Genomic DNA, 57,671 nt, shown 5'->3' with positions numbered 1-57,671 from the left:
CACCAGGATGCGCCGCTGCGCGAGGCGTCCCGCGGAAGGCCGCAGGTGGCCGAGCGCTTCGGCGAAAAGCTGCTGCTCAGGCTGGATGGCTAGCGAGGTCATGCATGTCTCCTTCTTAGGCGTTGGTGCGTTCATGGTTCAATTTTGGAAACGTTTCCGAAATGGTGAAAACCCTCGCTCGCTGTCACCTAAGATGCACCTCATCCTCTTGCCCGAACGGGAATGTCCATCCGAATGAATGCAGAAAAACAGAAGATCGATCTGCGTGACGTGGCGCGTCTGGCGGGTGTCTCGCTGGGCAGCGCGTCGCGGGCGATGAACGGCGCCGGCGCGTCGGCGGCCACGCAGGAGAAGGTCAACCAGGCCGCGGCGGCGCTGGGCTACCGCCCCAACCACGCGGCGCGGGTGCTGCGTTCGCGACTCAGCCGCACCGTCGGATGCCTGCTGCCCGACATCTCGAACCCGTTGTACGCACAGGTGTTCCGCGCGCTGGAGGACGAGTTCCTGCGGCACGACTACCTGCTGCTGCTGGCCAACGGCGCCAACGACGTCGAACGTGAAACGAAGGCATTGGGAACGTTCACACAGCGAGGCATGGACGGCGTGATCCTCGCGCCCGGCAACGAGCGCAACGCGGCGCTGGTGGAGGCGCTGCGGCTGCTGCCGATGCCCGCCGTCGTGTTCGACCGCGAAGTCAGCGGCGGCCACGACGCCGTGCTCATCGACCACGCGGGCGGCGTGCGGCGCGTCGTCGAGCACCTGCTCGGCCTGGGGCATCGGAACATCGCACTCGTGCTCTGGCAGGGCGACACGCGGCCGGTGCGCCGACGCGTGCAGGGCTTTCGCACGGCATTCCAGGCCGCAGGCCTGCCCGTGCCCGATCTGCAGGTGCAGGCGCGCAGCGTGACGGCTTCGGTCAATGCGGAGGTCACTGAACTGCTGGGGCGTCCGGATCGACCGAGTGCCCTCATCGTCCAGGGGACCCACATGCTCAACAGCGCACTGCGGGCGATCTCCGCGCGGGGGCTTCGGGTGCCGCGCGACATCTCGGTGGTGGCCATCGGCGACACGCCCTTCGCGGCCGAGCACGACCCCGCGGTGAGCGTGCTCGACATCGACCAGACTGAAACCGCGCGCTGCCTGGTCGAGCTGCTGCTCACGCGGATCGCCGACAACGGGCTGCCGCAACGCAAGGCCCGCATCGCGCTGCGCTATGTGGAGCGCGATTCGGTGGCCGCACCCGCGTCGGCCTAGGACCGGTCAGGCCGCCGCGCTGCCGCGGTATTCCCTGCCGATCGCATCCACCAGTTCGGCGACCGTCGGCACCGCGCGCACGCCGGACACCGAATGGCCCGCGCTCCAGATGTCGGTCCAGCGCTGGCTGGGCGCCGCATTGGCGCCGCCGCCGTAGCGTCTTCTGGCGTCCTCCACCGAGATGCTCTCGTCGAGGCTCGCGATGTCGATGCCCAGCCGCCGCGCCGAAGGCACGAGAAAGCTGGCGGGCAGTCCGGTGAAGCCGCGCGTGAGCAACACGTCGTCGATCGCGCTGTCGACCAGCATCTGTCGGTACGCGTCGCTCGCCAGGCTCTCGCGCGTGGCGATGAAGCGGGTGCCCATGATGCCGAGGTCGCAGCCGAGCGTCTTTGCAGCGCGCAGGGCCACGCCGTCCGACAGGCCGCCTGCCAGCACGATGGGGCCGTCGAACACGTCGCGCACCGCGCGCACGAAGGCGAACGGGTTCGCCCAGCCGGTGTGGCCGCCGGCCCCCGCGGTGAGCAGCACGAGGCCGTCCACGCCCGACTCGATGGCGCGCACCGCATGGTGCAGGGAGGCCACGTCGGCGAATACGCGGCAGCCGCCTTCGTGCAAGCGCGGCACCACGGCGGCGGGCGAGCCCACGCTGGTGATCACGAGCTGCGCACGGTGCCGCGCGATCAGTTCGACCTCGGCCATCACCCGCGCGGGGTCGCGCCGCATGATGAGGTTGGGGCAGTACGGCGCCGTGCGCCCGGGCGCGGCGGCGGCTTCTTCGTCCAGGCGAGCGAGCCAGGCATCGAACTCTTCGAGCGTCTGGCAGTTGGCCGTGGGAAAGGCGCCGATCACGCCGGCCGCGCAGACGGCGGACACCCAGTCGATGCCCGAGACCCGCAGCATGGGCGCGGCGATGAGGGGCAGGGCCAGGCGGTCGAGGAAGGGAAGTGCTGGGGTCATTGCAGTGCGGTCGATGCGTTCAGGTGCGCCAGGGCGGCGCGTGTTTGCCGGATGAGTTCGTCGACGATGGCGGCGAGCGGCTCGGTGCGCGTGGCGAAGCCGATGGCCGGCCCGAGGGAGAGCATGCCGCTTCGCCAGTCGCCATCGCCATAGCAGCGGTCGCGCGCCACGCGGCTGTCGAGCAGGCCGCCGAATGCGTCATGGTCGGCCGCGCCGGCGCGCTCGATCGCGTCGACCTGCGCGGCAGTGTCGTTGCGCAGCACGCGCCAGGTGTTGCCCAGCGTGTGCAGCAGCCGCATGGTGCTGTGTTCGTCGCAGCCCAGCAGGTGGTTCTTGTAGGCCGCGTGGGCCGACACCTCGTCGCTCACGAGGAAGCGGCTTCCCATCAGCACGCCGTCGGCACCGAGCGCGAGCGCGGCGGCGAGCTGACTGCCATGGCCGATGCCGCCGCCCAGCACCAGCGGAACGCGGAATTGCCCGCGCGCCGTGGCCAGCGCGCCCATCAGCATGGTGGGCAGTTCGTTGGCGCCGGGGTGCCCGCCTTCCTCCATGCCGACCAGCGCGACCGCGTCGGCACCGGCCGCCTGCGCGGCGAGGGCGTGCCGCACGCTCGATGCCTTGTGAATCACGGCACCGCCGGCTGCGTGGATGGCGTGGATCAGCACATCCGGCGCATAGCCCGCGGTCTCGAAGTGGCGCACTCCATGGTCCAGCGCGGTCTCCAACGAGGCCTGCACACTGACGTTGGCCTGCGGGCGCGCCGACAGCGTGAGGTTGACGCCGAAGGGGCGGCCTTCGGTGATGTCGCTGCAGCGGTGCAACTGCTCGCGCAGCGCCGCGTCGCCGCCGAAGGAACGCGGGGTGATGAAGCCCATGCACCCCGCATTGGTCAGCGCGCCCACATAGCGCGCGTCCGAGAGCCACATCAGCCCGCCGCCGAGGATGGGGTAGGCCAGGCCGAAGAGCCGCGTCAGGCGCGTGGGCAGCGACGGCTGGCTCACAGCTGCAGCTGCCGCGCATTGTCCAGGCCGGGCGCATCGGCCAGCGCCGCCGGATCGACGCCCGCGAGCGGCACCGGAAAGCGCACCAGCGACAGCGGATCGGTGCCATTGATGAGTCCGCGCTGCGCGAACTGCGGCAGGGCAGCGAGGTCTCCGGGCGCCACCACGGGCGCGACGGGCAGGTCGTTGCGCGCCAGCGTCTCGAAGGCCTCGGCCGAATCACGCTCGGCGAGCTGCTGCGCGATGCGGTCGTTGATGGCCTGTGCCTGCTTCTTGCGCGCGCCGAGCGTGCGGTAGGGCTCGCCCGCGAAGTCGCCCATGTCCAGCACGCCGCAAAGCCGTGCCCAGAAATGGTCCTCGAGCGCCGCGACGCTCAGGTACTGTGCGTCGCGGCAGCGGAAGCTGCCGTAGGCGGGCTTGACCTGCGCGACCGCGCGCTGGCGTTCCAGGTCGGTCGCGCCATCGGCGCGGTAGGCGCCCAGGCGCGGATTCATCCAGTGCAGCACGCAGTCGGCCAGCGCCACGTCCAGGTACTGGCCCCGGCCCGTGCGGTCGCGCTGCAGCAGCGCCGCCAGCGTGGACGAGAGCGCATACATCGACCCGCACAGGTCCGCCACCGGCAGGCCGAAGTTCTGCGTGGGAGGGCCGCCGGGCTCGCCGGAGATCGCCAGTGCGCCGGCCGCGGCGAGGTAGTTGATGTCGTGCCCGGGAAGTTGCGCCCACGGACCCTCCTGTCCGTAGCCGCTGAGCGAGACATACACGAGCCGCGGGAAGCTCTCGCGCAGGCTCGCATAGTCCAGGCCCAGGCGCGCCATCACGCCGGGGCGGTAGGACTCCACCAGCACATCGGCCTGCGCCACCAGTTCGCGCACGCGGGCGCGCTGCGCTTCGTCCTTCAGGTCCGCCAGCAGGCTGAGCTTGCCCCGGTTGACCGCCTCGAAGCCGCCCGGGCCCATGCGCCGCGCGTTGTCCCCGCCGGGCGGGCGCTCGATCTTGATGACGCGCGCACCCATCTCCGCCAAGTTCTGCGTGAAGAACGGACCGGGCAGCAGTTCGCTGAAGTCCAGGACGGTGACGCCCGCGAGCGGGCCGGAGGCGCTCACGCGGCGCCTCGCTCGACGATCACCGTGTCCAGCGGCAGGGCGCCTTCGCCCCGGGCCCCGACCCAGATCGGGTTGAGGTCCATCTCCTCGATGCGCTGCGCGTTCGCCGTCACGAACTCGGACACGCCCAGCAGCAGCCGCTCCAGCGCGGGCACGTCGGCCACCGGCCGGCCGCGCGCGCCGTCGAGCACGGGGAAGCAGCGCATCTCGCGCACCATGGAGGCGGCGTCCTCGGGGCTCAGCGGCAGCAGGCGGCGCGAGACGTCGCGCAGGATCTCCACGTAGATGCCACCCAGGCCGAAGGTCATCACATGCCCGAACACCGGGTCGCGCGTGACGCCGGCCATCAGCTCGACGCCGCCGCGCGGCGCCATCTTCTCGATCAGCAGGCCGTCGATGGCGGCATCGGGCTTGTGATGCCCGGCCGACGCCATGATGTCGTCCCATGCAAGTTCCAGTTGCGCGCCGTCGGCGATGCCGATGCGCACGCCGCCGATGTCCGACTTGTGCAGGATGTCCGGGCTGGCGATCTTGGCGACCACCGGGTAGCCCATGCCGTCGGCGAGCCGGCGCGCTTCGTCCCGGGTGCGTGCCACGGCCACCGGCAGCAGCGGGATGCCGGCCTTCTCCAGCAGGGCCTTGGCCTGCAGTTCCGACAGGTTGCGCAGGGCGCCGGCCGGTGCCGCGTGCACGGCCGGCGACAGGCGGCGCACCTGGCGGCCCGCCGCGCTGCGCTGCCAGCGGCCCCATTCCGTCCAGCGCCTGATGGCGGCGATCGCCTTGCCGACTGAGCGCGGCGGGGCGAACCCTGCCGCGACCAGCATGCGGTATCCCTCGCCCAGCCTGTCGCTCATCCAGATCGGGACGATCGGGCTGCGCACGCGCTTCTGCGCCGCGATGATGGTCTGCGCCATGCGGATGGTGGTCTCGCCGTAGTCCAGTGCGATCGGCGCGATCACGCAGCCCAGGTTGGGGTCGGCGGCGACCGCGCCGAGCGTGCTTTCGACGAGGTCGGCGTCGCTGAGCACCGCGGCCGTGGTGTCGACCGGGTTGTTGATCGCCGCGTAGTCGGGCAGCTTGCTGCGAAGCAGCTCGGTGGTCTCGGGAGCGAACTCGGCCAGCGTGAGCCCGGCCGTCCCGACCGCATCGGCCGTGAGGGCGGTGGTGCCGCCCGAGGAGCAGTACACGCCGATCGCCTCGCGCTCGCTGGGCATGGCGCGCGCGAAGAGCCAGGCGGTGTCGACCAGCTCGTCGATGTCGTCGACCTCGATCACGCCGTACTGGCGGAACACCGCGCTGTTGACTTCGGCCGAGCCCGTCAGCGATGCGGTGTGCGACTGCGCGGCGCGCTGGCCGTACTCGGACTTGCCGACCTTCAGCGCGATGACCGGCTTGCCGTTGTCCGCGGCGCATTGCAGCGCCGCCAGGAAGCGCGGGCCGTCCTTGATGCCTTCGAGCAAGGTCACGATCACCTTGATGTCGGGCGCGGTCGCCATGTAGTGGATGAAGTCCGCCACCTGCAGGTCCACCTCGTTGCCGGTGGAGGCCCACAGCCCGATGCCGATGCCGCGCTCCATCGCCTGCATCACGTTGCGCCCCAGCCCGCCGCCCTGCGTGGCCAGGCCGATCGGGCCCTTGACCAGGTCGTGCGGGAACGACGGCGAGAAGGTCATGCCCAGGCGGGCGTTGACGTTGGTCAGGCCCGGGCAGTTCGGGCCGTAGATGCGCATGCCGGCCTGGTCGGCGATCTCCTTGAGGCGGGCCTGGGCCCGCTCGCCCTCGGCGCCGGCCTCGCCGAAGCCCGAGGTGAGGATGATGGCGAACGGCACGCGCCTGGCCGCGCATTCCTCCATCACCGCGATGACGCCCGATGCGGGCACCGCGATCACGGCGACATCGGGTGTCTGCGGCAGCGCGGCGATGCTGGGCCAGCAGCGCCGGCCGCGCAGTTCGCTCTTCGTCGGGTTGATCAGGTAGAGCTCGCCGTCGATCTGCGAGTGGTCGAGCAGGTTGCTCAGGGTGCGTCCGCCGATGCTCTGCGGCCGCTCGGAAGCGCCGACCAGGGCGATGGAGCGCGGATGGATGAGACGTGACAGATCGGTGCTGAAGGCCGGATGGGTCATGCTGTGCAACTCCCGCGGCGTTCAGGCGATGGCCGAGATGCCGAGGATCTCGCGCCCGACGATCAGCGTCTGCACTTCGGTCGTGCCTTCCGGAATGGTCCCGCCGCGGGTGTCGCGAAAGATCCGCTCGATCGGGTAGTCGGTAGCGTAGCCCAGCCCACCGTGCACCTGCAGCGCCATGCTGGCGACTTCGTGTGCGGCTTCGGTGGCGTAGAGCTTGGCGATGGACGCGGCGGTGCGCGCGTCCTGGCCCGAATCCAGCGCGGCGGCGGCGCGCAGGCCCAGCGCGCGCGCGGCCTCCACGCGGATCGTCATGTCGACGATCAGCTTCTGCACCAGCTGGAAGCTGCCGATGGGCTTGCCGAACTGGGTGCGCGTGCGCGCGTAGTCGATGGAAAGGTCCAGCGCCGATTGCGCGGCACCCACGGCGCCCATCGCGATGTTCACGCGCGCGCTGTCCAGGCCGATCAGCATCTTCTTGAGCGCGCCGCCTTCCTCGCCCAGCAGGTTCTCGCGCGGCACCTTGACGTTGTCGAAGCCCAGCTCGGCGGTGCCGGTGCTGCGCAGCACCATCGTGTCGACGCGGCGCATCTCGTAGGGCGAGACATCCCGCTCGACCAGGAAGGTGGAGAGCTGGCCCTGGCAGTCGGGGCTGAAGGTGCGCGCCACGACGATGCCGAAGTCGCCGAAGGCGCCGTTCGTGATCCACAGCTTGCGGCCGTTGAGCACATAGTGGTCGCCCTGCAGGTCGGCGCGGGTCTGCACCTGCGCGATGTTGGAGCCCGTGCCCGGTTCGCTGATGGCGCTGAAGCAGCGCCGCTCGTTGTTCAGCAGCGGCTTGAGGAAGCGCTCCTTCTGCGCGGGCGTGGCCTCGGCCGCGAGCTTGTTGATCGCCGCATTGGTGATGTTGAGCATCGTGCGCAGCGACAGCCAGGCGTAGCCCGCTTCTTCCATGAGCATCGCCCAGGTGAGCTGATCCATGCCCATGCCGCCTTCTTCTTCGGAGAGCCGTCCGCCCAGGTAGCCGAACTCGGACAGGGGCTTGAGCAGCTCGAAGGGAAAGGTCTTGTCCTGGTCGTGGCGCGCGACGATGGGCGTGACCTCGCTCTTCATGAAGCGGCGGATGCTGTCGCGCAGCATGGTCTGTTCTGCAGTCTGGGTGTACACGGTGTCTCCTGGTTCTGAAAATGAAAATGAGCGGCGCTCAAGGCTCGTCGGGAGGCGGGGCCTTGGTGCCGCGGCGGGAAGGTGAAGAAGAAGGCGATGACGCCGCCTGCTGCTCGCGAAACACGACGGCCTTGACCTCCTGCAGCGCCTCGATGCAGCGCTCGCGCTGGTCGCGCATGCGATGGGTGAGCCCGGCGACCGACAGGGCCAGCGTTTCGCCGCCGATCTGGCCGGCCACCGCCACCGCGGTCAGCCCTTCGCTGCCTTCGTTCTCGACCCAGATCCAGCCCTGTTCGCGCGCGTGTTCCACCTGCGCCTCCAGTTTGGACAGGTCGGTGAGCGTTCCGGAGGCCAGCGAGCGCAGCGGCTTCAGGCGCAGTTGGCGCGCCGCTTCTTCCGGCGTGCCGATCGCGAGGATCGCCTTGCCGAGAGCGGAGACGTGCAGCGCCAGCTTGTCGCCCACGTGCTGCATGTAGCGCAGCGCGTGCCGGCCCTCGCTCAGCGCGATGACTTTCACGACGCCGTTCTCCAGCCTGCCGCACAGGCCGGTCTCGCCGGTGCGGTCGCGCAGCAGTTCGCAGGCTTCGGCACCCACGGCGTACAGCGGATCGCTGGCGGAGATTTCCTTGGCCACCGTCAACAGGCGCGCGGTCGGATAGAAGCGCCGGCTGCGCGCGGTGCGCAGCAGATAGCCCAGCTCGTGCAGCGTGTGGAGCAGGTCGGAGCAACTGCTCTCGGGCAGATCCATGAGGCGGGCCAGGTCCGAGTTGGACAGCTCGCGCTTTTCGCGCGCAAAGACTTCGAGCAGGGTCATCGTGCGGGCGGCAGCAGGGACGATGGTGGGCATGAATCCTCCGATAGGTCGTAGAAGTTATCGATCATAGCGACGGATCTCATGCGATTGGAGAGGTTTGCAGGGTGAGAGACTGCCGAAAAATCTAGAAAACACGGTTGTCAAACAACGACTGGTTGAAGTAGTCTACGTCTATTCGTAGAAAAAAGGCAATCGAATCGCGTTGCAAAACCAGGAGACAACCCCTTGCACACCTTCTTCAAAGCCATCGCCGCATGCGGCTGCGCACTCTTCCTCTCCGCCGCCGGCCATGCTGCCGACGAGGCCCAGGGCTGGCCTTCCAGGCCCCTGACCTTCGTCGTCCCGTTTCCGCCCGGCGGCATCACCGACAACACCTCCCGCCTGCTGGCGCTGAAGCTGGGCGAGAAGCTCGGCCAGCAGGTGGTCGTCGACAACCGGCCCGGTGCCGGCGGCTCCATCGGCGTGGAATACGCGGTGCGCCAGCCCGCCGACGGCTACACGCTGATCTACGGCACGCAGGGCACGCATGCGGCCAACCTCGCGCTCTACAAGAACGTGCGCTACGACCCGGTCAAGGACTTCACGGCCGTGCACGGCATGTCGGAGTCGCCGCTGATCCTGGTCATTAATCCCAACAAGCCATTCAAGACGGTGCCGGAGCTCGTGGCGTACGCCAAGCAGAACCCCGGAAAGCTCAACTTCGGCTCCGCAGGCGCGGGCACGGCCACGCACCTGACGGCGGAGCTCTTCCAGACGACCGCGGGCGTCAAGATGACGCACGTGCCCTACAAGGGCAGCAGTCCCGCATTGACCGACTTGATCGCCGGCAACCTCGACCTCGCCTTCGACTACGCGGCCGTGGTGCTGCCCTTCGTGCAGTCGGGCAAGCTCAAGGCGCTGGCCGTCACCGGCAAATCGCGCCTGAGCAGCGCGCCCGACCTGCCGACCGTCGGCGAGCTGGGCTACCCCGGCGCCGAGTCCAGTGCGTGGGGAGCCATGTTCGTTTCCTCCAAGACGCCCGCGCCCGTAGTCAAGCGCCTCGCCGATGCCATGGCGGAAGTCATCGTGAATCCGGAAGTCCTGGCCGCCACGGAGAAGTTCGGCAGCGTGCCGATGCGCGGCATGCGCGGCGAGAAGCTCGACGCGTTCGTCAAGTCCGAGATGACGCGCTGGCGCGAGGTGGTGCAGAACTCCGGCGCCAGGCTGGAGTAGGGCTGCGCCGCGCCCCCGATCCCTTTCTTTCGACAACAGGAAACCAGTTTCATGACCACTGACCTGCGTGGCTTCCGGCCACAGCATCCGACGCTCTACCAGCTCGCGCCCGACGGCGAGTCGCTGGAGTTCCTCTTCGCGCAGTGCCCGGCGTGCCAGAAACTCGTCTTTCCCGCGGACGTTCCCGGCTGCAGCCACTGCGGCGATCCGCTTCACGGCGCCGAGAAGGTCGCACGCCCCGGCGGCGGCAAGCTGCTGGAGTACGTCACCCTGCACGTGCCGCTGCTGCCCGGCATGGAGGTGCCGCGCATCGCCGCAGACATCCTCATCGAGGATGGGCTCATCGAGGAGGGCGTGATTGCCGGATCGGACGAATCGGCCTTGCGGGTCGGCATGGCGCTGCGCGCCGTCGCCGTGGCTCAGCCTGGCGGCGAAACCTTCGCCTGCCGCTTCGTTCCGGCAGAGGGGGCGGCGCGATGAGCAACTGGATCGACGACAACGAAGGCGTGTACGTGGCCGGCATCGGCATGCATGCGTACCAGTTCCCGAGCGAGACGCCCTACACGCATCTGGGTCTGGCCGCGGTGCGCGCCGCGCTGGCGGATGCGGGGCTGGCTTGGCCCCAGGTGAACAGTGCCTATGTGGGCACCACCTCCATCGGCATGGCGGCCGGGCGCGTGATGCTGCGGCACCTCGGGTCTTCGGGGCTGGCCGTTACCCAGGTCGAGAACGCATCGGCATCGGGTTCCTTTGCTTTCCGGCAGGCGTGCATGGAGGTGGCGCGCGGCGTCAGCGACGTGGTGCTGGCCGTGGGCGTGGACAAGCACGGCGACGCCCGGCGCGCGGCCGACAAGGAAGGCCTGGCCCGGCTCAGCGAGACCGCCAACGTTCCCGCCGTGAAGTTCGCGATGATGGCCCGCACCTACCTGCGCGAGCGCGGCGCGGACGGGGCGTCGATGGCGCAGGTGGCGGTGAAGAACCATGGCAATGCCTCGCGCAACCCGTTCGCGCAGTTCCGCAAGCCGCGCACCCTCGAACAGGTGCTCGCGTCGCCGCTCGTGGCGGGAGACCTGACGGTGCAGCAGTGCTGCCCGAGAGGCGAGGGCGCCGCAGCCGCCATCGTGGTGTCGGGCCGCGCGCTGCGCCGGCTCGGCCTGGACGCTTCCCGCTGCGTGCGCGTGCGCGCGTCGGCCGCGTGCAGCGAAACCCCGGAAACCTCCTACGGCGCTGCGGCGGTCGACCTCGTGAGCGCCAGCGCCAGCGCGGCGCTGGAGCAGGCGGCGATTCCCGCGCGGCAACTGGACCTGCTGGAACTGCACGACGCCTTTTCGGTGGAGGAACTGCTCTACAGCGAAGCCATCGGCGTGTGCGAGCCGGGCGAGGGGGCCGCATACCTGCTGCGCGGCGACTCACAAATCGGCGGGCGCTGCGCGATCAATGCATCGGGCGGCCTCATCGGCATGGGGCATCCGTTAGGCCCCACCGGCATCGGCCAGATCGCGGAGATCACGCGGCAGCTTCGCGGCGAGGCCGGCGACCGGCAGCACGAGGGTGCCGGCTGGGGCATGGCTCACATGATCGGGCTCGGGTCGGTGGCCATCGCGCACGTCCTCTCCCGCGCCACGGTATGACACAGCAAGAACTCGCAAGGAAACACCATGCCTGAAAACAACCGGCCCGACCACGTCGAGCTCTCCACGCTCACCTACCGCGTCGAGGAGCACGTGGCAATCGTGACGCTCAACCGGCCCGACCGCATGAACACGCTGGGCGGCACGATGAAGCCCGACCTCGCCCATGCGTTCTTCGAACTGGCCCGCGCCGACCAGCGCGTGCGCGCGGTGGTGCTCACGGGTGCCGGCGAGCGCGCCTTCTGCGCCGGCGCCGACATCAAGGAGCGCGCCGACCACCAGATCTGCGCCACCGACTTCTTCGTCGCGCAGAAGGCGACGCACGACCTGTTCCGCGGCATCGAGGAATTCGAGAAGCCCACCATCGCGGCAATCAACGGCGTCGCGCTTGGCGGCGGCCTGGAACTGGCCCTGTGCTGCGACCTGCGCCTGGCCGCCGACCATGCCCGCCTGGGCCTTCCCGAAGTGCGGCTGGGGGTGATCCCCGCAGCCGGCGGCACGCAGCGGCTGCCGCGGCTGATCGGCGAGGCGCGCGCGAAGGCGCTGATGCTGACGGCGGCCCAGATCGACGCGGCGCGCGCCCTCGACTACGGCCTGGTCACGCAGGTGCTGCCGGGTGCCGAGCTGATGCCGGCGGCCGTCGCGCTCGCGCAGCAGATCGCGGAGATGCCGCCGTTGGCCGTGCGCTTCGTCAAGCGGGCGGTCAACCGCGGCATGCAGACCGACCTCGACAGCGGCCTCGAGTACGAGCGCTATGCAGCAGCCCTCCTGGTCGATAGCGAGGACCGCAAGGAGGGCATGCGGGCCTTCGTCGAGAAACGCAAGCCGGTATTCCAGGGGCGTTGAGCCCCACTCGCATCTCTATTCATTCAAAAGCAAGCAAGGAAGCACACATGAAACTCGGTTTGGAATTCCAGGTTGCCCTAGTGACTGGTGGCGGCCAGGGCGTAGGCCGGCAGATCTGCATCGAACTCGCCCGCGAAGGCGCGCGCGTCGTGGTCAACGACCTGTTTCCTGAAAGGGCGCAGGCCGTGGCGCGCGAGATCGAGGCCCAGGGCGGCAAGGCGCTGGCCGCACCCGCCGACATCACGCAGGTCGACCAGGTGCAAGCCATGGTCGATGCCGCCGTGCGGCACTTCGACGCGCCGGTTCAGATCCTGGTGAACAACGCCGGCATCATTCCCGAGCGGCGCGAGAAGGGCGGCCGCACGCCGGCCTTCGTCGACATGCCGGTGGCCGACTGGGCCAAGATCGTCAACCTCAACGTGTACGGCACCTTCCACTGCTGCCATGCCGTGCTGCCCGGCATGGTGGCGGCCAGGCGCGGACGGATCGTGAACATCATCTCGGAGGCCGGCCGGATCGGCGAGGCCAACATGGCCGTCTACTCGGGCGCGAAGGCAGCCATCGCGGGTTTTGCCAAGGCGCTGGCGCGCGAGCACGGCCGGCATGCGATCACCGTCAACTCGATCGCCCTCGGCGCGGTCTCGCACGAAGGCATCAAGGACGGGCCACTGCACTCGGACGCGACGATCCAGAACAACGAACTGCTCGCGAAGATGGTGAATCTCTATCCGATCTCGAAGGGCGTGGGGCGTCTGTCCAGACCGGATGATGTCTCCGGCTTGGTGGTTTTCTTGGCATCCGAGCGGGCGCTGTTTGTCACCGGTCAGACCATCGGTGCGTCTGGGGGATTTGCGATGATCTAGTGATCAAGGCCCGGCGATCACACTTAGGGAGGCGCCCATATAAGACGTTCCCTAAGGTATGACAGCCGCGACTGGCTTGTCAAAAAGCTGGCGAGTGTGAAAAAGTAATCAAACGATGGGCGCAAGCCGAAGTCGAAGCCGCCTGATTTTTTCGAGGAATCAGCCGTCAAGCGGAAGGGATCGTTGCCGCGGTCGAAAGGAAGCTAGGCGGGAGGTTATGGCTTCATATTCCTGAGGCGCGTGACTCTTGAGCAGCCGCAGATCTGCGGAAGATAGAGAAGCGGTAGATGAGATCGAAGGCTCCAGAGAGAGCGTATCGAAAAGGCATTGCAAGGCATTATCGATACGCTCTCTCTGGAGCCTTTATCGCCAGCGTGCACGCATCGCCGGATCAGCTTCAAGCCATCGCACAATCTGACTTCGCGGCACTTGAAGGGTGCGCATCGCGTCCTCATAAGAGGAGGCTGATTCGAGAACACTCGAAACCTTGAGTGGAGTATGGGGGGGTGGGCAGGGCCTCTTCGAAGAGCTCAATTTGTCCTGCGCGAACGATCGGCAAGGCGGACGCTGCGTCGCAAAAAATGCTCCGGCTTCGGCGGAAGTGCTCCAATCTAACGACCAGTTAGACCGTCTCGAGCTTGAACTCTCGGCTGAATGTCCTTCTTCTCTCCATGAACCACCTCCGGTTGCCCCGTCGGGCATGTCGGCGCCATGCCGCACTGCTGCGCGAGCCTCGCAAACGGTAAGCGCGGCCTCAAGGCCCTCTTGACGCACAGCTGCAATGCGCCAAGAGAATGTAGGCACTCTTGGCGCATCGGTTGCGAATCACTTGTACTGCGCAAAGTTTTTCTTGTTCTTGCCGTGGATGTAGTCCGACGCAGAGATTGGCGGGAATTTTTCTACGCCCTCGGGGAAGCCCAGATCGGTGGGATCCACGACAGCATCTGGATCGGGGTCGAAGAAGATGGCGATGGAGTGCCGCTCGTTGCCCGAGCGGTTGATGACACGGTGTAAGTTGGAGCTCAGGGTCTCGTTGGACCAGCGATTGAGCAGGTCACCGATGTTGCACACCAGGGTGCCCGGGATTGGCGTAGCGGCGATCCATTCACCCGCACGGTTTTGGACCTGCAAGCCGCCGTTCATATCCTGAAGCAGCAGCGTCAGCACGCCGAAGTCCGTGTGCGGAGCAGAACCGAAGCGCTCCTCGCTTTCGTCCTTGGCAGTGGAGACAGGGTAGTAGACCAGTTGGCCGCGTGCCATTGGGCTGGTGTACTTGCCCTGGAAAAAGTCGGGGGAACGGCCCAGACCCACGGCGATGGCCGACAGTAGGCGCAGCCCAACGCGCTGCACCTCCAGGTAATACGGAAGCAGATCCTGTCGCAGGGCGGGGAAGGCCGCGTCGGGCCAGACGTTGTCGGCGACCAGACTGTCTACGCCCTTGCGCACATTCAAGCGCGGGTGCCAGGACTCGGGGCCCCAGAAGAAAATTTCCTTGAGGTCATGGGTCTTGGATCCCTCCAGCTTAGCCATCCCGGTGGCCATCCAGCCACGCTGGCTCGTGTTGACGGGAGCCAGGGCCTTAGTCTCCTGCGGCAGGGAGAAGTAATCGCGCATGGCCTTGCCGGCCTTGTCGATCACGTCTTGCGAGATGCTGTGGTTACGGATGTAGAAAAAGCCGATGCGGGTGGAGGCGTCGACGATCTGCCGGGCGACGTCTTCGACGGCGCCGGGGGCGCCTGACATCAGGTCGACCAGGTCGATGACCGGGATGTAGTCAAGGTCAACGCTTCGCGCATCGGCGTAGGCGGTGTTGGTGGTGGTGACGGAAGACATGCGGTTGGTCCTTCAAGAGAATGCGAACGTGCAGTGAGGAAAAAGGGAGATCAGGTGGGTCGAGACAGTTCGATGGCGCGTTGCCAGGCAGAGGCCACCGCGTGGGTGACGAGCGCGCGCAGCGCCCCGCTCTCTTCGAAGACGGCGATGGCGGCAGCCGTGGTGCCATTGGGGGAGGTCACCGCCTTGCGCAGCGCCGCGAAATCAGCGTCTGGCTGGTGCTGCTGGTGAGCTGCTCCCCAGGCCGTCGCGGCTGCAAGGGACCGGGCCAGTTCGGCGGGCAGTCCGGCGGACACCCCCGCATCAGCCAGCGCTTCGCTGAACAGGTGGTAATAAGCCGGCCCGCTGCCGCTCACGGCAGTGACCATGTCGATCTGGGCTTCGCTGTCGAGCCAGTGGACCGCGCCCACGGCGGCCAGCAGTTGCTCGATCTGCGCGCGGACCTGGACGGAGCATTGGGGCGAGGCAAACACTCCGGTGCAGCCGGCGCGCAGCATCGCGGGGGTGTTGGGCATAGCGCGAAGCACCGCCATCCCAGGTGGCGCAGCAGTGGCCAACACGTCGATGGTGACGCCTGCCGCAACGCTGAGCAGCGCCGCCTTCGAGAACTCCACCGGCAGCGCCTTAAGGACGGCACCGGCCATCGCAGGCTTCACAGCCAGCACGACCAGGCCCACCTCGGCGGCAGAGTGTGAGCGGGTGAAATCCCCCATCGTGGCAAACACGCCATCGCGCCCCTGCACCACAGGATCGATAGCGAGAACCTCGCTCACATCGGGGGACGCCTTCCACGCATCCCCCATGGCACGGCCCATGTTTCCATAGCCCAGGAACAAAATCTTCATCGTCTTCAGCTCCAGAAATTAACCCATCGTCATCAAGCTTGCATTGCCACCGGCGGCCGCCGTGTTGATGCTCACACTGCGCTCCACCAGTAGGCGGTCCAGGTGGATCACGCGGTCTCCCGCCGGATATCCCTGCAATCCGACAATGGGGCCAGGCAGCTGCGCCAGGGATTCGCTCACCTCGCCCAGGTGATCGATGTCGCCGTGGTGGATGACGGCGTCAAAAGCAACTGCACCGTTGCGCCAGTCGGCCGCAAGGGTCACCAGGCGCTGGACATCGGCAGGCAGCGCGGCCAGGGTGTCCTCGCTTAGCGTGCTGGCCGGCCACACGGCGCGTGCGCCCACCGCAAGAGTGGCGGCCAACTGCACCAGCAGGTCGCTGTGCGTGTAGGCTAGGCACAGTACGGCTTCACGTCCCTGGACGATGTAGAGATTGCGCTCACCCGTGGGGCCGGGCATCTGATGGCACAGGCCCTCCATGGACCACCCCTCGAACCGCTTGCACAGCACATGCACCTCGGCGTACTCGCCTCGGCACCACTCGGCCAACGACAGCAGTGCCTGGCGAGCGGGCTCGCGCGAAGTCACCACGGCACGCACCTCGGGACTGTCGACCGCGGTCAGTTCGCCGACAAACGGAACCTGCACCGGGCGGCGTGACAGCAGGCGCCGCAGGTACAAGGGGCCGCCGGCCTTGGGCCCGGTACCCGAGAGCCCTTCCCCCCCGAAGGGCTGCACCCCGACGACGGCACCCACCATGTTGCGGTTCACGTACACATTGCCCACACGGGCCCTGGTCGCCACACGCTGGATGGTTTCGTCAATGCGCGAGTGCACTCCGAGCGTGAGCCCGTAACCCGTCGCATTAATCGCGTCGACAAGCTCGTCCAACTGGTCGCGCTTGAAGCGCAAGACGTGCAGCACCGGACCAAACACTTCCTTCTGAAGTTCGGCGACCGAGCCAATTTCGATCAGGGTGGGCGGCATGAACGTGCCCTGGCCGATTCCTGCAGCGTGCACGCGAGAACTCTGGAAGACTGCTCGCCCCCGGGAGCGCATGGTCTCCACGTGCCCTTGCAGTGCATCGAGCGCCTGCGCGTCGATGACGGGCCCGACGTCGACGCTCAGGTACTCCGGTTTGCCCAGCGTCCACTCCTGCATCGTGCCCTTGAGCATTTCCAGCGCCGGTTCGGCGATGTCCTCCTGCACACACAGCAGGCGCATGGCGGAGCAGCGCTGGCCCGCACTGTCGAATGCGGAAGCCATGACGTCGTTGACCACCTGCTCCAGCAGCGCGGAGGAGTCCACAATCATCGCGTTCTGTCCGCCCGTTTCGGCAACCAGGGGAACCGGCTGACCCGCGTCGTCTACTCGGCCAGCCAGGGCCTGTTGCAGCAGCCTGGCGACCTGCGTGGAGCCAGTGAACAGGACGCCTCGCACACGTTTGTCCGCCACCAGCGCGGCACCCACCGTTTCGCCGGATCCCGGCAGCAATTGCAGGGCCCCGGGCGGCAGTCCAGCATCCAGCAGGATGCGCGTCGCCTGGGCGGCGATCAAGGGGGTTTGCTCCGCCGGCTTTGCCACGACGGTGTTGCCTGCGGCGAGGGCTGCGGCGACCTGGCCCACGAAAATGGCCAGCGGGAAATTCCAGGGGCTGATGCAGACCACCACCCCCAGCGGCCGGTGCGAGTCGTTTCCGAAGTCGGTCCGGATCTGCTGGGCGTAGTAGCGCAGAAAGTCGATGGCCTCGCGCACCTCGGCGATGGCGTTGGACAGTGTCTTGCCCGACTCGCGCACCAGCAACCCCAGCAGTATCTGCATTTGCGCTTCGAGAGAGTCGGCTGCGCGGTCAAGGATCGAGGCCCGCTCCTGCGGTGGCGTCGCCTGCCAGATGTCGAAGGTGGCCAACGCTAGGTCAATGGCCAGAGCTGCCTCCTCCTCGGTAGCGTTCTGCACATGCCCGACCACGTCGGCATGCAGCGCGGGGTTGCGCACTGGTTGTGCGTCCCGCTCGGGGGATGCCTGCGCGAGCAAGGGCCCGGCAGTCCAGGTGCGCGATGCGCTTTGAAGCAACGCCGCGGAAAGTGAGCCCAGGCGCTGTTCGTTGGCCAGGTCGATGCCTTGAGAATTGATTCGCTGGCCAAAAAGGTTGCGCGGCAGCGGGATGCGCGGATGTGGCAAACCCAAGGCTCTCTCGGCTTCGCCGGTGGCCTCCACCGCCAGCACCGGATCGGCCACCAGTTCCTCGATGCTTTGGCTGCGGTCGGCCACGCGGTTCACGAACGAGGTGTTGGCACCGTTCTCCAGCAGTCGGCGCACCAGGTACGCGAGCAGCGTTTCGTGGCTGCCCACGGGCGCGTAGATGCGGCAGGGGCGCCCCAGGCCGCCAGAACCAACGACTTGGTCGTACAGAGGCTCACCCATGCCATGCAGGCACTGGAACTCGTACTGTCCCTCGTAGAAGTTCTGCCCGGCCAGGTGGTAGATGGCCGACAGGGTGTGGGCGTTGTGCGTGGCGAACTGCGGGAACACTGCCTCGGGCGCGGCCAGCAGCTTGCGGGCGCATGCGATGTAGGCCAGGTCGGTATGCGCTTTGCGGGTGTAGACCGGGTAGTCCTCCAAGCCATCGATTTGCGCGCGCTTGATCTCGCTGTCCCAGTAAGCGCCCTTGACGAGACGGATCATCAGCCGGTGGCGGCTGCGCCGGGCGAGATCCACCACCCAGTCGATGACGTGTGGGCAGCGCTTCTGGTAGGCCTGGATGACGAAGCCGATGCCGTTCCATCCCGCGAGCGAGGGCTCGTGGCAAAGACGTTCGAGCAGATCCAGTGAGAGTTCGAGCCGATCCGCTTCCTCAGCATCGATGTTGATGCCGATGTCGTAGCGCTTGGCCAGCTCCACGAGCCCGAGCAGTCGGGGATAGAGCTCGGACACGGTGCGGTCGTACTGGGCACGTGAGTAGCGTGGATGCAGTGCCGACAGCTTGATCGAGATACCTGGTCCGCGGTAGATGCCGGTGCCCGCGGCCGCACGGCCTATCGCGTGGATCGCCTGTTCGTAGGAGGCCAGGTACCTGAGCGCGTCAGCATCGGTCAGCGCCGCCTCACCCAGCATGTCGTAGGAGTAGCGAAAGCCCTTGGCCTCGTGCCGGGCCGCATTCGCCAGCGCGCGGCCGATGGTCTCGCCGGTCACGAACTGCTCGCCCATGAGGCGCATGGCCATGTCCACGCCCTTGCGCACCAGCGGCTCGCCGCCGCGCGAGACCACTCGCGTCAGCGCCGTGGACAGCCCAGACTCGTTGTGCGTGGCCACCAGCTTGCCGGTGATCATCAAACCCCAGGTGGCAGCATTGACGAACAACGACGAGCTGCGGCCCAAGTGTGGCTCCCACTTGCCAGCGCCCACCTTGTCGCGGATAAGCGCGTCCCGTGTGGCCTTGTCAGGAATGCGCAGCAGCGCCTCAGCCAGGCACATCAGTGCCACTCCTTCCTGCGAAGACAGCGAGAACTCCTGCAGCAGGCCCTGCACCAACCCTGCCTTGCCCACGGCCTGGTGGCCTCGCAGGCCTTCGCTCAGGCTGCATGCCAACGTATGGGTGGCCGACCGCTCGCCAACGGAGAGCTTGGCCAGGGGCAACAGCATGGCGACCTGCTCGGCTTCGGGGCGGCGCCACGCCGATGTGATCGCGGCACGCAGCACGCCCTGTGGCATCACCTGCTCCGCAAAATCCAGAAATGGCTGGGGCGGCGCAAGGCTCTCCGCCTCATCCGAAGCAGCCATGGCTGCAGCAGCGGATGTCATGGCGGGATCAAACCCCTGCCCTACCGGAAGGCCTCGATCAAGGGCATCGAGCTGCGTGTAAATCGCCTGCTTGATCAGCCAGTGCGGAGTGCGATCCACCTTTTCGGCAGCCGTCTTCAAACGCCCTCGCACCTCATCGTCCAATTTGACGCCCATCGTCACCAAGGCCATACGAAATCCACCATAAACAAAATTTAGTGCGAATGGTAGTGGAGGGATTTCGAAGTTGCAACCCATTTTAATGCCGGGTTGCACCATGGAAAACCCCAATCAAAACCAGATGGAACAAAACTTGCAGAAGAGCAATCAACTCACAAATCAACCCCTGATATTCACCATGGTGGTGCATAAATTCACCAAAAGTGAAGGGGGCTGAGGGAATGTACTTAGAAAAATGGTCAAAAATAGGCGCAACCCATCTTTAGAATTTGCGACCGCGTGGTGCAACCCAGGTCGCAACCAGAACGACTTTTGGATCACCTTGTTAACCTAACTTTGAACTGGGGAATCTCATGCAACGCAGGCAAATCTTCTCTCATGTAGCAGCCGCAGGTGCCGCAGCCGCTGCAGGCGCAACCCTTGCGACTTCTGGTACCGCCGCCGCGCAACCCGCAGCGCCTACCGCCTCTGCCGGCTCCACGCTCGACAAGATCCAGAAGAGCGGCGTGTTGAAGGTTGCCGTCATCCCCGGCCAGGAACCGTATTTCCACAAGGACCTCGCCACCAACGAGTGGAGCGGCGCCTGCCTGGAGATGGCTGCCGACATCGCCTCGGCGCTGCGCGCCAAGGTAGAGCCCGTGGAATCGAGCTGGGGCAATCAGATTCTTGACCTGCAGTCGGGCAAGGTCGATCTCGCATTCGCAGTCAGCCCAACTCCCCAACGTGCGCTGGTGATTGACTTTTCGTCGCCGCTGCTGGTGCACTCCTACACCACCATTGCCCGCAAGGGTTTCCCGAAGGTCGTGAACTGGAGCGACATCAACAAGCCCGAGGTGAAGATTGCGGTCGACCTCGGGTCCACCCACGAAACCATTGCCCGGCGCTACTGCCCCAAGGCCACCATCATGGGCTTCAAGACCCGTGACGAGGCCATCCTGGCCGTCTCCACGGGCCGCGCGGACGTGAACGTGTCGCTCGCCGTGATCGCTATCTCCACCATGAAGAAAAACCCGAACGTGGGCACGCTGGCGATCCCCCGCCCCGCGCTGACCATGCCCACCAACCTGGGCCTGCGGTATGAAGCCGACCCCCGGTACAAGAACTTCCTGAGCGTCTGGGCCGACAACAACCGCTTCAGCGGCCAGACACGCGAGTGGATGCAAAAAGGCTTTGCCGCCCTGCAGATCAAACCCGAAGACATCCCGGCCGAAATCCAATTCTGAGCGCCATGCAAAACATTTACGCCTGGGACTTTGGCTCCCTCGTCCCGTATATCCCCGTTCTATGGCGGGGGCTGCAGGTGACCCTGCTCTTTACCGTGACAACAGTATTGAGCGGCCTGGTCGTCGGGCTGATTACTGGCATGCTGCGGCTGCCCAATTCACCCCGCTGGATCTCCATCCCCATTCAGGTCTGGACAGAAATCTTCCGCTGCACGCCTTTGCTGGTGCTTTTGGTCTGGGCGTATTACGCTTTGCCGGTATTGATTGGAGTGGATCTTTCTGCAGGGCTCGCCTGCTTTATTGCGCTGACTTTTTACGCAGGCGCGTTCTACGCGGAGATATTCAGAGGCGGTATTGAAGCCGTCGACAAGGGCCAGTGGGAGGCCGGTCGTGCCATCGGAATGCGCCGCGGCCGCATCTTCCGACGCATTGTGCTACCCCAGGCCGTGCCGCTGATGATTCCAGCCCTCATTAACCAGACTATCCTGCAGCTCAAGAACACCTCTCTGGTGTCTGCAGTGGCCGTGGGCGACCTGCTGTACCAGGGCTCGGTGATCACCGGCGCCAGCTATCGCCCTCTGGAGGTGTATACGGCTATCGCGGCAATCTACTTCGCAATTCTTTTCCCTCTCACGCTCGTTGCCAGCCGCGTCGAGCGCCGCCTCGGAGCCTCCAAGTGACCAATCCAATCCTCCGGGCCGATGCAATTCACAAGTCATTTGGTGCTCACCACGTTCTCAAGGGAGTGACACTTTCCGTGGCCACAGGCGAGGTGGTCACCTTGATCGGCTCCAGCGGCTCAGGGAAGTCCACATTCCTTCGCTGCATGAACCTGCTTGAGATGCCCGAGCAGGGTGAACTCAGGGTTTCAGGTCACCAATTCCAGTTTGGCAAGGGGGGCAAATCTCCGCGGGACAAGCAGCTGGCGGCCCTGCGGGCTGAGATCGGCATGGTTTTTCAGCACTTCAACCTGTTCCCGCAAAAGACCGTGTTGCAGAACATCATCGAGGGCCCCATCCAGGTCCAGGGCGAGTCGCCCGCGCAAGCCAAGGCCTACGCTATGGAACTGCTCAACAAGGTCGGTCTCGCGGAAAAGGCAGAGCAGTTTCCCAGCCGGCTTTCTGGCGGGCAGAAGCAGCGCGTGGCCATTGCCCGGTCGCTGGCGATGCGGCCTGCGGTGATGCTGTTCGACGAACCGACCTCGGCACTCGACCCCGAACTGGTGGGTGAGGTACTGGCCGTCATCAAGAGTCTGGCCGCCGACGGGATGACAATGGTACTGGTCACCCATGAAATGGCGTTTGCCGAGCAGGTGTCGGACCGCATTGGCTACATGCGCGATGGCGTCATGGCGGAGTTGGGGCCTGCCAGGGAGGTGATGAATCAGCCCAAAGATCCGAAGCTTGTCTCGTTCCTCGAGCGCTTCCATCAAGGCAAGGTTTAGGACGTTGGATTCCACCGAACTCTGACCCTAGCAGGCTGCTGAAATACTCCCCTTCACCGTCGGCATCCGATGCCCCTCGAACGTTGAACAGTGATCGATTCTTCACTTGAGAACAGACCCCAGAGCATGCGCGGCGCCGACACCTTCACCGAGAGTTTGTTCACCATACGCAAGCTTGAGGACTTCGTGCCGGCAGACCATCCGCTGCGCCCGATCCGGGTCATGGTCAATGAAGCGCTGCTCAAGATGGATCGTTTGTTCGCCGGCATGTACGAGGCCGAGATCAAAGGTGGTCGCCCCAGCATTGCTCCCGAGAAACTGCTGCGTGCCATGCTGCTGCAGGTGTTCTACAGCGTTCGCTCGGAGCGTCAGCTCATGGAGCAGACCCAATACAACCTCTTGTTCCGCTGGTTCATCGGCCTGGCCATGGACGATGCCGTCTGGGTGCCCACCGTGTTCAGTAAGAACCGCGAACGTCTGATCGCGCACGACGCGGTTGTCGAACTGTTCAATCTCATCGTCGAGACTGCCGATGCCAAGGGCTGGCTGTCGGGCGAGCACTTCAGCGTCGATGGCACCCTCATCCAGGCCTGGGCCAGTCACCGCAGCTTCGTGCGCAAGGATGGCGGCAGTGACGATGACAAGGATGGCGATGGTGGTGAGGCCGCCACCGCCCCGAGCGGCAGCACCAGCTTCAAGGGCCACAGCCGCAGCAACGACACCCACGCTTCGCGCACCGACGCCGATGCGCGGTTGTACTGCAAGGGCAAGACGGCCAGTGAGATGCGCTACATGGGCCATACCCTCGCGGACAACCGTCATGGCCTGATTGCCAACGCCATGGTCACCACCGCCGATGGTCATGCTGAGCGGGAAGCGGCCAAGGTCATGATCAATGCCGCTTGCGAGGCGGCGCACGACGACACGATCAGCATCACGCTGGGCGCGGACAAGGGCTATGACGCGCAGGAATTCGTCCGCGCGTGCCAGGACATGGGCGTGATCGCGCACGTGGCGCAGAACACATCGGGACGGCGCTCAGCGGTACCCGACGTCATTGCTGCGAGCCAGGGCTACGTCCTGTCGCAGCGAAAGCGCAAGCTCATCGAGCAGGGCTTCGGCTGGGCCAAGACGGTGGGACGCATTCGCCAGGTGATGGTGCGCGGCCTGCAGCGTGTGGACCACCTGTTCGTGCTGACGATGACGGCGTACAACTTGACGCGTATGCGCTCGCTGGGGCAAATCCGTGCGCAGGCGCATTGAAGCCGCCAAGGGCTCCGAAGCGCCGTCCAAATCAGCGAAAACGACGCCGAAATTCGGCCTCCGACGCGCCATGTGAAAAATGACTTCTCGCCAGCGAGGATGGCTCACTTCGCAGGGGAGTATTTCAGCAGCCTGCTAGGGGGATGCAGATAAAAATTTGAACTACCACGACGTAGTTCAAATTTTTATCTGCATCCCCCTTCTGCGGTGCCTATGGACGCGCACTCTCGGCAATTGACTGTCCTGCTTGGCTCTCCCCTTTTTGATGAAATGCGCCAGCTGCTGGCACAGCTTCGATTTTTCACCCAAGATTTTCGTTTTTTTTGAACTCTATTTTTTGATGGCCAGTAAAGTACGGGGCAATTTTTTGAACTCTATTTGTTTGTTTTGAACTCTATTAGCTTCGACCAACGGCATCACGGCATCACGGCATCACGGTCGCCACGCTTGCGAACTTCCTGGTCGGCTCTTGCGTACTTGAGGTTCTGTGAGTAGATCCTCCACCTTGTGAAATTCCAATTGATTCTTTCGGCGTTCACTAGACGATGAGAACGCGTGGTACTGCCGCATGAATCCTTCCCAATCTTCGAAAAGCCATGCGATAGCCAGCAGATGCCACAGCGGATTTCGGGGCATCCGGTTCGATTTCATCAAGCGTAGTAAATGGCCGTTTGCCTGCTCGGGATTCTGTAACAGCCCCAAAAAATCACTGGAGCGGCAGAGTGCGGCGCCAAATGCATAGAACCGATCTCCCGCTTCTGGCTGTCGCAGGTGTCCGGTACCTGCTGTTAGCAGTCCTTGATGCGAGAGTGTGGCTCGATAAACGTCGCTCAATATCCTTCCTTCCAATCGCAAAAGGTGGCCATGCGTGCCAAGGGCAATGGCGATCGATGCGATGCACTTGATGACGTTCTCGTGTGCGCTGTCCTGAGGTGGGAACGGCGTGAAGTAGGAGGCGTGGAAAGCATTTTGCTGTACGAGGTGAGCGGACATGCTGTTTGCAGGGCCCGCATTTGATGACTCCAATGCTTCGATAACTGGCAGACACCAGATGAGTCCATGTGCGGAAATTGGCTGGATGGTCAGTTCGCGAAGAGGGAGGTCGTGGAGAGGGCAGCGATAGACGCCAGGCCACTGGTGATCTCGATGCCAGTACGCGATGTGATGGGCCGCCCTGTCCGCGCGGGCACAGGCTAGGCAGGCGCGCAGCGATCGTGGGATCGCAGATCGCCCAGCCAGCGCATTCAGTGCCACCTTCAACCCCCCAGGCGTGCCTGTGCTCATGGCCGTGATCGTTCGAGTGACGCGGCGCTGCGTAAGAAACGGCATGTGAAACGGCAACAGCGTCCGGTCTTCGATGATCTTTCTTGTATTACCGAGTTGGCCTCTGGCGCGTTCGACAAGCGCTGCGACGCCACCTGTCCGCACTGGGCCGCAGGATGAGGTGCCAAAAAGCTGCAGAGTGGTTTCGCCCGCGCGCGTGTTGCCGGCTATGAAGTGGTGGCGACAGCACAGGCTATACAAGGTTTCTCCTGGCAGCCAAGTGCATGTCGTTGGGAGCTCAAAGAGGGGGGCAGTGGAATCCATTGACGCTTGGGCGTATCTGGTCAATCAACCGCGCAGAAATCAACTAGAAAAATGTGCATTCTTGATTTTCTTCGCATAAGAGTAATTCCAAAAAAGAAATAATTTTCTCGGCGAAATGGAAAAATCATAGATCGAATTGAAAACAATTTCACATTGTAAAATTAAGAAAAATTGAGGCAATGGCGTCGAATGTGCAGAACTAAGAGAGTTCGATTAAAAATCTATTGCAAGAATTGATGGGGCGCATTAATAATTGCGGAGTTTGAAGTGAAGGAGTTGATTTTTCAAGGTCAACGAGCGCGTCTTCGAGCCGCGAGCAAAGTCTGCTGCAGACGATTCATGATCTTGAGGAATGACATGCTAGGGGGCGCTTCAGAACTCTGACGCTATCCCTGTCAGGCGCTTGACGTGCTTGCGTAACTGGCGAGATCGACCTCTGAATTCAGAGCTTGTGGCCGATCGCGCGCGGAAGTTCTTGCCTGCTGCAGACTGGCGGACATCAGTCCTTATTTGAGCAACAGGTGATCCGACGCCAAAAACAAAACCCGCTCACCTCGCCAAAGGTGAAACGGGTTCTTACAACCAGCGTGAGCTGGACTTCGCGATATGTTGAGTAATACCTGATTCGACTGTCGCGCAAATGTCGCTCACCGTCAAGACGGTAGGGGAATCTCTTTCCTTGGGCGTGCTATGCCGAAAACGACAGCTCAGACTCTAGCCCGGCTGAAAAAGACTCTGACCAGACAGGACCCACCAGAGTTCGGTCCAGGTTACACGCCCTCCATCTTGGCGACCAGGGAGGAAGCACCAAGCGTGTCAGGGTATCTCACCGTCTATTGGCCGTTAATGGGGCGTGACGTCCACGTGTTGTCAGCGCCAGAGTTCAAGGTGGTGCTGATTGTGTTGCACTGTCCCTGGGTTTTTGAACTACAAGAGCAACGTCTCATCCATTTCGATGAACGACCCCATCCGCTGACTGATCATCCGCGAGCACATCTTTCGCGCCCCGCACCATTGCCTGGCGCCTGCATGCTCGCCGAGAAACTGGGGTTGCTAAAGCATTACCCGACGATCAAGACCAAGGTTGCTGGCCAGCGCTACGAGGTGCCCAGTTTCCTCATCGGCGATCTCCTGCCGTTCATAGCGGGCTCTCAAGGCCCCTACTGCGTGCATCTGAACATCAAAGATACAAGCGATGCGTTCCAAAACCCTCCGGATTTCAAGCTCTCAAGAATGAGCCCAGAAGATGCTCGCGAGCAAGAGATATCGCGCCATCGGATCGTGCGTGAGCGCTACCGAGCTGGGGGTATCAAGACGGTCGATATCGCCGCTGACGAGGACGTGGATTCAGAGGTTTGCAACAACCTTCGTGCTGCGTTGCTCTATCAGAAGCGTCGATTCGCGCTGAGTCGGACGGCTTATGCCGATCTGATGGAAGAGTTTCGCCTTGGCATATCGAAGGGGCAATGCGCGCTCGAGGTCGTCCGGCGCGTAAGCGCGAGTTCCTCATCACTTGACGTCGATGAGCTCAAGACGGCTTTCTATCGCGCGATTTGGAGTCGGGATCTGCGTCTTGATCTGTTTCACCCAGTGCTTTTCGATCAGCCGATGCAGTTGGAGACAAGGGATGTCTTCGAGGTCTACGCCAACTGGTTCACGCGAGACTGATATGCCAACTGCTGGAACACAGATTTACGCGCCTCGGGGGTATCTCAACCTGGAGCAAGGGGCGGTCTACCATTTCCTGCAGAGCAATGAGAACACCAAGCTTGTCTCGCTAGTGCAGTTCATCGCCCCGGGCCCGGCCTTTCCGCCGAAATCCAGGAACGATCCGCGGAAGTCGGAAGCGAAAGATCAGGACGCCGAACCGGCACCACGAAGCAAACGGAAGCCACAGCCACGGGCAATCCTTGTGCGCTTGGGCCGTTCGGAGTTCGAGGCCGGGCTCGACAATGGCATGATAAGAAAATTTGAAGAACAGAACAGCTTGCCCCCATGGCTGTCTGGACTCACTGTCGACAGATTGCATGCGAGCGATGCGGGAAGGCGAAACGCCGTCAAGAAGCACGCTGACCGCATCAAGGACAAGCTCAAGCGTATTGCCCCTGCGCTAAAGATCAAGAACGAGATCCTGGCGTCCCAAAAACCGGAGCAGATACTCGGCCGGCTCGCGCGATCTTGCAAGCCTGCGGTCAACGAGACGCGGTATTCGTGGTGGTTCTATACGAGGCTTGCATTTGAAGGCAACGATCTGGCCTTGCACTACTCATTTGCAAGCATCGGACATTGGGACCGACTCGACTCGAATTCCTTGGTCAAGAGGGGGGCACCAAGCCGCGATGAGGGACCTGGCCACGGGTACAACACTGACCGGGCAATGCTCGGGACGATCTTGGAATCCTATCGGCGCCTAGCCAAATCAGGCGTCAAACTCGACGACATTTACATTCGCGCAGTCGTCGAGGATTTTGGGTGCAAGACCCGCGAGGTCAACGGTGCACGCGAGTTCTACCATCCGCGTGGGGAGCGATTTCCTACCGAAAAGATGTACTGGTACCACGTCGATCAGACCATCGGCAAGAAGAAGAAGCGCCGTACCCGCATCGGACGCAAAAAGGAGCGTTCGAAGTTCGCACCCTTCGTTGGGTCATTCAGCTCCAATGTCGCGAACCTGATGGAGCGCGTGGAGGGCGATGCATACGTGTTGAAGGAAGTTCCTCGTGGTCTGATCAGCGATGCAGATGTAAAGCCCTTGGTGGTCGTTCGGCTGCGAGATCAGCGCTCGGGGCTTTTCACCGGGATCGGGTTTTCCTTCGGCTCGGAAACCAGTAGCGCCTACCGGATAGCGAGGTTTGTGCAGGCCGTCGACAAAGTCTGGCTCTGCAGCCTCTTTGGCATCCGGATTACGGCAGACATGTGGCCTAGCGAAGGCAACTCTCCGCACGACATCCAGGATCGCGGCCCCGGCGGAACGGATGGGGCATTTGCGAGGGAAGATGAGTTCACCCCTGTGATTGTCGAAGGTTCGCCGAGCCGTAGCCCGCAATCCAAGGCGCTTATCGAGGCATCCAATCCGCGGGAGCCCAAGGTCGACGATCAGCTGGCTCACATGCGCTCGGACAAGAACGCATTTCAGTTGGTTGTCCAGGAGATCTGGAGGTTGATCAGGGACAACGACAGCATGAATGTGAAAGACCGGGTATCCGATGATTTGCTTGAGGAGGTCTCCGTGCCGACACCACTGCGGCTGTGGAAGGCGCTCGATGCACGCATGCGCAACGATGGCATTGCAATGCTGCGGGAGGATGCGATTCGGGCTTTCTTGACCCCTGTGAAAGCGAAGCTCACACGGCGAGGTGTCGAGTTGATGGGGCGAGTCTTCCGCTCAGATGCACTAGACAAATCCGGCCTACGGGAGTGCATCAATGGGAATCAGACGCTTGAGGTCGACGTTTGGGTTCTTGAAGCGTGTGTTCGCCACATTTGGCTTGATATGAAGGGAAAGCTGATCCAACTCGACATGACAGCTGCGTACCGTACAACAGATCGCGAGTTCTTCGTCACCTTGTCCGAACTGCAGGAGCGAGCGGACCAACACCGAAAATGGGAACGCAAGCTGCCTGAGCACCAGCAGGCTACGGAAGCCCATGTCGCAGAGCAGCATCGGTCCCAGACCGGGAAGTCCTGGCGCTCGGCCAAAGCCAAGCCGGGGCGTGCCAAATATGGAACCAAGCAAGCCCGCAGTGAGGGCGCGCGAACGCGGGCACTCTCGAAGGGCAAGGAGGTCATTCATTGACTCATGGTGTTGAGCCTTGTGAGAGTCCGTGGACCAGTCATCTGCGTGGAATCAAGACCATTGGCGATATAGCTCGGATGGTGCGAGTGGGGGCGCAGGCCCTTTCAGGGCTTGGAGACGACCCTGTTGAGGTGGCGTGTCGGCGTATCGAAGCCGCTTGGGATGCCATCTACATTCCGAGCGAGAGCGAGTGTCGGCTGCTGCTGGAATTTGTAGAAGTGGCACTCGCATACGCTAACGAATGGTTTCGGACGAAGAAGGCATTTCTGGGGACTATCTTCAGCGGGACTATCAACATACCACCGGCTTTCCCTTTCTGCGTGACGGGTTTGTCCGGTGTCGGCAAGAGCGCATTGCGCCGAGCTTTGGAGCGACTGTTCACGCCACCGGCGTCTACGATCGCGGTGTCTGATGAATATGAACCATTTCCATGGATTCCGATGCGATCTGCGCTGATCGAAAACGGACCGCAGAGCACCTTGGTCTTCGCAGCACTGGCCGGTCCCGGCTCCAAGCTCAAGCAGACGATGGTCGAATGTCGAGGTTCGATGTATCGCTCGGGTGCTTGTTTCGCAGTTCTCGACGAGATGCAGTTCCTCACTCATGGGGAAGACGCTCGAGCCATGGCGGCCAGATTGCTCTTGAGCGCGGCAAGCTTGGGAACGCCACTGGCGTATTTTTGCAATTTCAGCATGGTCTACAAGATGCTTAAGTTGCCACATGAGAGTCGTCAACGGTTGCTCGCCCGCTTGAGATTGGTGACTCCTTGTTCGCCGCGAGATCCATTGTGGGCTGAATATTTGCAGGAGCTGCAAGCTGCAGTTCCAGGACTGTTTGCATTCAATCTTGTCGATTGGGCAACGGAGCTGTGGAACTACAGCGCCGGACTCAAGCGTAACCTCCAGCAGTTGCTAAAAGAATCGTTCCGGGCATCTCGGCGTGCTGGTGAGACTTCGGTGAGCTGGTCGACTGTCGAGTCGACCTACCTGCACACTGACTACTTCTCGACCCGAGAAGAGGTCGAGCAATTGCTTGCACATGCGATGGGCAACACGAAGATCAAGCGGGATCTCATGTGTCCGTTTGCAAGTCCGTCAAACAACGAATACCAAGCGGCATTGAGGAGCCTGCTTCAGCAGCGCTTCGGGAAGGCGGTTGAAGACTCCGTGCTGAACGAAGCCGAGAAGAAGGAGCTCGCGAAGATCAAATCTGATCTGAGTCCTGTTCCAGTCGCGCAGAGGCGCAGAGCGGATCCAAGACCTCGCACGGCAGGGGCGGCTGCACCTGCGGAGCCCGCTGACGCGATATCAGAAATGAAATCTGTGGCCTTGGTCAAGGCCGCATACTCGCTTCTCCAACCGAAAAGTAAGCCGCGCAATCCTTCGAGCGTAAAGCGAGGCTAGATTTGTTTGGAGCGGCGCGTTCTTCGAACATCGGGCGACTCAATCGAGCTCACGCGGATCGACTGGCTTGTGAGCCACATCTGGGTTCGCATCATCGGTTCGAAGGTGCCGCGGCCTGAGTTCGTGTTTAAGTGCTGCGAAAACTCGCGGCATCAGGATACGTGCAGAAAGTTCATTGCTCGGGCCAAGATGCTCTAGGCGCAGGACAATATCCCAGCGGCTCGGCTCGCGATACGGATCGATCTTTCGGAGTTCTCCAGCCGCGGCTCTGATAGCCTGAACATAGAGTTCTTCGAGCTCTGCCCACTGGTGCTGATCCTTGTGGCGACGGGCTGTGACAGGTGGATTTAGATTCACTGATGACGTTGCGTACTGGACGTCGTGCTTTCTAAGGTAGTGGTAGTCCGAGGAAGCGACTCTCGTCGCTCCTACGTCTCCTCGACGAGAACGCTCGAGAGCATATGTCCAGTTGGCACGAGCAACTTCGAGGCGCTTCAGAATACGTGCGCGCTTCCTCTCTTCGTGCATTTGAGGATTCAGTCTGAGATATTCATCGACTTTGCTCACCGAGATAGAAAGTTTCAAAGCAATAACTTCTGGTGGTTCACCGCTACGGATCATTGAGTCGAGCCGGTCGCGATATTCTTGAGGTATGGTATTGCGGTGGAACCTGGGCCGGATTCCTAAAGCGGCAGCCCAGCCTCTGCCCGTTCCAGTTGAAATTCCAACAGTCTGAGCCGCAGCGGAGACCGATGCGCCCTCTCGAACCAGGTAATCAAATTTCTGCTTGCGAGCGTTGATATCAAGTGCACGCCGGGATGGCAAACGGAAATACGGTTGCTGTCCGTACGATGCAGGCTTCTGCGCGGCGTGGATTCGATAGCAATCCATGAAGTCTTCCCAGTTATCGAAAAGCCACGCGATTACTACGAACTGAAAAAAAGGTCGAATCGAACGCGCTTGCAGCTGGTGAAACAGGTTGGACCTCGCATACAAGCTGCTAAGCCAACCCGGATGGGTACGATGTCTGTCGATAGCACTCGCGAATCCAAGCAGATCAGTCGTCGCACGATTCCAATCGATGTGCTTTTGACTGTCATTGGCCCAGCCTCGGCCTATCAAGCGAGATCGATAGGCTTGCAGGAGTGGTGCCCGTTCGATCTTGAAGCCTGCAGGTTGATGAGCGATTTTGATCGAGAAACTCGTGATCTTGCTCAGAGCCTCTGCTTCTCGCTGATTTGTGGCCGTGACTGCAGGCACAAACTCAAGGTCGTCAATGAGGCTGGGCGTCGGGAGCTTTAGATATGATTCTCTAAGACGGTCTCGCATCGAGCGTTCATGTAGTTCGCAACCGTGCAAGAGGCAACGGAAAACGCCCGGAAGTTGATGGTCTCGGTGCCAGTGTGCCGTACCTTGTTGGATGATGTCTCGGCTTGCACACTCCCTGCAAAAACGCAGGCATTGTGTCTTGAAATAGCGCTCGCCCCCGAGGCCGATTTTGGCGAAAACGCCGTTGTGTCCAGAGCCCTGTCGCATTGATTCGAGTGCAATCTGCTCTTGGCTTGAGCTCAAAAATGGGAGGTATGCGGCCAGTATCGTTCTGCGTCGAATGATCTCTTCGCTATCTCCGAATTTGCCACCCGTTCGTTCAACAAATTTGTCGATCGCGCCCGGAAAATCATGTGTGATCTTTCTAGAGCTTTGACCAAAAAGTTGAGAATTTGTCTCGGAACTTTTAACATTTCCTAAGAGGAAATGCTGACGAGTACAGAGGCTGTGCAACGTTTCGTCTTCTAGCCAACTGATTGCTTTCAAACTTGGCTCGTCACCCCGGAATTTGATCATCGAAGTACTTGGCAAGTTTAGAGATTGAAAATCCTCTAGGCCGCGAGTTTGGATGGCAACGCTACTTTAGCCAATTGCATTCGCTTGGTCTACAGAAAATCTTGCTATACCAAGAAAAACAGTAAATTTCCTTTACACGTGAACCTGAGAAGATTGGGCGTTACTAGAAGCGGTTAACAAAGCGCGACATGAATGCTGATATGACCGCTCGAAGCGGATACATAGCTTATCGTTTACCGGTAGTGGTGGCAGAGTGTGTACTCGTGTCCCTTGTCCGCGTGCAATATGCTTGGCCATTAGCGCGGCCTTCCATTGGCTTGCCACCCGCCGCCGGCAGGGCATTGACCAGTTCCTTGAAAAGCCATCGAATCGTGTTGTGACGAGCTGTTCGCTATCGGGGGAATGAATAAGGGGCCGCGTTGGGAGACCGCTCATTAAAACGGCGACGCACTTTGCGTTGCGTTATGAATCTCAAAAAAACTCCGCCAAATCAATGGCTTATGGTGAGAGCTTTCCCGACGCACTTTATTCACACATAGCAATGGCGGCCACCGCACGATCCGCTGCTGGAGGCGCGCAATCGCGCATTTCGCGCCTTTTCCGGTGCCCGGTTCGGCATCGACGCGGCCGTGCTTTCTTTAGCATGGGTTCACCACCAGACCCACGCGAACAGTCCGCAGATGTCCAAGCTTCCCGTCCCCATCCGCTTCGAACGGCAGACAAGATGGCGCCGCACCTGAGCGCGCTGCGCGCCGATCACTTGCCGGACGCGGTCAGGCAATCCTCCGCACTGGGGTGGCCCTACCGGGAAGCCGACTGGCGCTTCGCCTTCGATCTCGGCAGCGGCTTCGCGGCGGAAGTGGACGGCCGCCTGGTCGCTACGGCGATGTGGTGGCCCCATGGCGAGAGCCATGCCTCGGTGGGCATGATCATCGTCGACCCGGGCATGCAGGGGCGGGGCCTGGGGCGTGCCTTGATGGGAAAGCTGCTCCACGAGGCGCGCAACCGCACGGTGTTCCTGAACGCCACCCGGGAGGGGCTCCCGCTCTATGCGCAGCTCGGGTTTGTCGCCCGTGGGCAGGTGTTCCAGCACCAGGCCGTGCTGCCGGCGGAAGCCGCTCTTCCTGCCGCGCCACTGGCGTGCGTGCGTGCCATGCAGGCAGCAGACAGCCAGAGCGTGCGCCGGCTGGACCGTGCTGCCACAGGAATGGACCGGACTGCATTGCTGGATGCATTGCTCGGGGCCGGCACGGCGATGGTCGTCGATCGCGGCACCGGTCTGTCGGCCTACGCCTGCGCAAGGGAATTCGGGCATGGCGTGGTGATCGGCCCGGTGGTCGCATCGGGTGCAGGCGGTGCTGCCGATGCAATGGACCTGATCGCCGCACTCGCCGACCGGGCCCGCGGCCGGTTCCTTCGCCTCGACGTGACCGAGGGCAGCGGCCTGTCTGCATGGCTGACCGCCATGGGGCTGCCCTGCGTGGGCCATGCAGTGCCCATGGTGCGCGGCGTCCACACGCGGGCCATCAACGTCGATGCAGATGTAGGTGCGGGTGCGGGTGCGCGCCTGTTTGCCCTTTCCAACCAGTCGTTCGGCTGACGCGGCGGCTCATCACATCACTACGTCCCCGAGACGATGGAAACTCATCTATGAAGCTGATGCCCTACTGGCTCGATACCTCGCCCAGATTCACCGGTGGACAGGCCGAGGCGCCCAGCGGAGACGTCGATGTGGCGGTGGTCGGCGCAGGCTTTACCGGCTTGTCCGCGGCCATTGCACTGGCGAAGAAGGGCGCAAGCGTTGCGGTGCTCGATGCCGCAACCGTGGGCAGCGCTGCTTCCGGCCGCAACGGCGGCATGTGCAACAACGGCTTCGCACAGGACTACTGCGCGCTGTCGGGCAGGCTCGGGCGGGAGCGCGCCAACATGCTCTATCGCGCCTTCGATGCGGGCGTCTGCAAGGTGGAGTCGCTGATCGCGGAGGAGGGCATCGACTGCGATTTCAAGCGTGTCGGCAAGCTCAAGCTCGCGGCCAAGCCGGAGCACTACGACAAGCTGGCGCGCTCGCAGGCACTGATGGCGAAGGAGTGCGATCCGGACACCCACATGGTGACCCGGGCGGAACTGCGCAGCGAGATCGGCTCGGACCAGTATTTTGGCGGCCTGGTCTTTGGCAAGAGTGCAGGCATGCACGTGGGCCGTTATGGCCACGGCCTTGCCGTCGCGGCGGCAAAGCGCGGCGTGCGCATCCACGAGAACGCGCCCGTCATCGGCCTCAAGCGCCAGGCAGGCTCGGTGCATCAGGTCGAAACGCCAGGCGGCAGCCTCCGCGCCAGGCAGGTCCTGCTTGCGACCGGTACCTCGGCCGTGGGGCCACTGGCCTGGTTCCGCCGCCGCATCGTGCCGGTGGGGGCATTCATCATCGTGACCGAGCCGCTGCCGGTCGAAGTGCTCGACCGGCTGACGCCGCGGCGCCGGATGACCACGGACACGAAGAACTTCGTCAACTACTTCCGCGTCACGCCGGACAACCGCCTGCTGTTCGGCGGCCGCGCGCGTTTCGCGGCGACCAACCCCAAGTCGGACATGAAGAGCGGCGCCATCCTGCAGCGATCTCTCGTGCAGGTCTTCCCCGAGCTCCGGGATACCCGCATCGACTACTGCTGGGGCGGCATGGTCGACATGACCCGCGACCGCCTGCCGCGCGCCGGAGAGCGCAATGGCCTTTTCTATTCCATGGGCTATAGCGGGCACGGAACCCACATGTCGACCTATATGGGCGCGATCATGGCGGAGGTGCTGGATGGCCGCGCCGACCTGAACCCATGGCGGGACTTCGACTGGCCGGCGATTCCAGGCCATTTCGGCAAGCCATGGTTTCTTCCCATCGTTGGCGCCTACTACCGCTTCCAGGATCTGGTGCGCTGAATACCCTCGGCGGCCCGGCGGTCAGTCGGCCTCGGCCGGGGACAGCATCGTTCCGCGGCAGTTGGGCGAGCCGCAATGGCAGGGGTATTTCTCGGCGGTCGAGCCGTCGTCCGCGGTCAGCGAGTAGTCGATGAACAGCTCGTCGCCGGCATCCACCGGAACCAGGGTCTGGAACTTCAGCATCAGCTCGCCCGCCTCGTCGTATTCCTCGACGGCTTCGCAGTTGGGGTCGCAGGCATGGTTCAGGTGGCGCGTGCCGTTGCCGCCCTTGGCGCCGTCGATCGTTTCCTGGTTGGAGAGCGTGAACAGGTAGGTGAGCTGGTCGTTCCACGTCCTGGCGGCGATCTCCTGCTGCGTGTAGCGGCGGCCTTCGTAGAGGCCGAGGAAGGCCTCGGCGGGCAGGTCGCGCGTCGCGAAGGCGCCGAGTCCGTGCACGCCGCTGGGACCGACCCGGATGTAAGGCGTGGAGGAGGTTTGCTTGCGGGGTTTCATGCCGCTCATTCTGCAGGCTCTTCGTCCTGCTGCGCCTGGAACATGCGCGTGAAATCGCAGCATTCCTGCGCCAGCATCACGATCGACGACGTCAGCGCGCTGCGGTGCTCGCCCTTGTGCATGGCCACGTAGCGCACCACCGGCAGCGCGGGCTGCACGTCGATCACCGCGAGCATGCCGGCCGAAACCAGCGGGTCCAGGCACTGGCGCGGAAGGTAGCTCACGCCCAGGCCCGACACCGTGAGCCCGGTCAGCGCCACGAGGTTGCTCACCACGATGGTGTCGGCGGGCTGCACGCCCTGGTCCTTCATCCAGGCGTCGTAGGCGCGCCCTGTGCCCGAGTTCTTGCCCTGCACCAGCATGCGGTGGCGCGCGAGCTCGTGCAGCCGCACGGTGCCGGTGGCGGCCACCACGCCGGGCTTGCACATCCAGGCGCTTTGCACCTTGCCGATGGCCTTGCTCTGCATGCGCGAATCGGCAAAGGTGTCGGGCACGATCACCAGGTCGAGCTCGTCGGCCAGCAGCTTGTCGCGCAGTTGCAGGCTGTCGTCCACGTCGGGCTCGAGGATGACCTTGGGGTAGTGCCGCTGGATCACGCCCACCAGCCGCGGCAGCCACGTCATGGCCGTGAGCTCGGTCACGCCGATGCGCAGCCGCCGCTGCACCACGCCGGGCTTGCTGAACTGCTCGACCGCGGCATCGCGCTGCTCGAGCAGCCGGGACGCGAGCACGAACATCTCCTCGCCCTTTTCGGTGAGCCGCGCGGTGCGCTGGCTGCGGTCGAACAGCTCGGTGTCGAACAGCAGCTCGAGTTCATGCACCCGCTTGGACACGGCCGACTGCGAGGTATGCAGCTGGTTGGCCGCCTGCGCGAAGCCACCGAGCTTGGCGATCCAATACAGGGCCTCGAGCTGCTTGAAGGTCATCACGGTGCACGCCCCTTGGACTGAATACTTTTATTCATCTTATTCAATCACAAAAAATCGCTTTTGGAAATTTGATGGCGCGCCGAAGATTCGCCCCGTGTAGTCCCGCGTACTTCCGGCCTCATCTTCAAAGGAACACTCCATGAACTTCAAACTGTCCCTCGCTTTCGGCGCCAGCATGGCGCTGCTCTGCGGCGCCGCGGCCGCGCAGGAGAGCCCCACGCTGCGCAAGATCAAGGAAACGGGCACGGTGCAGATCGGCAGCCGCGACACGCAGATCCCGTTCTCCTACAAGACCGGCGGCGAGAGCGCGCCCATCGGCTTCACCAACGAGATCTGCCTGAAGGTGGTGGACGCCATCAAGGCGAAGCTCGGCCTGCAGAAGATCGAGGTGCGCTACACGCTGCTCAATTCGACCAACCGCATTCCGCTGGTGCAGAACGGCACGGTCGACCTCGACTGCGCGACCACCACCAACACCGTGCAGCGCCAGCAGCAGGTCGACTTTGCGCCGAGCCATTTCGTCACCAACATCACGGCTGCGGTGAAGAAGAACTCGGGCATCAACTCGATCGCCGACCTGCAGGGCAAGGCGGTGGCCACGGTGGCCGGCAGCACCTCGATGCAGCTGCTGCGCGGCTTCCGCAAGACCGAGAACATCGAAGTGCAGGAAATCGCGGGCAAGGACACGGCCGATGCCTTCCTGCTGCTCGCGAGCGACCGCGCCGTGGCCTACGTGCTGGACGATGTGCAGCTGGCCGGCCTCATTGCCAACCAGCCCAACGCCTCCGACTACAAGCTGCTGAAGGACGTGCTGCGCCAGGAACCCTACGGCATCATGATGCGCAAGGAAGACCCCGAGTTTAAGGCCATCGTCGACCAGGCGGTGACCGAGATGATGAAGTCGGGCGCCATCGACAAGCTCTACGCAAAGTGGTTCATGTCGCCCATTCCGCCGCGCAACGTGAACCTCAACTTCCCGATGTCCGACGCGGTGCGCGAGGCCTACAAGAACCCGAACAACAAGGGCGTTTGAGAATGCCGGCAAACACACAGCACGCCAACGGCCTGGCGTTCTCCGATGCGCTGATGCGCGAGGTGAAGCAGCGCTTTCTCAACGTCGACCACGACCACCACGGGCGCGAGCGCCTCTACTTCGACAACGCGGGCGGCTCGTTCCGGCTCAAGGCGGCGGCCGAGCGCTTCGCGCAGGTCGACGCCATTCCCGACAACGCCGAGCGCATCCATGCCACCGCCGTCGAGCTGCAGCAGATCCAGGCCCGGGGCACCGACGACGTGCGCACCATCCTCAACGCGCACGGCGGCAGCGTCTATGCGTCGCTGACGGCGTCGGGCGCGATGTTCGACATGGTGCGCGCGGTGGCCGAGAACGTGCCGGGCACCAACATGGTCACCACCGTGCTCGAGCATCCCTCGTCGTTCGACGCGATGAGCCTCTATGCCGGCAAGTCCGGCCGCGAGCTGCGCGTGGCCAGGAGCAACCGCGAGACCGGCGGCGTCGATGCCGACGAGATCGTGCGGCTGGTGGACAAGGACACCTGCCTGCTCAACGTGATCCATGCCTCGAACATCTCGGGCGCCAAGCTCGACCTGGAGCAGATCGTGCGGCGCGCGCGCGAGATCAAGCCCGACCTCTACATCGTCGTCGACGCCGTGCAGCACGCACCACACGGCCTGATCGACCTGCAGAAGACGCCGGTGGATGGCATCAACGTGGCGCCCTACAAGTTCTTCGGCTGCCGCGGCTCGGGCCTGTCGTGGGTGTCGGACCGCGCGGCGCGGCTGCCGCACCACAAGCTCGCGGGCAAGAAGCCCGACTTCTGGGACCTGGGCAGCTCGGCGCCGTGGCAGTTTGCCGTGCTCACCGAAATCGTCGACTACGTGTGCTGGCTCGGCGGCCATTTCACGCAGGCCACCGGGCGCCGCGCCCTGTTCGAAGCCGGCATCACGCACATCGAGCTGCACGAGCGGGCCCTGCTGTCGGTGCTGCTGGACGGAAGCGGCGGCGCCGCGGGACTGCGCAGCATCGAAGGCGTGAAGGTCTTCCTCGACCATCCGGACCTGACGAAGCGCGACCTGATCATCGGCATCGGCTTCGAGCACCTCGACTGCACGCAGGCCGTGGTCGAGTACGGCTTGCGCGGCGTGACGGTCTATGAGCGCGTGGCGAGCAGCATCTATTCGAAGCGCATGCTCGACTCCTTCGGCCTCGAAGGCACCGTGCGGGTTTCGCCGCTGCACTGCCACTCGGCGGCCGACATGGAGAAGTTCCTGCGCGTGACGCGGGAGATCGCCCTCAGCGCGAGTGGGCCGCGGACAGGAAGCGCCGGATGACCGGCACCACCTGTTCGAGGTGCGTCTCGAGCAGCCAGTGGCCGCCGTCGGTCAGCACCAGCTCGGCCTTCGGAAGGTCGCGCAGGTAGGCGCGCGCCGAGGCCTCGGGCATGTAGCCGTCGTTCGGCCCCCAGACGATGAGCGCGGGCGGCTGGTGTTCGCGCAGGAAGGCCTGGTAGCGTGGAAACCATTCGAGGTTCTGCTTCAGGCCTTCCATCAGCTGGCGCGCGAGTTCCCTGCGCTGCGGCGTGTTCATCAGCGGCCAGTGCAGCTTCCACAGGTCGGGCGGAATCTGCGCCGCCTGGGCCTCGGGAACCTCGCCGACGAACTCGGCGCGGAAGCCCTCTTCGTTCACCGCCTTCTCGAGCACCGCGCGGTTGCTGGCCGACGGATCGCGCCAGAAAGCCTGGATGGCGCGGTACTTGGGGCCGAGCGTGTCTTCGTAGATGTCGCCGTTCTGGATGATCACCGCGGCCACGCGCTCCGGATGGCGGATGGCCAGGCGCAGGCCGATTTGCGAACCGTAGTCGTGCAGGTAGAGCGCGTAGCGATCGAGCCCCAGCTTGCGGCAGAAGGCCTCCAGAAAGCCCGCATAGGCATCGAAGTCGAAGCCGAAGGCCTCGGCGGGCGGCGTTTCGCTGAGGCCGAAGCCCGGGTAGTCCGGCGCCACCAGGCGCCACCGGTCCGCCAGCAGGGGCATGAGGCGGCGGTACTGGAACGACGAGCACGGATAGCCGTGCGGCAGCAGCAGCACCGGTGCGTCGCGCGGGCCGGCTTCGCGGTAGAAGACTTGCATCCCGTCGAGGTCGACGAAGCGATGCGCGACCGCATGGGCATCGGCCGTGAGGGTGGGTGTGGAACTGCGTTCGGTCATGCAGCCCATGCTGCGCGCCGGCGCGCGGGGGCGGATGTAGGTGGCGACTGATGCGCGGCGTCGGACGCCCGCAACGCGGGCGCCGCTTGCCGCTTCCGCTCAGGCCAGCAGGTCGCTCAGCGTGCGCGCGATCACCTTGGTGGCGCGGCGCAGGTCTTCGAGCACCACGCGCTCGTCGCTGCGCTTGGCGTGCGATTCGAGCACGGTGCGCGGGCCGGCGCCGTAGATCACGCCCGGAATGCCGGCTTCGCCGTAGAGGCGCACGTCGGTGTACAGCGGCGTGCCCATGGCCTTGATCGGCTCGCCGAAGACTTGCTCGCCGTGCTTCTGGATCGCATCGACCAGCGGCTTGTTGCCGGCCAGCGGCTTCATCGAATTGGCGAGCAGCAGGCGCTTGATCTCGACCGTGATGCCGGTGCTTTCCGCGGCCGCATCCGCGATCACCTTGCGGATCGTGGCCTCGACCTCGACCGGGTTCTCCTCGGGGATCATGCGGCGGTCGAGCTTGAACACCACCTTGCCGGGCACCACGTTGGTGTTGGTGCCGCCTTCGATGCGGCCCACGTTGAGGTAGGGGTGCGTGATGCCCTCGACCTTCGACGTCACCTGCTGGTAGAGCGTGTTCTGCGCATAGAGCGCATTGAGGATCTTCACCGCGCCCTGCAGCGCATCGACGCCGGTGGTGGGGATGGCGGCGTGGGCCATCTTGCCGTGCACCGTCACTTCCATCTGCAGGCAGCCGTTGTGCGCGGTGACCACTTCGTAGCTGAAGCCGGCCGCGATCATCAGGTCGGGCCTGGTCAGGCCCTGCTTGAGCAGCCAGCCCGGGCCGAGTATGCCGCCGAATTCCTCGTCGTAGGTGAAGTGCAGCTCGACGCCGCCCTTGGCGGGCCTGGCCACGGCTTCGAGCGCGCGCAGCGCGAAGGTGAAGCTCGCGAAGTCGCTCTTGCTCACGGCGGCGGCGCGGCCGTAGAGGCTGCCGTCGGCAATCTCGCCGCCGTACGGGTCGTGCGTCCAGCCTTCGCCCGGGGGCACCACGTCGCCGTGGGCGTTCAGGGCCACGGTGCGGCCACCGTCGCCGTCCTTGCCGTACTTGCGGCGCACGATCAGGTTGGTGATCGACTCGAGGCCGTAGTCCTTCACTTCCTGTTCCGGCACGGCGTGCTTCTCGGCGTCCAGGCCGAAGTCCTTCAGCAGCTCGGCGGTGCGCTCGGCGTGCGGCGCGTTGTTGCCGGGCGGCGTGTCGGTGGGCACCTGCACCAGTTGCTGCAGGAACTGCACTTCCTCGTCGAAGTGGGCGTCGATCCAGGCGTCGAGCTTGGCGTAATCGGTCATGGTTTTTCTTTTCAGTGGGCTTGGTCGGCGGCGAGGTTGTCCAGCAGGTGCTGGAAGGCCTGCACAGCCAATTGAATGTCGTCGTTGGTGCTCGATTCGAGCGGGTTGTGGCTGATGCCCGAGTTGATGCCGCGCACGAAGAGCATGGCCTGCGGCATCACCTCGTGCAGCTTCATTGCGTCGTGGCCGGCGCCGCTGGGCATGCGAAAGAGCGGCACGCCGAGCGATTCGACGGCCTTTTCCCAGCGCTGCTGCCATGCGGGCGCGCTGGGCGCGGCGGCGGCGCGCATGGCCTCCTCGATGACGAAGCGTACGCCGCGGCGGTCGGCAATCTCCTGCAGCGCGGCCAGCACGTCGCGCACCACGGCGTCGCGCTGCGGATCGTTGGGCGCGCGGATGTCCAGGCTGAACTTGCAGCGTCCGGGCACCACGTTGATCGAGCCGCTCGGCACTTCGAGCATGCCCACGGTGGCGACGGAGTCGCCGTCCTTTGCCGCGCGCTGCTCGGCGAAGAGGATCAATTCGGCCACCGCAGCGGCGGCATCGCGGCGCCGGCCCATCGGCGTGGTGCCGGCATGGCTGGCCATGCCGATCATCTCGCCCACGTAGCGCACGCCGCCGTTGATGGAGGTGACGATGCCCAGGGGGATGTCGAGCTCGGTGAGCACAGGCCCCTGCTCGATGTGCACCTCGACGAAGCCGAGGTAGCGCGCCGGGTCGCGCTGGATCTTCGGAATTTCTTCTTCCTTCAGCCCCGCGTGCCGCATGGCCTCGCGCATGGTGATGCCGTCGGCATCCTTCTGGTCGAGCCAGCGCGGGTCGAAGTGGCCGATGAGCGCGCCCGATCCGAGGAAGGTGGCCTTGTAGCGCTGGCCCTCCTCTTCGGCAAAGCCCACCACCTCGAATGCGAACGGCAGGCGCCGGCCCTGGCGCTTGAGTTCGCGCACGCAGGCTACGGCCACGAAGATGCCCAGGCGGCCGTCGTACTTGCCGCCGTTGCGTACGGTGTCGTAGTGCGAGCCGGTGAGCAGCGCCTTGGCATCGGGCGTGGCACCTTCGTAACGGCCGACCACATTGCCGACCGCATCGATGTGCACCGAGTCGAAGCCGCAGTCGCGCATCAGGCCCGAGATTTGCGCGGCGCAGGCGCGGTGCGCATCGGTCAGGTAGGTGACGGTGAGCTGGCCCTTCTCGGCATAACCCGGGTCGGTGTGCACCGAGAGCGCTTCCTGCCAGTCCCACACGTCGTTGCCGAGCGAGACGTCGGCGCCGAACTTGTCGTCGAGCCGGATCTCGGCGATGCGGTGGATGTTGCGCAGCGCCTCGCCAAGCTCGAAGTCCGGGTGATGGTGCAGCCGGCGCTCGAAGGTGTCGATGATCTCGCGCTTCGAAAGCCCGGTGCCGCGCGGCCCACGCACCGCCAGGATGAACGGAAAGCCGAACTTGGCGTTGTAGTCGGCATTGAGCTGCTGGATCTTTGCGAACTCTTCGGGCGTGCAATCGGTGAGGCCGGCCTTGCCCTGCTCATGGGTCGATTCGGCCGTGAGCGTCTTGCTGACCATGGCCTTGCCCGCGAGCTCGGGGTGGGCGCGGATCAGGCCGAGCTTTTCGTCGGCCGAGGCCGCGGCCACCGCCTGCACGAGCGCATGCTTCAGGTGCGCGAGCGAGCGGAACGGGCGCGCCGCGAGCGCGCGCTCGGCGATCCACGGCGAATGTTCGTAGGTGCCGTCGAGCAGTGCCAGGGCATCGCCGGGCGTTGCTGCGTTCAGTTGGTCGAGGGTCAGGCTCATGAGGGGTCTCCTGTGGCGGCCGCTTCGAAGGGATGCGCCTGCTTCCAGTGGCGCGCGATGTCCACGCGCCGGCAGACCCACACGCCCTCGTGCTGGCCGATGTGATCGAGAAAGCGTTGCAGCGCGGTGATGCGGCCGGGCCGTCCGAGCAGGCGGCAGTGCATGCCGATGCTCATCATCTTGGGGCTGTTGTCGCCTTGCGGGTCGCCTTCGGCATAGAGCGCGTCGAAGCTGTCCTTCATGTACTGGAAGAACGGGTCGGCGTGCGAGTAGCCCTGCGGCAGTGCAAAGCGCATGTCGTTGCAGTCGAGCGTGTAGGGCACGATGAGCTGCGGCACCACGGTGCCGTCGGTCTTCTGCACCTTCATCCAGAAGGGCAGGTCGTCGCCGTAGTAGTCGCTGTCGTATTCGAAGCTGCCGTAGTCGGCCACCAGGCGTCGCGTGCGCGGGCTGTCGCGGCCGGTGTACCAGCCCAGGGCGCGCTCGCCCGTGAGCTTTTCGATGGCTTCCATGCCCAGGCGCATGTGCTCGCGCTCGGTGGCCTCGTCGAGGTTCTGGTAGTGGATCCAGCGCCAGCCGTGGCAGGCGATCTCGTGGCCCAGCTCCTTGAAGGCGGCGGCCAGCTCGGGGTAGCGTTCCAGCGCCATGCCCACGCCGAACACGGTGAGCGGCAGGCCGCGCTTCTCGAACTCGCGCAGGATGCGCCAGACGCCGGCGCGCGAGCCGTATTCGTAGATGCCTTCCATGCTGATGTGCCGGTCCGGAAAGCTGGCCGGATTGAACATCTCGGAGAGGAACTGCTCGGAGCCGGCGTCGCCGTGCAGCGTGGCGTTCTCGCCGCCCTCTTCGTAGTTGAGGACGAACTGCACCGCGATGCGCGCGCCGCCCGGCCATTGGGCATGGGGCGGATTGCGGCCGTAGCCGACGAGGTCGCGCGGGTAGGGCAGGGTGGTGTCGTAGACGGTCATGGGCGTTCGTTCAGGACAGGGCGAGCGAGATGTCGTTGGTCGGCACCTTGCGGTCGAAGGTCAGGTTGGCCTCGACGTGTTCCAGGTGTTCGGTCATGAGGCGCACGGCGCGCTCCTCGTCGCGCGCGGCCAGCGCCTTCACGATGTCGGCGTGCTCGTCGTTGGAGTGCTCGGCCGCGCTGGTGCTCTGGTACATCAGCGTGATGAGGGCGCAGCGCGAGATCAGCTCGCCGAGGATCTGCGCCAGCACCTGGTTGCCCATGAGCTCGGCCATGCGCACGTGGAAGTCGCCGAGCAGCTCGGTGCGGCCCGAGATGTCCTCGCCCGACACTGCGGACTTTTCGAGCGCCACGTGCTCCTTGAGCGCCTTGATCTTGGCCGGCGTGACGGTGCGCACGAACTCGCGCGTCATCTCGGCCTCGAGCATGCGGCGCACCGCGAACACCTGCCTGGCCTCGTCGACGGCCGGGGCCGCCACGAAGGCGCCGCGCGCGGGCTCCAGGCGGATGAGCTTGTTCTGCGACAGCTGGAACAGCGCCTGGCGCACCAGCGTGCGCGACACGCCGAAGTGGTCGGCCAGCTTCTGCTCGGCCAGCTTGGTGCCGGGCTGCAGCCGGTGGTCGACGATCGCCTTGGTGAGCGCGTCGACGATCGAACGGGTGGTGGAGGACTCCATGTTTTTCATGATAGACCCAAAGCCGGTAACTGTATACACTTTTGTCCACCGGAATTTCCCGCAGCTGATCGACCTTCGAAGGAGCGCCCCATGGGCTTGAGCACTCACGTACTGGACACGATGCACGGCGGCCCAGCGGCCGGCATGGAGGTGGCGCTGTACACCACCCAAGGCGAGGACGCCACGCTGGTGAAGCGCTTCACGCTGAATTCGGACGGCCGCAGCGACGCGCCGCTCTACGACAACCACTCGCTCGAGGTCGGCACCTACCGGCTGGTGTTCGACGTGGCGGGCTACTTCAAGGCGCGCGGTGTGAAGCTGCCCGAGCCGAACTTCCTCAACAAGGTGTCGCTGGACTTCGGCGTGGCGCACACCGACCAGCACTACCACGTGCCGCTGCTCGTGAGCCCGTGGAGCTACTCGACCTACCGCGGGTCTTGATGTCAGTCGCCTTGCTGCTGCCCTTCGGTCAGGGTGTCGAGCTGGAAGCGCCCGCTCTTGTCCCACAGCCAGGTGTCGGTCCAGGTGACCGGGCCGAGGCGGGTGGCGGCGGGGAAGGGCGCGGCCTGCAGCACCGCGCGTTCGATCTCCGCGATGACCTCGGGCGCATGCTTGGGCGCGCGCATCCAGTGCATCGACACCACCTTGCCGCCGGCATCGAGGTTCACCTGCAGCGTGCCCACCGCATAGAGCAGCGGCGGCAGCTGGCCGCCGTAGATGCGCGAGCGGTTGATCTCGTAGATGTGGCGCGCGGCATCGCGGCGGTAGTCGCGCGCGGTGGCTGCGTTCGACGCGCGCGGCGCGGGGCCGCTGGCGCTGCGGTCGGCCGTGGCCCGGCTCAGCTGGCCGGGCACCGATCCGGTGGTGCCGCATCCGGCGATCCAGAGGGCGCAGAGGGAAGAGGCCAGGAGGGCGAGGCGGCGCGGCGTAAGCTGACGGTTCATCGCCGGGTTTATACCGTGAGTCATCCGCACCCCCGCAACCGAAGGTATCGAGAATGAACGGCTTGGTCGATCAGCTGCTGGCGCGCCTGGCCCGCGAAGACGCGGTGCTGGTGCGCGTCGAATCCACGCAGGGCTCGGCGCCGCGCGAGGCGGGCACCTGGATGGCGGTGTGGGCCGAAGGGCTCACGGGCACCATCGGCGGCGGCCAGCTCGAGTTCCAGGCCACGCAGGAAGCGCGCGAGTTGCTCGCGGGGCGCCGCGCGATCGACGGCGTCGAGCGCTATCCGCTCGGCCCGAGCCTGGGCCAGTGCTGCGGCGGCGTGATGTTTCTCTCTTACCGGCGCATCACGGCGGCCGACGCGCCGGCCCTGCAGCGTGAATTGGTTGCGCAGCTCCAGCCCGTGGCGCTGTTCGGTGGCGGCCACGTGGGCGCCGCACTCGCACGGCTGCTGGCCGGCCTGCCGTTTTCGGTGCGCTGGATCGACAGCCGCGACGGCGTGTTTCCCGATGCACTGCCGGCGCAGATCGAGACCGAGCATTCCGAGCCCGTGCAGGACGCCGTGGCCGCGCTCGCGCCGGGCAGCCGCGTGCTGATCATGAGCTTCAGCCACGCCGAAGACCTGGACATCGTCATCGCCTGCCTCAAGCGCCTGCGCACGCATGGCGACCTGCCCTACATCGGCCTGATCGGCAGCAAGACCAAGTGGGCGACCTTCAGCCACCGGCTCGAGGCGCGCGGCTTCACGCCCGACGAACTGGCGCGCATCACCTGCCCGATCGGCGTGCCCGGCATCACGGGCAAGGAGCCCGAGGTTATTGCGGTGGCGGTGGCGGCACAGTTGTTGCAGTCGTTGGGCTGAACAGGGTTTTCCCGGCGGCGACGCCTTCAAAAAAGCATCCCGCCACTTGCCAAAACTGTATACACTTTCGGTCCACAACAAGCCGCAGCGGAGCGAGGCCCATTTTTTCATGGAGCCTGCGTTCGCGGCACTTTCTCTGCTTACAGCGCCCGCAGTGGTGAGCAGGCTGAAACCCCTTGGTGGCGTCCCCGCGCGCCACGAGGGTTGAGAGAGAGCACATGGAAAGTTATTACCTCGACTGGGCCAACCTGCTGCTGCGCTGGGTCCACGTCATCACCGCGATCGCCTGGATCGGCGCTTCCTTCTACTTCGTGATGCTGGACAACAGCCTCGAGAAGCCGCAGGACCAGGAATCGCTCGACAAGGGCGTGGGCGGCGAGCAGTGGGCCGTGCACGGCGGCGGCTTCTACAACATGCAGAAGTACGCGCTGGCGCCCAAGAGGCTCCCGGACCACCTGCACTGGTCGTACTGGGAGAGCTACAGCACCTGGCTCACGGGCTTTGCGCTGTTCACCATGTCGTACCTGTGGAACGCCAGCACCTACCTGATCGACAAGTCGAAGATGGACTGGCAGCCCGGCGCCGCCATTGGCGTGGCGCTGGCCTTCTTCGTGGTGTTCTGGATGGTCTACGACGGCATCTGCCAGGTCTTCGGCCGCCGCAAGAACGGCGACACCATCGTCGGCGTGCTGATTGCGCTCTTCATCGTGTTCGCGACCTGGCTGGCCTGCCAGTGGTTCGCGGGCCGCGCGGCCTTTTTGCTGGTGGGCGCGATGATGGCCACCACGATGAGCGGCAACGTGTTCTTCTGGATCATTCCGGGCCAGCGCAAGAACGTGCAGGCCCTGCGCGAAGGCCGGCCGGTCGACCCGGTGCACGGGCAGCGCGGCAAGCAGCGCAGCGTGCACAACACCTACTTCACGCTGCCGGTGCTGTTCGCGATGCTGAGCAACCACTACAGCTTCACCTACACGCACAAGTACAACTGGATCGTGCTGCTGCTGATCATGCTCGGCGGCGCGGCGATCCGGCAGTTCTTCGTGGTGCGGCACCGCTTCAAGCTCGGCAACGCGGGCAACCCGCTGCCCTATGCGCTGATCGGCATCGTGGTGCTGGGGCTCACCATCGTCTGGATGAAGCCCGAGCCGGCCGCCGCACCCGCGGCGGCCGCAGCAGCGCCCGCGGTGGCGTTCAAGGACGTGCAGAAGGTGCTCGAGCAGCGCTGCTTCATGTGCCACGGCGAGGCCGTGCAGATGAAGAACGTGCGCGTCGACACGCCCGACCAGGTGGCGGCGCATGCGCAGGCCATCTACCAGCAGGTGGTGGTGACGAAGATCATGCCGATGAACAACGCGACCGGCATGACCGACGAAGAGCGTGCGCTGATCGGCCGCTGGTTCCAGGCCGGCGCCAAGACCAACTAGCCGGATCGGATAGACCGCGGTCAAGAGAGCGGGCCGCCGTTCGCAGCACAATCGCCGGATGGAGACAAAGCAAGCCATGACCGCATCGAACCCTTCCTTCGGCCCCACACCCGATCCGCGCGAAGCACCGCGCGCCTTCCTCGAACATCTCTACCGCGTGGCGGTGGACCGCGCATTGCCCCTGTCCACGCTGGGCGCGCATCTGCCCAAGCCGCCCAAGGGCCGCACGCTGGTGCTGGGCGCGGGCAAGGCGGGCGGCTCGATGGTGCAGGCGCTCGAGGCCCTGTGGCCGGCCGACGCGCCGCTCTCGGGCCTGGTCGTCACGCGCTACGACCACATCCCGCCGCGCCCCGAGGGCGTGCCGCAGCGCATCGAGCTCGTCGAGGCCGCGCATCCGGTGCCCGATGCGGCCGGGCAGCAGGCGGCGGAGCGCATCCTCGCGCTCGCGCAAGGCCTCACGGCCGATGACCTCGTGCTGTGCCTGATCTCGGGCGGCGGTTCCTCGCTGCTGGTGCTGCCGGCCGAAGGCCTCTCGCTGGCGGACAAGCAGCGCATCAACAAGCAGCTGCTCGACAGCGGCGCCGGCATCGGCGAGATGAACTGCGTGCGCAAGCACCTCTCGCGCATCAAGGGCGGCCGTCTTGCAGCGGCCTGCGCGCCGGCGCGCGTGGTCACGCTCACCATCAGCGACGTGCCGGGCGACGACCCGGCCGTCATCGCGAGCGGCCCCACGGTGCCCGACGCCACCACCTGCGCCGATGCGCTCGCCATCCTCGACCGCTACGGCATCGAGGTGCCGGCGCCGGTGCGCGCGCAGCTCGAGAGCGGCGAGCTCGAAACCCCGAAGCCGGGCGATGCGGTCTTCAAGGGCCATGAAGTCCACCTGATCGCCACGCCCCAGCAGTCGCTCGAAGCGGCGGCCAAGGCGGCGCGCGTGGCCGGCATCGAGGCGCACATCCTCAGCGACGAGATCGAAGGCGAATCGCGCGAGGTCGGCAAGATGCATGCGGCGCTGGCGCGCGCCGTGGCGCACCGCGGCCAGCCGTTCGCGCGGCCCTGCGTGATTCTTTCGGGCGGCGAGACCACCGTCACCATCCGCCCCCGCCAGCCCTGCCAGGCCAAGGGCCGGGGCGGGCGGGCCGGCGAGCTGTGCATGGGCCTGGCCGGCGCGCTCATGGGCCAGCCGCAGGTCTGGGCGCTGGCCGCCGACACCGACGGCATCGACGGCGTGGAAGACAACGCCGGCGCCTTCGTCACGCCCGACACGCTGGCGCGCGCCGCCGCGGCCGGCAGGAAGCTGTCGGACCACCTCGACCGCAACGACGCGTACGGCTACTTCGACGCGATCGGCGACCTGTTCGTGACGGGGCCGACCAATACCAACGTCAACGACTTCCGGGCGCTGTTGATCCTGTAGCGGCTGCAACGGCAAAAGGGGCCGGTTTCCCGGCTCCGGCGGGCTTCGCGAACTCGGGTTAATCTATGCACCCGGCGGCAATTTGCCGCCGTTGTCGCAAGCGCACCTTCCGGGTGCCGCGCCGCGCACCCAGATTTCCCCTTTTCATCATCATCCAGTCCTCGAAGGAAAAGTTCGCCATGACCGCCACCTACACCGACACCCGCCTGCTGATCGACAACGAATGGGTCGACGCCACCGGCGGCAAGACGCTGGACGTCGTGAACCCCGCCACCGGCAAGGCCATCGGCAAGGTGGCGCACGCCAGCATCGCCGACCTCGACCGCGCCCTGGCCGCCGCCCAGCGCGGCTTCGAAAAGTGGCGCAACACGCCCGCCAACGAGCGCGCCGCCGTCATGCGCCGCGCCGCCGGCCTGATCCGCGAACGCGCACCTGAAATCGCCAAGCTGCTCACCCAGGAGCAGGGCAAGCCGCTGGCCGAAGCCAAGGGCGAGACGCTGGCCGCCGCCGACATCATCGAATGGTTCGCCGACGAAGGCCGCCGCGTCTACGGCCGCATCGTGCCCTCGCGCAACCTGGCTGCGCAGCAACTGGTGATCAAGGAGCCGCTCGGCCCGGTGGCCGCGTTCACGCCCTGGAACTTCCCCATCAACCAGATTGTGCGCAAGCTCGGCGCCGCGCTGGCCACCGGCTGCTCGTTCCTGGTGAAGGCGCCGGAAGAAACCCCGGCCTCGCCGGCCGCGCTGCTGCAGGCTTTCGTCGATGCCGGCATTCCGCCCGGCACCGTGGGCCTGGTGTTCGGCAACCCGGCCGAAATCTCGAACTACCTGATCTCGCATCCGATCATCCGCAAGGTGACCTTCACGGGTTCCACCCCGGTCGGCAAGCAGCTGGCCGCGCTGGCCGGCTCGCACATGAAGCGCGTCACCATGGAGCTGGGCGGCCACGCACCGGTCATCGTGGCCGAGGACGCCGACGTGGCGCTGGCCGTGAAGGCCGCGGGTGCCGCCAAGTTCCGCAACGCGGGCCAGGTCTGCATCTCGCCCACCCGCTTCCTGGTGCACAACAGCCTGCGCGAGGAATTCGCCCGCACGCTGGTCAAGTACACCGAAGGCCTGAAGCTCGGCGACGGCCTGGCCGAAGGCACGACCCTGGGCCCGCTCGCCAATGCGCGCCGCCTCACGGCCATGGCCCATGTGCTGGACGATGCGCGCAAGAAGGGCGCCACCGTGGCGGCCGGCGGCGAACGCGTCGGCGACACCGGCAACTTCTTCGCACCCACCGTGCTGACCGACGTGCCGCTCGATGCCGACGTGTTCAACAACGAGCCCTTCGGCCCGATCGCGGCGATCCGCGGCTTCGACACGCTGGAAGAAGCCATTGCCGAAGCCAACCGCCTGCCGTTCGGCCTGGCCGGCTATGCCTTCACCAAGTCGATCAAGAACGCGCACCTGCTGAGCCAGAAGCTCGAACTCGGCATGCTGTGGATCAACCAGCCCGCCGCGCCTTCGCCTGAAATGCCCTTTGGCGGCGTGAAGGATTCGGGCTACGGCTCGGAAGGCGGCCCGGAGGCGCTCGAGGCCTACCTGAACACCAAGGCTGTTTCGATCATGAGCGTGTAAGCGGCCGTTCGAACCGCTCGGGCTCTTTGCAAAAGACGGCATCGCTTCGCGGCGGTGCCGCTTTTTTGTGTGTGGCTTTGTTCAGGGCGCGCTCCCGCCGACGGGGTACCTTGCTCCGCGAATGTCCTCCGGCCTTCGGCCTCCCCCTTAATTTCGCTGCGCAAGGCACCCCATCAGCGGGAGCGTTGCAAAGAGCGGTCGTTGATCAGCGGTACACCAGCAGCCTGCCCAAGTGCACAGGGCATCGGGTGCTCCCCGCAGCGAAATCAAGGAGGAGGCGAAGCCGGGGGACATTCGCGGAGGGGAGTACCCGGTGGCCTGTGCACGCGCCCTGAACAACAGCGCCCGAACAAGAGCGCCAAGAACAAAGCGCCCGGACAAAACATCACTGCCACCCAAACCGCCGCGCATACCACCCCTTGACCGCCTGCGTGAGCGTCGCATACCCCGCCAGCATCGCGGCCAGCCACGGAAAGTAGGCCAGCGGAAGCGCCTGCAGCCTGAAGTAGTGCGCGAGCCGCCCCATCGGCAGCCAGATGCCCGCCGCGGCAATCGCCGCGCCCATCGCCAGCAGCGGCCAGGCCGCGCGGCTTTGCAGGAACGGGATCTTGCGCGTGCGGATCAGGTGCACGATCAGCGTCTGCGACAGCAGCCCCTCCACGAACCAGCCCGACTGGAACAGCGCCTGGTGCGCCACCGTGTTGGCCGAGAACGCGAACCACATCACGGCGTAGGTCAGGATGTCGAACACCGAGCTCAGCGGCCCGAAGAACAGCATGAAACGTCCCAGGTCGGCCGGGTTCCAGCTCTGCGGTTTGCGCAGGAACTCCACGTCCACGTTGTCGAACGGAATCGCGATCTGCGACACGTCGTACAGCAGGTTCTGCACCAGCAGATGCAGCGGCAGCATCGGCAGGAAGGGCAGGAACGCGCTTGCCACCAGCACCGAGAACACATTGCCGAAATTCGAGCTCGCCGTGAGCTTGATGTACTTCAGCATGTTGGCAAAGGTGCGGCGCCCCTCGACCACGCCCTGCTCCAGCACCATGAGGCTCTTCTCGAGCAGGATGATGTCGGCCGACTCCTTGGCCACGTCCACCGCACCATCCACCGAGATGCCGATGTCGGCCGCACGCAGCGCGGGCGCGTCGTTGATGCCGTCGCCCATGAAGCCCACCACGTGCCCGTTCGCATGCAGCGCACGCACGATGCGCTCCTTGTGCGCGGGCGTGAGCTTGGCGAACACCTGGTGCCGCTCGACCAGCGTGCGCAGGCCGGCGTCGTCCAGCTCCTCGATCTCGCGGCCCGGCACCACGCGGCCGGCCTCGATGCCGACGTCGCCGCAGACCTTGCGCGCCACCAGTTCGTTGTCGCCTGTCAGCACCTTCACCGCCACGCCGTGCGCGGCCAGCGCGCGCAGCGCGGGCGCGGTCGACTCCTTCGGCGGATCGAGAAAAGCGACATAGCCCAGCAGCGTGAGCGCCGTTTCGTCGGCCACGCCGTAGGCCACCTGGGCCTGCCGCTGTGCACCGGCGGCCAGCACGCGGCTGGCCACGGCCACCACGCGCAGGCCCTGGGTGTTGAGTTCCGACGCGATGCCGTGGATGCGTGCGAGCAGATCGGCGTCGAGCGGCAGCACCTCGTCGCCGCGCTCGACCGAAGTGCAGACCGAGAGAATCTCTTCCAGCGCACCCTTGCAGACCAGCAGGTGCTCGCTGCCGCCGTTCTCGACCACCACCGACATGCGGCGGCGCGCGAAGTCGAAGGGCACTTCGTCGATCTTGCGCCAGGCCGTCTGCAGCCGCGTCTCCAGCTGCATTTCAGCGTGGCTCAGCACGGCCTTGTCGAGCAGGTTCTTGAGGCCCGTCTGGTGGAAGCTGTTCAGGTAGGCCATCTGCAGCACATGGTCCGAGGCTTCGCCCCAGGCGTTGGTGTGGCGCTCCAGCACGATGCGGTCCTGCGTCAGCGTGCCGGTCTTGTCGGTGCACAGCACGTCCATGGCGCCGAAGTTGTGGATGGCTTCCAGCCGCTTCACGATCACCTTCTGCCGCGACATCACGACCGCGCCCTTGGCCAGCGTGGCCGTCACGATCATCGGCAGCATCTCGGGCGTGAGGCCCACGGCGATCGACAGCGCGAACAGCGCCGCCTCCCACCAGTCGCCCTTGGCCACGCCGTTGATCACCAGCACCAGCGGCGCCATCACCAGCATGAAGCGGATCAGCACCCAGCTCACGCGGTTGATGCCGGCCTGGAACGCGCTGGTGCCCAGGTCGGCGGCGGTCACGCGCTGCGCCAGCGCGCCGAAGAACGTGCGGTTGCCCGTGTGCACGATGAGCGCGGTGGCGGTGCCGCTGACCACGCTGGTGCCCATGAAGAGCAGGTTCTCGCGCTCGAGCACGCCGGCTTCGGGGCCGCCGTGGTCGATGCAGAACTTCTCCACGGGCATCGCTTCGCCCGTCAGCGCCGACTGGCTGATGAACAGGTCCTTGGCGGCGAGCAGCCGGCAGTCGGCCGGGATCATGTCGCCGGCCGAGAGCGCGATCACGTCGCCCGGCACCAGGTCGCGCATCGGCACTTCGATGCGCAGCGCACTCGCAGCGCCGGGCGCGGGCCGCAGCACGGTGGCCGTGTTGCTCACCATGGCCTTGAGCCGCTCGGCCGCCTTGCTGGAGCGCGACTCCTGCAGGAAGCGCAGCACGGTCGACAGCCCCACCATGCTGCCGATCACGAGCGCGGCCTTCATGTCTTCCGTGATCCAGGAGATCAGCGCCAGCGCGGTCAGCAGCAGGTTGAAAGGGTTGCGGTAGCACTGCCACAGGTGCACCCACCATGGCGGTGGCTGGTCGTGGCGCACCTCGTTGCTGCCGAACTGCTTGCGCAGCGCCTGCGCCTGGTTTTCGTCCAGGCCCTGCGGCGAGCTGTGGAGTTCGAGGAGCACCTCGCCGGCATCGGTGCGCGACGCGGCCTGCAGTGCCTTCGAGATGTCTGGGGAGGTGCCGGCGGCGGCCGGGGCGATGCGCGGCCGTGCGGCGCGCGGCAGGTGTTCGCGGCGGATCATGGGGTTCTTCTCCTTCGGGCGCGGGCCGCGAAGGAGGGAACCGGCCGCCTCGGTCAATCAGCGGGCAGGAGTCCTCCGCGGCGCGGCGCGCCGGGTTGTGATGAAAGCAAATGGCATCGAATCAAAAAGAGAGCGGGGCGCGCTGGGGCGCAAGCGAGGGGCGGGGTCCATGGTGGCCTCCTGCGATGAAGATACGGTTGCGGTTCTGCGCGGCGGCCGGCTCAGCGCTGCTTCGGACCGGCGTTCCGGTCCAGCAGCAGGAAGAAGCTGCGGATGCGCCGTGTGGTCCAGAGCGCCGCCGCCTGGTCCAGCGTCGCGTCGATGGCCGGTGCGGCGGCCGCATGGCCCTGGGCGTGCGCCGAGGTGCCGCGAACGCGCGGCTGCGCCTGCGGCGACGACGGTTGTTGCTGCTGCTGTTGTTGCCGTTGCTGGCAGGAATGAAACTGACGCATGACAAGGCTCCTTCGCGATGAAGGGCCTCGTGGCATGAGACCACGCAAGCTGACTGAAAAAGTCAGCGACGAAAACGACGGGATCTGGAAGGGGAGAGAGCCGCTTGCCGGAGGAGGCAAGGGGGTCGCACGCTGCGGGCACACTGGCCGCGGCGCGCAAGAAGCCTGCGCTACGGAGCCGGGTGTGTCACGCCTGCCAAAGCACGCGTCTTGTCACTGATCCAACTGGCACTGTCCACGCACGAGGCTCCGAAGTAAAGATATGGGATTGTTGCACTGCGTCATAGGGTCGTCAACCCATTGGCTCGACACTGCGCAGGGCTATCGCGCTGCGCTGCAGCGCGCCCGCAAGGGGGTCGCCGCGAAGCTCAGTAGCACTGGAACAGGACGCCGGATTCCGCGGGCGCCTTGCCGACCCAGCGCGGCGTCTGGCCCTTGGCGCTGCAATGGTCGGTGGCCTGGGTGTACGTGGGTGCGCGCAGCACGCCTTCGCGGAAGGGCACCACCTGGTTGGGAGGTACGGAGCAGCCGGTGACGAGCAAAGCGAGCGGAAGAAGAGTGCGCCAGTTCATCGGTCCATTCTAAGACGCGGCCTCGTCGCAGAGCGCGCGGATCGCGGGTGGAATGGGCACCGCGCGGATGCCGCCGCCTTCGCGCTTCGCCGCGAAGATGCGCACCTCCTCGCATTCGAGGATCAGCTCGTCGCCGCGCAGCACGCGGTAGGTCTGCACGAAGCTCTTGTCGCGCCACTCGGTGACGCGCACCGCGATCTGCAGCGTGTCGCCGTAGCTCGCGGCCTTGACGAAGCGCGTGTGCGTGTCGACCAGCGGCGTGCCGATCACGCCCAGCGTGCACGCCGTTTCTTCCCAGCGCGGCACGCCGCACTCGGCGAAGAAGTGGCGCGACGCCGCATCGATCCAGCGGAAGAAGTTGGGAAACCAGACGATGCCGGCGGGATCGCAGTCGCCGAACTCGACGCGCGCTGTATAGGTGATTTCTTTGCTGTTGCTCATCAGTTCATTTTCGTGGTCAGCCACGGGGCGATGCATGCGCTCAATCCGCAACGATCCTGCGGTCGCGGATCAGCGCGCCGAAGCGCTGCGAATCGGCCGCCGCGCGCCGCTGGAACTCGGCCGGCGAGCCCGGCAACGCTTCGCCGCCGAGCGAGGCGATGCGTTCCTTCACGGCCGGCAGCGCGAGCGCGCGGTTGATCTGCGCATTGAGCAGCGTCACCACTTCAGGCGGCGTGCCTGCGGGCGCGTAGAAGCCGAACACGGTGTCGGCGTCGAAGCCGCGCAGTCCGGCCTCGTCGAGCGTGGGCACGTCGGGGAACTGCGGCGAGCGCTGCGGGCTGCCCACCGCCAGCAGCCGGAGCTTGCCGGCGCGCACCTGCTGCAGGCCGATGCCCGGGTCGAAGGCATAGTCGATCTGGCCTGCCAGCAGGTCCTGCAGCGCGGGCGCCGCGCCGCGGTAGGGCACGTGCAGCGCGAAGACGCCGGCCTGGCTCTTGAACATCTCGCCCGCCAGGTGCGGCGAACTGCCGTTGCCCGGCGAGCCATACGACAGCTTGCCCGGGTTGGTCTTGAGATACGCAATGAACTCGCGGATGTTGGTGGGCGGCAGCGCGGGCCTGGCCACCAGGAACACCAGCACGCGCGCGGCCGCGGCCACCGGCACCAGGTCCTTCGCGGGATCGAAGCTCATGCGCGCATACAGGTGCGGGTTCACCGACACCATGCCGCCCGAACTCATGAGCAGCGTGTAGCCGTCGGCCGGTGCGCGCGCCACCGCCTCGCCGCCGACGTTGCCGTTGGCGCCCGCGCGGTTCTCGATCACCACGGGTTGCTTGAGCGCCTCCTGCAGCGGCTGCGAGACCGCGCGCGCGATCTGGTCGGCGGCGCCGCCGGGCGGAAAGTTGACGACCACCTTGATCGGCTTGGCGGGCCAGGTGTCGGCATGCGCCTGCGCACAGGCCAGCAGCGCGCAGGCGGCGGTGAACAGCAGGCGTCGCCGCCAGGGAAGGGCGTGGTGGGGCATGGGTGGTGTCTCCTGTGTTGTCATGGAATCAGGGTCGGGCGGCGGTGGACGGCGGCCGCTTCATCCAGCGGATAGCCTGCGCCTGCACGGGCCGCGGCGCGGCACCGTGGCGCACCAGCGCGGCGTCGAGCGCCTTGCCGCCCTCGTCGGCCAGGGCTGCTTCGCGCGCCGCGGCAATCGCCTCGGCGCGTGCCGGCGCGGCGAGCGTTGCATGGCCTGCGAGTTCGCCGATCATGTGCAGCAGGTTGTGCTTGCCGCGCTCGTTGGTGCTGCCGTAGCCCTTGATGAGCCGGCCGCACAGCGCGAGCTCGTGGCCCAGCGCCCAGGCTTCGCGCGTGCCGGCTTCCACCGCCGCGAGCCAGCGTTCGATCAGCGCCTGTTCCTCGGCAAAGCGGTGGCCGCGGCGGCGCAGCCACTTCAGCGATGACAAGAGGCGCAGCGAGGCCATGCCGGCCACCGAGTGGCTGCCCACCTTCAGCGGCAGCGCCCAGGGCGCGAGGCCGCGTGCCTGCCTGCCGCGGTCCCACGCAGTGACGCGGCGCGCCAGCCCCGGCGGCAGCAGTGCGGCGAACTCGGCTGCGCCGGGCTTGAAATGGTCGTAGACCTTCACGATGTCTTCGTCGGCCGCACGCACTTCCTGCCGCACGCGCTGCGCGCGGCTGGCACGGCCCTTGAGCGCCGCCACCCGCACGATGTCGTCGAAGGCCATCCACAGCGCGAGCCAGCGCGCGGCCTCGCGGGTGATGGCAAAGCCCTGCACGCCGGCCGGGTCGGCGGCGCGCTCGGCATCGAGCACCCGGCCCAGCCGCTCGGCGTAGAGCGCGGCGTAGCCGGCGTCCTGGTAGTCGAGCACGCGCGCATGGCCGAGCGCGAGCATGTCGTGCACGGCGGGCGGAAAGCGCCGCGCCAGTTCGTCCGGCAAGGCGCGCGGCGGTGGCGGCGCGTCGCGGGTGTCGGCGGCCAGCACGCTGCTCACGAAGGCGGCCTGCGCGCGCGGCGTGCCCACGGCCTCGAAGCCCGCCGCAAAGCCGCGCAGGCTGGCCGCGGCCATCCTGCCCAGCTTCTCGGGCGCGCGGGTGTCGCCGCCGCGCACCACATGCTCATAGGCCTCGCGCGGAAACGGAAACAGGCCGCTGCCCGCGATGGCGCCGAGCATCACCGCGCTGACCACCGTGCCAGTCTCGCGCGCCATGGCATTCATGTCGAACACATGGTGTTCGCGGCTGAAGGCCTTGACCACGTCGACGAGGCGCTGCGCATCGGCGCGGCCGTCGCCGGGCTGCATGCGCTCGGCGGTGGTGAAGATGCGCGCCGACGAGCTGATGACCAGCGTACGCAGC

48 protein-coding genes (2 of these 48 running past the window's edge) are annotated in these 57,671 nt (G+C 65.2%); 22 read left to right on the top strand and 26 right to left on the bottom strand.

The features are described from left to right. On the bottom strand, positions 1–102 hold the 5' end (the start) of the coding sequence (locus RZE77_RS20600) for an SDR family NAD(P)-dependent oxidoreductase (RefSeq protein WP_319439040.1). It extends 756 nt beyond the left edge of the window; only the first 102 of its 858 coding nucleotides appear in the window; it begins with the start codon at positions 100–102; the stop codon falls past the left edge of the window. Between the two features lie 132 nt (positions 103–234). On the opposite strand from RZE77_RS20600, the gene RZE77_RS20595 reads away from it, so the two are divergent. Then, the gene (locus RZE77_RS20595; protein ID WP_319439039.1) at positions 235–1,254 is read left to right on the top strand and encodes a substrate-binding domain-containing protein; all 1,020 of its coding nucleotides are present in this window, start codon (positions 235–237) and stop codon (positions 1,252–1,254) included. A gap of 6 nt (positions 1,255–1,260) precedes the next feature. On the opposite strand, the gene RZE77_RS20590 is transcribed toward RZE77_RS20595, so the two are convergent. From RZE77_RS20590 to RZE77_RS20565, 6 genes are read right to left on the bottom strand one after another with little or no spacing between them, the layout of a single operon-like run. Next, on the bottom strand, positions 1,261–2,211 hold the full coding sequence (locus tag RZE77_RS20590) for an NAD(P)H-dependent flavin oxidoreductase (RefSeq protein ID WP_319439038.1): 951 nt from the start codon (positions 2,209–2,211) through the stop codon (positions 1,261–1,263). After that, positions 2,208–3,212: an NAD(P)H-dependent flavin oxidoreductase gene (locus tag RZE77_RS20585; protein WP_319439037.1), complete on the bottom strand. Its 1,005-nt coding sequence runs from the start codon at positions 3,210–3,212 to the stop codon at positions 2,208–2,210. Before RZE77_RS20585 ends, RZE77_RS20590 begins: the two co-directional genes overlap by 4 nt. Next, positions 3,209–4,315, bottom strand: coding sequence for a CaiB/BaiF CoA transferase family protein (locus RZE77_RS20580; RefSeq protein ID WP_319439036.1), 1,107 nt, complete (start codon positions 4,313–4,315; stop codon positions 3,209–3,211). Before RZE77_RS20580 ends, RZE77_RS20585 begins: the two co-directional genes overlap by 4 nt. Further along, on the bottom strand, positions 4,312–6,438 hold the full coding sequence (locus RZE77_RS20575; RefSeq protein ID WP_319439035.1) for an acetate--CoA ligase family protein: 2,127 nt from the start codon (positions 6,436–6,438) through the stop codon (positions 4,312–4,314). The genes RZE77_RS20580 and RZE77_RS20575 overlap by 4 nt, the downstream gene beginning before the upstream one ends. A 21-nt stretch (positions 6,439–6,459) precedes the next feature. Continuing rightward, entirely contained in the window at positions 6,460–7,605 is a 1,146-nt protein-coding gene (locus tag RZE77_RS20570; RefSeq protein WP_263281348.1) for an acyl-CoA dehydrogenase family protein, read from the bottom strand. A 37-nt stretch (positions 7,606–7,642) separates the two neighbouring features. After that, a complete protein-coding gene (locus RZE77_RS20565; RefSeq protein ID WP_319439034.1) occupies positions 7,643–8,452 on the bottom strand; it encodes an IclR family transcriptional regulator in 810 nt (269 codons plus the stop codon). Positions 8,453–8,644: 192 nt separating this feature from the next. On the opposite strand from RZE77_RS20565, the gene RZE77_RS20560 reads away from it, so the two are divergent. Genes RZE77_RS20560 through RZE77_RS20540 form a run of 5 tightly spaced genes read left to right on the top strand, consistent with a single transcriptional unit; the run spans position 8,645 to position 12,971 of the window. Continuing rightward, entirely contained in the window at positions 8,645–9,631 is a 987-nt protein-coding gene (locus RZE77_RS20560; protein WP_319439033.1) for a Bug family tripartite tricarboxylate transporter substrate binding protein, read from the top strand. A gap of 51 nt (positions 9,632–9,682) precedes the next feature. Then, positions 9,683–10,111 (top strand): Zn-ribbon domain-containing OB-fold protein, encoded by a 429-nt coding sequence (locus RZE77_RS20555; RefSeq protein WP_319439032.1) that lies wholly within the window; start codon positions 9,683–9,685, stop codon positions 10,109–10,111. Then, positions 10,108–11,262 carry a thiolase family protein gene (locus RZE77_RS20550; RefSeq protein ID WP_319439031.1) on the top strand — a complete coding sequence of 385 codons (1,155 nt, stop codon included), beginning with the start codon at positions 10,108–10,110 and terminating at the stop codon, positions 11,260–11,262. Before RZE77_RS20555 ends, RZE77_RS20550 begins: the two co-directional genes overlap by 4 nt. A 27-nt stretch (positions 11,263–11,289) precedes the next feature. Further along, complete coding sequence (locus RZE77_RS20545) at positions 11,290–12,108, top strand: enoyl-CoA hydratase/isomerase family protein (protein ID WP_319439030.1); 819 nt, start codon at positions 11,290–11,292, stop codon at positions 12,106–12,108. 47 nt (positions 12,109–12,155) lie between these two features. Then, positions 12,156–12,971, top strand: a complete 816-nt coding sequence (locus tag RZE77_RS20540; protein ID WP_319439029.1) for an SDR family NAD(P)-dependent oxidoreductase — start codon at positions 12,156–12,158, stop codon at positions 12,969–12,971. An 825-nt stretch (positions 12,972–13,796) separates the two neighbouring features. Here the strand turns inward: RZE77_RS20540 and RZE77_RS20535 are convergent. The 3 genes from RZE77_RS20535 to putA are packed head-to-tail and all read right to left on the bottom strand — an operon-like array spanning position 13,797 to position 19,621. Beyond that, positions 13,797–14,804: an isopenicillin N synthase family dioxygenase gene (locus RZE77_RS20535; protein WP_319439028.1), complete on the bottom strand. Its 1,008-nt coding sequence runs from the start codon at positions 14,802–14,804 to the stop codon at positions 13,797–13,799. 50 nt (positions 14,805–14,854) lie between these two features. Then, positions 14,855–15,649, bottom strand: coding sequence for a pyrroline-5-carboxylate reductase (gene proC, locus RZE77_RS20530; RefSeq protein ID WP_319439027.1), 795 nt, complete (start codon positions 15,647–15,649; stop codon positions 14,855–14,857). 18 nt (positions 15,650–15,667) lie between these two features. After that, on the bottom strand, positions 15,668–19,621 hold the full coding sequence (gene putA / locus RZE77_RS20525; protein WP_319439026.1) for a trifunctional transcriptional regulator/proline dehydrogenase/L-glutamate gamma-semialdehyde dehydrogenase: 3,954 nt from the start codon (positions 19,619–19,621) through the stop codon (positions 15,668–15,670). Between the two features lie 341 nt (positions 19,622–19,962). Here putA and RZE77_RS20520 point away from each other — a divergent pair, with 341 nt between their 5' ends. From RZE77_RS20520 to RZE77_RS20505, 4 genes are all read left to right on the top strand, one after another. Continuing rightward, a complete protein-coding gene (locus tag RZE77_RS20520) occupies positions 19,963–20,832 on the top strand; it encodes a transporter substrate-binding domain-containing protein (protein WP_319439025.1) in 870 nt (289 codons plus the stop codon). A 5-nt stretch (positions 20,833–20,837) separates the two neighbouring features. Further along, positions 20,838–21,512 (top strand): amino acid ABC transporter permease, encoded by a 675-nt coding sequence (locus RZE77_RS20515; RefSeq protein ID WP_319439024.1) that lies wholly within the window; start codon positions 20,838–20,840, stop codon positions 21,510–21,512. After that, entirely contained in the window at positions 21,509–22,276 is a 768-nt protein-coding gene (locus RZE77_RS20510) for an amino acid ABC transporter ATP-binding protein (RefSeq protein ID WP_319439023.1), read from the top strand. Before RZE77_RS20515 ends, RZE77_RS20510 begins: the two co-directional genes overlap by 4 nt. Positions 22,277–22,402: 126 nt before the next feature. Next, positions 22,403–23,539, top strand: coding sequence for an IS5 family transposase (locus RZE77_RS20505; RefSeq protein ID WP_319439022.1), 1,137 nt, complete (start codon positions 22,403–22,405; stop codon positions 23,537–23,539). A gap of 432 nt (positions 23,540–23,971) precedes the next feature. On the opposite strand, the gene RZE77_RS20500 is transcribed toward RZE77_RS20505, so the two are convergent. Next, positions 23,972–25,063, bottom strand: coding sequence for a TniQ family protein (locus RZE77_RS20500; protein WP_177206623.1), 1,092 nt, complete (start codon positions 25,061–25,063; stop codon positions 23,972–23,974). 849 nt (positions 25,064–25,912) lie between these two features. Here RZE77_RS20500 and RZE77_RS20495 point away from each other — a divergent pair. Genes RZE77_RS20495 through RZE77_RS20485 form a run of 3 tightly spaced genes read left to right on the top strand, consistent with a single transcriptional unit; the run spans position 25,913 to position 30,325 of the window. Continuing rightward, a complete protein-coding gene (locus RZE77_RS20495; protein ID WP_319439021.1) occupies positions 25,913–26,794 on the top strand; it encodes a PDDEXK family nuclease in 882 nt (293 codons plus the stop codon). A gap of 1 nt (position 26,795) precedes the next feature. After that, a complete protein-coding gene (locus tag RZE77_RS20490; RefSeq protein WP_319439020.1) occupies positions 26,796–28,922 on the top strand; it encodes a hypothetical protein in 2,127 nt (708 codons plus the stop codon). Next, entirely contained in the window at positions 28,919–30,325 is a 1,407-nt protein-coding gene (locus tag RZE77_RS20485; RefSeq protein WP_319439019.1) for a P-loop NTPase family protein, read from the top strand. Before RZE77_RS20490 ends, RZE77_RS20485 begins: the two co-directional genes overlap by 4 nt. A gap of 39 nt (positions 30,326–30,364) precedes the next feature. On the opposite strand, the gene RZE77_RS20480 is transcribed toward RZE77_RS20485, so the two are convergent. After that, positions 30,365–32,170: a TnsD family Tn7-like transposition protein gene (locus RZE77_RS20480; protein WP_319439018.1), complete on the bottom strand. Its 1,806-nt coding sequence runs from the start codon at positions 32,168–32,170 to the stop codon at positions 30,365–30,367. 724 nt (positions 32,171–32,894) lie between these two features. On the opposite strand from RZE77_RS20480, the gene RZE77_RS20475 reads away from it, so the two are divergent. Together RZE77_RS20475 and RZE77_RS20470 are read left to right on the top strand one after the other, a co-directional pair. Next, positions 32,895–33,770 (top strand): GNAT family N-acetyltransferase, encoded by an 876-nt coding sequence (locus RZE77_RS20475; protein WP_319439017.1) that lies wholly within the window; start codon positions 32,895–32,897, stop codon positions 33,768–33,770. 50 nt (positions 33,771–33,820) lie between these two features. After that, a complete protein-coding gene (locus RZE77_RS20470; protein ID WP_319439016.1) occupies positions 33,821–35,098 on the top strand; it encodes an NAD(P)/FAD-dependent oxidoreductase in 1,278 nt (425 codons plus the stop codon). 21 nt (positions 35,099–35,119) lie between these two features. Here RZE77_RS20470 and RZE77_RS20465 read toward each other — a convergent pair whose 3' ends face one another. Next, a complete protein-coding gene (locus RZE77_RS20465; RefSeq protein WP_319427239.1) occupies positions 35,120–35,599 on the bottom strand; it encodes an SET domain-containing protein in 480 nt (159 codons plus the stop codon). Then, the gene (locus RZE77_RS20460) at positions 35,596–36,516 is read right to left on the bottom strand and encodes a LysR family transcriptional regulator (RefSeq protein WP_319442390.1); all 921 of its coding nucleotides are present in this window, start codon (positions 36,514–36,516) and stop codon (positions 35,596–35,598) included. Before RZE77_RS20460 ends, RZE77_RS20465 begins: the two co-directional genes overlap by 4 nt. A 142-nt stretch (positions 36,517–36,658) precedes the next feature. Between RZE77_RS20460 and RZE77_RS20455 the strand changes: the two genes are divergently transcribed. Together RZE77_RS20455 and RZE77_RS20450 are read left to right on the top strand one after the other, a co-directional pair. Beyond that, a complete protein-coding gene (locus RZE77_RS20455; protein ID WP_319439015.1) occupies positions 36,659–37,552 on the top strand; it encodes an amino acid ABC transporter substrate-binding protein in 894 nt (297 codons plus the stop codon). 2 nt (positions 37,553–37,554) lie between these two features. Continuing rightward, on the top strand, positions 37,555–38,871 hold the full coding sequence (locus tag RZE77_RS20450) for an aminotransferase class V-fold PLP-dependent enzyme (protein ID WP_319439014.1): 1,317 nt from the start codon (positions 37,555–37,557) through the stop codon (positions 38,869–38,871). Here RZE77_RS20450 and RZE77_RS20445 read toward each other — a convergent pair. The 5 genes from RZE77_RS20445 to RZE77_RS20425 all read right to left on the bottom strand — a co-directional run bounded on the left by RZE77_RS20445 (position 38,834) and on the right by RZE77_RS20425 (position 44,514). Further along, a complete protein-coding gene (locus tag RZE77_RS20445) occupies positions 38,834–39,745 on the bottom strand; it encodes an alpha/beta fold hydrolase (RefSeq protein WP_319439013.1) in 912 nt (303 codons plus the stop codon). The genes RZE77_RS20450 and RZE77_RS20445 overlap by 38 nt on opposite strands. Positions 39,746–39,844: 99 nt before the next feature. Then, a complete protein-coding gene (locus tag RZE77_RS20440; RefSeq protein WP_319439012.1) occupies positions 39,845–41,080 on the bottom strand; it encodes a M20 family metallopeptidase in 1,236 nt (411 codons plus the stop codon). Positions 41,081–41,091: 11 nt separating this feature from the next. Beyond that, entirely contained in the window at positions 41,092–42,870 is a 1,779-nt protein-coding gene (uraD, locus tag RZE77_RS20435) for a 2-oxo-4-hydroxy-4-carboxy-5-ureidoimidazoline decarboxylase (RefSeq protein WP_319439011.1), read from the bottom strand. Further along, the gene (gene puuE / locus RZE77_RS20430) at positions 42,867–43,838 is read right to left on the bottom strand and encodes an allantoinase PuuE (protein ID WP_319439010.1); all 972 of its coding nucleotides are present in this window, start codon (positions 43,836–43,838) and stop codon (positions 42,867–42,869) included. Before puuE ends, uraD begins: the two co-directional genes overlap by 4 nt. A 10-nt stretch (positions 43,839–43,848) precedes the next feature. Further along, on the bottom strand, positions 43,849–44,514 hold the full coding sequence (locus RZE77_RS20425; RefSeq protein WP_230537845.1) for a GntR family transcriptional regulator: 666 nt from the start codon (positions 44,512–44,514) through the stop codon (positions 43,849–43,851). 90 nt (positions 44,515–44,604) lie between these two features. On the opposite strand from RZE77_RS20425, the gene uraH reads away from it, so the two are divergent. Continuing rightward, positions 44,605–44,955 carry a hydroxyisourate hydrolase gene (gene uraH, locus RZE77_RS20420; RefSeq protein ID WP_319439009.1) on the top strand — a complete coding sequence of 117 codons (351 nt, stop codon included), beginning with the start codon at positions 44,605–44,607 and terminating at the stop codon, positions 44,953–44,955. Positions 44,956–44,957: 2 nt separating this feature from the next. Here the strand turns inward: uraH and RZE77_RS20415 are convergent, their stop codons facing one another. Next, positions 44,958–45,458: a hypothetical protein gene (locus RZE77_RS20415; RefSeq protein ID WP_319439008.1), complete on the bottom strand. Its 501-nt coding sequence runs from the start codon at positions 45,456–45,458 to the stop codon at positions 44,958–44,960. 53 nt (positions 45,459–45,511) lie between these two features. On the opposite strand from RZE77_RS20415, the gene xdhC reads away from it, so the two are divergent. The 4 genes from xdhC to RZE77_RS20395 all read left to right on the top strand — a co-directional run bounded on the left by xdhC (position 45,512) and on the right by RZE77_RS20395 (position 50,781). Next, positions 45,512–46,318, top strand: a complete 807-nt coding sequence (gene xdhC / locus RZE77_RS20410; RefSeq protein ID WP_319439007.1) for a xanthine dehydrogenase accessory protein XdhC — start codon at positions 45,512–45,514, stop codon at positions 46,316–46,318. Between the two features lie 218 nt (positions 46,319–46,536). Next, the gene (locus RZE77_RS20405; protein WP_319439006.1) at positions 46,537–47,742 is read left to right on the top strand and encodes a urate hydroxylase PuuD; all 1,206 of its coding nucleotides are present in this window, start codon (positions 46,537–46,539) and stop codon (positions 47,740–47,742) included. Between the two features lie 76 nt (positions 47,743–47,818). Further along, positions 47,819–49,159, top strand: coding sequence for a glycerate kinase type-2 family protein (locus RZE77_RS20400; RefSeq protein ID WP_319439005.1), 1,341 nt, complete (start codon positions 47,819–47,821; stop codon positions 49,157–49,159). A gap of 179 nt (positions 49,160–49,338) precedes the next feature. After that, complete coding sequence (locus RZE77_RS20395) at positions 49,339–50,781, top strand: NAD-dependent succinate-semialdehyde dehydrogenase (protein ID WP_319427226.1); 1,443 nt, start codon at positions 49,339–49,341, stop codon at positions 50,779–50,781. Between the two features lie 385 nt (positions 50,782–51,166). Here the strand turns inward: RZE77_RS20395 and mgtA are convergent, their stop codons facing one another. The 6 genes from mgtA to RZE77_RS20365 form a co-directional block, all read right to left on the bottom strand. Then, a complete protein-coding gene (gene mgtA / locus RZE77_RS20390; RefSeq protein WP_319439004.1) occupies positions 51,167–53,842 on the bottom strand; it encodes a magnesium-translocating P-type ATPase in 2,676 nt (891 codons plus the stop codon). 221 nt (positions 53,843–54,063) lie between these two features. Beyond that, positions 54,064–54,294, bottom strand: a complete 231-nt coding sequence (locus RZE77_RS20385; RefSeq protein WP_319439003.1) for a hypothetical protein — start codon at positions 54,292–54,294, stop codon at positions 54,064–54,066. Positions 54,295–54,662: 368 nt separating this feature from the next. Further along, positions 54,663–54,866: a hypothetical protein gene (locus RZE77_RS20380; protein ID WP_319427222.1), complete on the bottom strand. Its 204-nt coding sequence runs from the start codon at positions 54,864–54,866 to the stop codon at positions 54,663–54,665. Positions 54,867–54,875: 9 nt separating this feature from the next. Beyond that, positions 54,876–55,307: an acyl-CoA thioesterase gene (locus tag RZE77_RS20375; RefSeq protein WP_319439002.1), complete on the bottom strand. Its 432-nt coding sequence runs from the start codon at positions 55,305–55,307 to the stop codon at positions 54,876–54,878. A 40-nt stretch (positions 55,308–55,347) separates the two neighbouring features. After that, a complete protein-coding gene (locus RZE77_RS20370; protein ID WP_319439001.1) occupies positions 55,348–56,331 on the bottom strand; it encodes a Bug family tripartite tricarboxylate transporter substrate binding protein in 984 nt (327 codons plus the stop codon). 28 nt (positions 56,332–56,359) lie between these two features. Beyond that, positions 56,360–57,671 carry the 3' portion of an indolepyruvate oxidoreductase subunit beta family protein gene (locus RZE77_RS20365; protein WP_319442389.1) on the bottom strand. Its footprint extends 311 nt past the window's final position, so 1,312 of the gene's 1,623 nt are visible here — the last part of the coding sequence; its start codon lies off the right edge, out of view; its stop codon occupies positions 56,360–56,362.

It is taken from the genome of Variovorax sp. SPNA7 (assembly GCF_033807855.1).
In the GTDB taxonomy this organism is placed as follows: domain Bacteria; phylum Pseudomonadota; class Gammaproteobacteria; order Burkholderiales; family Burkholderiaceae_C; genus Variovorax; species Variovorax beijingensis.
Note: the sequence above shows the minus strand (reverse complement) of the source record. Positions and strands in the feature narration are given on the sequence as shown.

Excerpts from the sequence above, each read along its gene's own strand:
- RZE77_RS20595 (WP_319439039.1), top strand. The coding sequence starts at position 235 with ATGAATGCAGAAAAACAGAAGATCGATCTGCGTGACGTGGCGCGTCTG.
- RZE77_RS20590 (WP_319439038.1), bottom strand. The coding sequence starts at position 2,211 with ATGACCCCAGCACTTCCCTTCCTCGACCGCCTGGCCCTGCCCCTCATC.
- RZE77_RS20575 (WP_319439035.1), bottom strand. The coding sequence starts at position 6,438 with ATGACCCATCCGGCCTTCAGCACCGATCTGTCACGTCTCATCCATCCG.
- RZE77_RS20565 (WP_319439034.1), bottom strand. The coding sequence starts at position 8,452 with ATGCCCACCATCGTCCCTGCTGCCGCCCGCACGATGACCCTGCTCGAA.
- RZE77_RS20555 (WP_319439032.1), top strand. The coding sequence starts at position 9,683 with ATGACCACTGACCTGCGTGGCTTCCGGCCACAGCATCCGACGCTCTAC.
- RZE77_RS20550 (WP_319439031.1), top strand. The coding sequence starts at position 10,108 with ATGAGCAACTGGATCGACGACAACGAAGGCGTGTACGTGGCCGGCATC.
- RZE77_RS20545 (WP_319439030.1), top strand. The coding sequence starts at position 11,290 with ATGCCTGAAAACAACCGGCCCGACCACGTCGAGCTCTCCACGCTCACC.
- RZE77_RS20540 (WP_319439029.1), top strand. The coding sequence starts at position 12,156 with ATGAAACTCGGTTTGGAATTCCAGGTTGCCCTAGTGACTGGTGGCGGC.
- RZE77_RS20535 (WP_319439028.1), bottom strand. The coding sequence starts at position 14,804 with ATGTCTTCCGTCACCACCACCAACACCGCCTACGCCGATGCGCGAAGC.
- proC (WP_319439027.1), bottom strand. The coding sequence starts at position 15,649 with ATGAAGATTTTGTTCCTGGGCTATGGAAACATGGGCCGTGCCATGGGG.
- putA (WP_319439026.1), bottom strand. The coding sequence starts at position 19,621 with ATGGCCTTGGTGACGATGGGCGTCAAATTGGACGATGAGGTGCGAGGG.
- RZE77_RS20520 (WP_319439025.1), top strand. The coding sequence starts at position 19,963 with ATGCAACGCAGGCAAATCTTCTCTCATGTAGCAGCCGCAGGTGCCGCA.
- RZE77_RS20515 (WP_319439024.1), top strand. The coding sequence starts at position 20,838 with ATGCAAAACATTTACGCCTGGGACTTTGGCTCCCTCGTCCCGTATATC.
- RZE77_RS20505 (WP_319439022.1), top strand. The coding sequence starts at position 22,403 with ATGCGCGGCGCCGACACCTTCACCGAGAGTTTGTTCACCATACGCAAG.
- RZE77_RS20490 (WP_319439020.1), top strand. The coding sequence starts at position 26,796 with ATGCCAACTGCTGGAACACAGATTTACGCGCCTCGGGGGTATCTCAAC.
- RZE77_RS20480 (WP_319439018.1), bottom strand. The coding sequence starts at position 32,170 with ATGATCAAATTCCGGGGTGACGAGCCAAGTTTGAAAGCAATCAGTTGG.
- RZE77_RS20475 (WP_319439017.1), top strand. The coding sequence starts at position 32,895 with ATGGCGCCGCACCTGAGCGCGCTGCGCGCCGATCACTTGCCGGACGCG.
- RZE77_RS20470 (WP_319439016.1), top strand. The coding sequence starts at position 33,821 with ATGAAGCTGATGCCCTACTGGCTCGATACCTCGCCCAGATTCACCGGT.
- RZE77_RS20465 (WP_319427239.1), bottom strand. The coding sequence starts at position 35,599 with ATGAGCGGCATGAAACCCCGCAAGCAAACCTCCTCCACGCCTTACATC.
- RZE77_RS20460 (WP_319442390.1), bottom strand. The coding sequence starts at position 36,516 with ATGACCTTCAAGCAGCTCGAGGCCCTGTATTGGATCGCCAAGCTCGGT.
- RZE77_RS20455 (WP_319439015.1), top strand. The coding sequence starts at position 36,659 with ATGAACTTCAAACTGTCCCTCGCTTTCGGCGCCAGCATGGCGCTGCTC.
- RZE77_RS20450 (WP_319439014.1), top strand. The coding sequence starts at position 37,555 with ATGCCGGCAAACACACAGCACGCCAACGGCCTGGCGTTCTCCGATGCG.
- RZE77_RS20445 (WP_319439013.1), bottom strand. The coding sequence starts at position 39,745 with ATGACCGAACGCAGTTCCACACCCACCCTCACGGCCGATGCCCATGCG.
- RZE77_RS20440 (WP_319439012.1), bottom strand. The coding sequence starts at position 41,080 with ATGACCGATTACGCCAAGCTCGACGCCTGGATCGACGCCCACTTCGAC.
- uraD (WP_319439011.1), bottom strand. The coding sequence starts at position 42,870 with ATGAGCCTGACCCTCGACCAACTGAACGCAGCAACGCCCGGCGATGCC.
- puuE (WP_319439010.1), bottom strand. The coding sequence starts at position 43,838 with ATGACCGTCTACGACACCACCCTGCCCTACCCGCGCGACCTCGTCGGC.
- RZE77_RS20425 (WP_230537845.1), bottom strand. The coding sequence starts at position 44,514 with ATGGAGTCCTCCACCACCCGTTCGATCGTCGACGCGCTCACCAAGGCG.
- uraH (WP_319439009.1), top strand. The coding sequence starts at position 44,605 with ATGGGCTTGAGCACTCACGTACTGGACACGATGCACGGCGGCCCAGCG.
- RZE77_RS20415 (WP_319439008.1), bottom strand. The coding sequence starts at position 45,458 with ATGAACCGTCAGCTTACGCCGCGCCGCCTCGCCCTCCTGGCCTCTTCC.
- xdhC (WP_319439007.1), top strand. The coding sequence starts at position 45,512 with ATGAACGGCTTGGTCGATCAGCTGCTGGCGCGCCTGGCCCGCGAAGAC.
- RZE77_RS20405 (WP_319439006.1), top strand. The coding sequence starts at position 46,537 with ATGGAAAGTTATTACCTCGACTGGGCCAACCTGCTGCTGCGCTGGGTC.
- RZE77_RS20400 (WP_319439005.1), top strand. The coding sequence starts at position 47,819 with ATGACCGCATCGAACCCTTCCTTCGGCCCCACACCCGATCCGCGCGAA.
- RZE77_RS20395 (WP_319427226.1), top strand. The coding sequence starts at position 49,339 with ATGACCGCCACCTACACCGACACCCGCCTGCTGATCGACAACGAATGG.
- mgtA (WP_319439004.1), bottom strand. The coding sequence starts at position 53,842 with ATGATCCGCCGCGAACACCTGCCGCGCGCCGCACGGCCGCGCATCGCC.
- RZE77_RS20385 (WP_319439003.1), bottom strand. The coding sequence starts at position 54,294 with ATGCGTCAGTTTCATTCCTGCCAGCAACGGCAACAACAGCAGCAGCAA.
- RZE77_RS20380 (WP_319427222.1), bottom strand. The coding sequence starts at position 54,866 with ATGAACTGGCGCACTCTTCTTCCGCTCGCTTTGCTCGTCACCGGCTGC.
- RZE77_RS20375 (WP_319439002.1), bottom strand. The coding sequence starts at position 55,307 with ATGAGCAACAGCAAAGAAATCACCTATACAGCGCGCGTCGAGTTCGGC.
- RZE77_RS20370 (WP_319439001.1), bottom strand. The coding sequence starts at position 56,331 with ATGCCCCACCACGCCCTTCCCTGGCGGCGACGCCTGCTGTTCACCGCC.